The sequence below is a fragment of the Trueperella sp. genome (assembly GCF_043424875.1).
Classification (GTDB): Bacteria; Actinomycetota; Actinomycetes; order Actinomycetales; family Actinomycetaceae; genus Trueperella.
Map to the genome: position 1 here is coordinate 1 of NZ_JBHWPL010000052.1, position 50,092 is coordinate 50,092.

The following is a 50,092-nucleotide window of genomic DNA, read 5'->3' on the forward strand; positions in this document are numbered from 1 at the left end:
AGCCGATCCACGAGCACGGGATCGGCACGCCACAACCTCTCCGAATCCAGCAGGTGCGTGAGCAGGAGGTGATACTTCAGCGGGCTCATCTTCATCACTCGCCGAATCGCCTGATCGCGGGTCTTTCCGTGGTGCCACCACGCCCGTTCGAGCTCGAGGACGCTGGCCTCAAACTCGCTTAGCTCGCCCCCGCTTAGCTCGCTCTCGCTCAGCTCACCCTCGTTTCGCTCACCTTCAGACCGCTCAATGGACGCAGCATTGGGCTCGGCCGGTGGGAGATCGGGCTCCACGTCAAATTCCTCGCTGCGAATCATGGTTCCAGCCTACGGCCCGGCACCGACGAATTCACATCGCGCACTGCCCTGCCCGCGAGCGCGCGGCGAGCACCTCGGCTACCGTGGATTCATGAGCAATTTGCGCGACATCATCGATCCCGAGTGGGCTGCGGCTCTGGAGCCGGTGGCCACCGACATCGCCGCGATGGGAGATTTCCTACGCGAGGAGAACGCCGCCGGCCGCGGCTACCTCCCCGCCGGCGCGAACGTCCTGCGGGCGTTCACCTATCCACTATCCAAGGTGCGCGTGCTCATCGTGGGGCAGGATCCATATCCGACGCCGGGGCACCCCATCGGGCTTTCCTTCGCCGTGGACTCGGACGTGCGCCCACTCCCCCGATCCTTGACCAACATCTATCGCGAGCTCAACGACGATCTTGGCATCCCACCAGCCGAGCACGGCGACCTCACGGCCTGGTCCGAGCGGGGCGTCATGCTCTTGAACAGGGTGTTGACCGTGCAACGCGGCCTGCCGGCGTCGCACCGCGGGAAGGGATGGGAGGCCATCACCGACCACGCAATCCGCGTTCTCGCCCGCCGCGACCAGCCGCTCGTGGGAATCTTGTGGGGGCGAATGGCTCAGGAACTCAAGCCCTTGCTAGGCGCGACCCCCGTCATCACCTCGCCGCATCCCTCACCGCTATCGGCGAGCCGCGGCTTCTTCGGCTCCAAACCGTTCTCTCGCACAAACGCCCTGCTGGTCGAGCAGGGCGCGGAGCCGATCGACTGGTCGGTCTGAGAGCGCCGATCACGCCCGGCCACCTCGCGTTCACCTTCCCGCCGTATGTTGACGCATGTTCACATCGTGAGGAGATGCCATGGCTAAATCGGCGGCACACCCCACCGCGCCAGAGGGCGGCGTGGGCGAGGTTGCCCGCGAATTCTCGCGCTTGGGCGTGACCTCCTTTGGCGGCCCGGTCGCTCATCTCGGATACTTCCGCACCGCGTTCGTTGAACGCCTGCGCTGGATGTCCGACCGCGCCTACGCTGACCTCGTCGCGCTCTGCCAGTTCCTACCCGGCCCCGCATCGAGCCAGGTTGGCATGGCGGTCGGGCTATCGCGAGCGGGCTACCGCGGCATGGCCGTGGCGTGGGCGGGCTTCACCATCCCCTCCATCATTGCGCTCGTCCTCTTCGGCTACGCCGTCGATTCCCTGGGAGACATCTCAAACGCTGGGTGGATCGCCGGCCTGAAAGCCGTGGCCGTCGCCGTCGTCGCCCACGCCCTGCTCGGCATGGCGAAGAACCTTGCCTCGGACCGCGAGCGCGCCACCATCGCAGCCGGCGCGATGGTGTTCGTGCTGCTTGTGCCCGGCGCATTCGGTCAGGTCGGCGCGATCGCTGCGGCCGGCGTCGTCGGCATTTTGTGGCTGCGTGCGAAGATCGACGACGCCGATGCCCACCTTCCCCTACCCGTCCGGCCCGCGGTCGGCATCGCGAGTCTCGTTCTGTTCGTCGCGCTACTTGCGGCAGTGCCGCTGCTCGTGACGATCACGAATAGCGACGCGTTGCGGCTCTTTGACGTGTTCTACCGCTCCGGCGCCCTCGTGTTTGGCGGCGGCCACGTGGTGTTGCCCCTCTTGCAGGCGGAGATGGTCGAGACCGGCATGGTCGGCGTGGAAGAGTTCTTGGCCGGCTACGGGGCGGCGCAAGCCGTGCCGGGCCCGCTCTTTACGTTTGCTGCCTACCTTGGCGCGCTCAACGAGGGCGGCCCGAACGGAATCCTCGGCGCAGCCATCGCGACGGTCGGCATCTTCTTGCCAGCCACGCTCCTCGTGCTCGGCGTGGCGCCCTTTTGGAACCGCGTTCGCCAGATCCCACTCATTCGGCGCGCGCTCCTTGGCGTGAACGCGGGCGTGGTCGGCATCCTCGCCGCAGCACTCTACGATCCGGTCTTCACCAGCGGAATCACCGGGCCGGTCACCATGGCGATCGGCGTCGCCGCCTTCATCGCACTGCACTCGTGGAAGCTCGCGCCCTGGATCGTCGTCGTTCTTGGTGCACTGGCTGGATGGGTGTTCCTCTAGGCACGCGGCCGCCCGGCAGGGCGCATCGCGCGGAGTTTTCGGGCATGAAAAGAGCCCCCTGTCAGACTCGAACTGACGACCTTCGCTTTACAAGAGCGGTGCTCTACCAACTGAGCTAAGGAGGCTTACCTAGCGCCTAGGCGCGAGGACTTTTCATAGTGTGCCAGATAAGGGCATTAATGGCCAAAGTGCTGGCGTTAGTTCGCAGGAGCACCCGCTTCGATCGCGGCGTTCAGAACTCCGCCGACGTCACCGGTCTCGAGCCAGGATTCTTCCACCTCGCCGTTCACCTCGAGGGTCGGAGTTGCGCCGTGGCCCTTGTCGCGGAACGCCTCCGTCGCATCCTTCGCCACCTGCTTCCACTCATCCGACACGATCGACGCGGGAAGATCAGCGACGACGTCCTCAGCCACTCCCACCGATACGGCGATCTCCGCGATCTCGGTTTCAGTTGGGGCGTTGCCGCCTTGGAGCACGACCTCGTTGGTCTTGTCGAAGAGCGCCTCGTTGAATGCGAGCGCCTGATCGGGCGAGTAGGTGGCCACGTAGAACATGGCGGCCGTCATCTGGTCCGAGATCTGATTGTTCAGCGTTGCCACAGGGTAGATGCGCAGAGCCATCTGGCCCGAGGAGATCAGCTGACGGTAGGTATCGGCGTATGCCGATTCCAAGTGGATACATCCGGAACAGGTGTAATCGGAGTACACGGATAGCATGCCCGCATCCGCGACAGGCGTGCCGGCAGCGCCGGTTGCGTCAATATCGATGCCGAAGTCATCCGTGACATTCGCGAGCTGCGCCGAGCGAACCTCGCCGTCGAAGTTAGTTGCCGGGTCCTCGTCGTCGCCAAGAATCTGCATCACAGCAAAGACAATGAGCGCACACGCAACAACGCCTCCAAGGATCATGAGCCACTTGTTGCGCTTCTTGCGCTTTTCTTCCTGCTCGCGCAGGATGCGCGCCTTTTCGCGTGCAATTTCGCGCTTTTCCTTCTTCGTGGGATTGTGCGATTGCCGTTTATTTGCCATTGGGATTCCTCTGTTCGTGGACCTGCGGAAATCTAATCACAGGCACCTGCATTTATCTATGGCGATCTCTCGCGCTCCTCGTTGAAACCTAAATTACATTAACGCCGGACTGGCTGACAACAATGACCGCCGCCATGGCGACGACGAGGAGGATTGCCAACCAGAACAGCCGGTAGCCGGGCGTCGGGCCGATGCCCTCCATGAGGAGGCGTGCACCCTCGCGGCCATTGCGGTTCGAGCTGATGAACCAGGCGACGACCATGCCCACCACCAGCCCGATTGGCTCAAAAAGCTCCGGCTGGGTAAGGGAAAACACTTCCAGTGCCGCAATCGTGGCCCAGGCGAGGGCGCCGCCAACGGCGAGCGAGATGGCGCTGCGCGCGAGCGCTCCGATGAGGGTCAGCGGCAGGCGAATGAGCGCTCCCGCGACGTCCCCCGAATACGGGCCGCCATGGGCGACACGGCGATCCTTGAGGTCGCGGCTCGCTCCGCCGATCATCGACACGACCACCACGAGGCTCGCAAAGACGATCGCGGCGGGCACCGTCCACACCAGCGAGAAAATCGCGATGATGACGCCGGTGAGCAAGACGTGCAGGCGCGCCTTGCGGGCGGGGCGGAACCAGTCCGGGAGCCGCTGCGGGGCCGCCGGATCGAACGGGGCGATCGCCTGGTCCCACTGCGCACCCTGCTGGGCGTGCCGGCCGACGGGAAGCAACTCGCGGGTGTGTGGGTCAAAATCCGGTTCGGCGGCAGGGCGATCGAAAACAGAGGTGCGGGAGGGGCTGGTGGCAGGCAGCTCCGCCGTGGTCGGCTCGTTGGGGCCGAACGCCTCCGGCATCTGCTCAGATCCCGGCGGGCCGTAGGAGTGCGCACCCAGATCGTATGGCCGGGTCGACAGCTGATCGCGGCCGCGATCGTAGGTCGGCCCCGGCTGTGTTTGCATACGAGTTCTATCGACGCCGAACGGAGCCGTGACCTGCCCGGTCTCGAGTCCGATGGGCTGGGTAGCGTCGACGCCTGAATCGCCGGCATCCCAGTCGGTGTCGTCGCTGTCATCGCCGTAGTCATCGAGGTCTTCCTCGAGCGTGTCCTGCCCGAAGCCCGTGACGGGACAGCCCGATCCGTCAACCGAGGACCCGGTCACGAGGGGGCTGGCCGCAACTGCCGCGCCGCTCGCCGCCGAGCCTGCGCTGGGACGTGCCCGGACGGCGTCGTCGGGTGAACTGGCGATGGTCTCAACAAGCTCGCCGAAGGAAATCCGGCGAGAGCTCTCGGGATCGAGTGCGCGCCGGAACGCGCGTTCGACCTCGGAGCTAAGGCCGGGAAGTCGGGGTTCACCGCTGAGGACGCGATGCATGACGGCCGGCGTGGTCTCGGCCTTGTAGGGTGCGGTGCCGGTGGCCGCGTAGGCGAGGACGGCCGCGAGCGCCCACCAGTCCGCCTTTTCGTCGGGTGAGGCGCCACGGATGACGCGCGGATCTGCCCAGCCGGGTGTGTGCGTGAGGGAGCCCGTGCGGGTCATGCGCAGATCGTCGCCGAGCTGGGCGATGCCAAAGTCGATGAGCACCGGGCCGTCCGCGCCCATCATGACGTTCGAAGGCTTGAGGTCGCGGTGCAGGACGCCCACCTCGTGGATGGAGCGCAGCGCCGCCGCGAGTTCTTCGCCGAGCTCTACGAGATCTGCACGTTCGTATCGCCCAGAATCTCGCACGTCCGCCTCGAGGGTCGGGCCGTCAATGAGCTGCGTGACGATGAAAACCTCGTAGTCCTCAGTCTCGGCGTCGAGGATCTGGGCCACATACTCGCCGTGAACGCGCTGGAGCATGCGAACTTCGCGGCGCAATCGCTCACGCGATGCCGGGTCCGCCGCCACCTCGGGATGCAGGAGTTTCAGGGCAACCTCGCGCCCGTCGGCGTCGACAGCCTGATACACCGCGGACATGCCGCCGGAGCCGATTCGTTTCACGATCTGATATCCGCCGATCGTTGACCGTTCCCCCATTCCACCTCCTTGCAACAAAATCCCGGGTTTCCGTTCATTTCATACTGTTTTCTGGCGTTTCCTGCAAAAATGTGGCGCATACCGCTTGCAGCGCTTCATACAGGCCAATTCTAAAGTGCGTGCAATATGTAACAATACTAGGGATGCCTACATAGACGTCGGCATCGTGTCAGAGTTGACACACTCCGGCACCTTTCACAACGGATCGTCCGGCACGTACCTGCCGGTGGAGGGAACCATTAAAAATGGCGACTGTTACATTTGACAACGCATCACGCGTTTATCCCGGATCAACCACTCCTGCTGTTGATTCTCTGAGCCTCGAAGTCACAGACGGCGAGTTCCTCGTGCTTGTTGGCCCGTCGGGCTCTGGAAAGTCTACGGCGCTGCGCATGCTCGCTGGCCTTGAGGATGTCAACTCCGGCCGCATCTACATTGGCGACCGCGACGTCACCGACGTCACCCCGAAGGATCGCGACATCGCGATGGTCTTCCAGAACTACGCCCTGTACCCGCACATGAGCGTTGCGGACAACATGGGCTTCGCACTCAAGATTGCCGGCGAGGATAAGGACGTCATTCGCCAGCGCGTCGAAGAGGCAGCACGTATCCTCGACCTCGAGCCCTACCTCGAGCGCAAGCCGAAGGCCCTCTCGGGTGGTCAGCGTCAGCGCGTGGCGATGGGCCGTGCGATTGTTCGTAAGCCGCAGGTCTTCCTCATGGATGAGCCGCTGTCGAACCTCGACGCGAAGCTCCGCGTGCAGACCCGTACGCAGATCGCCTCGCTGCAGCGTTCGCTCGGCGTCACCACCGTGTACGTCACCCACGATCAGACCGAGGCTCTGACGATGGGCGACCGCATTGCGGTTCTCAAGGACGGCATCCTTCAGCAGGTTGCGTCCCCGGCCGAGATGTTCTCGCGCCCGGCCAACGCCTTCGTTGCCGGCTTCATCGGATCGCCGGCCATGAACCTTGGCGACTGGACCGTTGACGGCAACCGCGCCGTGTTCGGCGATGCGTCGTTCGATCTGCCCGAGGACGTTCTCGAGGCCGTGCGCGGCGATGGCAAGGTCACGATTGGCCTGCGCCCCGAGGCTCTCGAGCTGTCGAAGGAAGACACGGGCGTGCCCGTCAAGGTCACCTTCGTTGAGTCCCTCGGTTCGGATGCTTACGTGTACGGCACGATCGTTGGCGCCGACCGCGAAGAGGGCAACTTCGGTTCGGGCGACTCCTCGGAGACGCTCGTCATCCGCATCGAGCCCTACGACGTCCCGGCGGCAGGCGAGGTTGTGTACGTGCGTCCGCGCGGCGAGTACACCCACTTCTTCTCGACCTCCACGGGCGAGCGCATCGATTCGTCGGTGAACGAGTTCTCGATGGCTGACGTGGACAACGCGGGCGCCGAGCCCGCCATCCAGGACGAGGCCGAGACGGACGAAGCCGTCACAGAGTAAATTTTTCTCGACTATTTGATCACGACGCCGGGGCTCAGGTTCGCTAACAGAGCTCCGGCGTCGTAATCTTTAAGCGGTAAGGAGGTGTCATGATTCGACCGTTGCAGATCACGTCTGCGCAGGTAGAGCCCGCGTTGCTCGATTTGCCGTGGGCGACCCCACTCGAAGAGTGGCCCTCCGACGTCATCGCCGCGCTCCCGCGCGGTATCTCTCGGCACATCGTGCGCTTCGCCCATCTGGACGGCCAAGTGGTGGCCGTGAAGGAGATCGGTGAGACCGTCGCGCACCACGAGTACGAGACCCTGCGCGATCTCAATCGTCTGGACGCACCGTGTGTGGAGCCGCTGGCTGTGATCACCGGACGCTTCGACGATTCTGGCGAACCCCTCAACGCCGCGCTCGTGACGAGGCATCTGGACTTTTCATTGCCATATCGCTCGCTCTTCGGGCAGACGGCAATGCGCATCGATACCGTGCGCAGGCTCATTGACGCGCTCGCGGTTCTGATCGTGCGCTTGCACCTGCTTGGTTTCTTCTGGGGTGACGTCTCGCTGTCGAACACGCTGTTCAGGCGCGACGCCGGTGAATTCTCCGCCTATCTCGTTGATGCGGAAACTGGCGAGCTCGAGGACAACATGTCGGAGCGCAAGCGCCACTACGACATCGACGTTGCTCGCACCAACATCATCGGCGAGCTCATGGACCTTCAGGCCGGCGGGATTCTTGATCCCGAGTTCGACTCGATCGCCGTCGGCAACCGATTCTTCGAGCGCTACAAGGAACTGTGGGATGAGCTGACCAGCGAGGAGTCCTTCCAGTCGAGCGAGCGCTGGCGCGTGGACGCGCGTATTCGACGTCTGAACGATCTCGGATTTGAGGTTGGCGAACTGTCGATGACCACCGATATTGGTGGCACGACGCTCTCGATCCAGCCGAAGGTTGTGGATCCCGGGCATTATTCGCGCAAGATGATGCGCCTCACCGGCCTCGACGTCGAGGAGATGCAGGCACGGCGCATGGTCAACGACATCGAGTCCTACCGTGCGATCACGGGCAAGTCGAATGTGCCGCTCGAGATCGTCGCGCACGAGTGGATCATGAATGTGTATGAGCCGACCATTCAGGCCGTGCCCTACGAGTTCCGCACGAAGCTCCAGCCCGCGCAGCTGTTCCACGAGATCCTCGAGCACCGCTGGTACATGAGCGAGCAACAGGGCCGCGATGTACCCATGTCCGAAGTCGTGGATTCCTACGTGACCAACGTGCTCGCGCACCGGCGTGATGAGGCACGGCTGATCGGGCGCAATGACGACGACGCGCTTGGCGACGGCGAACTTGCCGGCGATGAGCTTGCCGGCGATGAGCTTGCCGGCGAGCATGGCGACGGAATGCCCTCAGAATAGACGCAGTGGCCTCAGAATAGACGCGGTGGCCTCAGAATAGAGGACTCCCCACGCACCCGTCAGAGCCCAAGTACCCTTGCTGCATTCCTGCCCTGGGGGAGTTCCTCAAGATAACGTCACGTGGGGAGCCGTTAGCGATACTACCATTAAAAAAGTTTCATTGACGTGTCATGAATGTGAACCACGGCATCGGTTAGCGTAGGGATATCCGCAGTGATGCGGATAGTTATCACCACCTAGCAAAGGCATATCGTGAGCACTACACGCGGATTTAAACACAGGCCCTTACCTTTTATTTTGCTTGCCGGTCTGATCGGCATTGCCCTCACCGTAGTCGGCGGATTGATCGCGCAGGAGCGCAACATTGATCAGTACGCTGCCCAGCAGGTGGATCACCAGATCGACTGGATCACGAACCACCCCGAGCCCTACGATCCCGCTGGCGAGACCACACTGGCCGATTGGGTGGCGAACAAGGTCGGCCGAACTGGCCTCGATCGAAGCGACATGGTCTTCTCCGTCAACACCGCCGGAGAGGACGTGACCAAACTCGGCTCGGGCGTGCCGGAGCTCGCACAGTCTGGGCTCCTCCTCGACGCCGACGCACGCACCCAGATCCTCACGCCCGGCGAGGGCCGCGTGAGCTCCGCCGTCGGCGACTTCTACCACCGCACGGTGAACTTCAACGTGGGTAACGAGACGGTGGCGCTCGCGTCGCTCGTCTACCTCGGAGGCCTCGAGCAGGTGCAGGACCAGACGCGTAACTCTATGGCTCTCTTGGGGCTCGGCGGCTTCCTGATACTCGCGCTGGTGGCTGCGAACTTGCTGGGTGGCAAGAGGGTCGTCGACGCCGATCAGGTGCCTCACGACGACGATCCGGACGAGACCCGCCGCGGGCAGGACACTGGAAGCGCAATCAGCGCCGGTAGCGCCCCGCGCCGCACATCCGCACTTGGCGCAATGCCGGCGAAGCACGAGCGTGACGATCTCGCTGACCGCTCGAAGATCAACACCGGCGATCTGGATTACGATGCACGCGATCTTCCCGCGGAAAGCGAAGAGCTGGCGCCAACCCAACGCCACGACGTCGCGCGCGAATCAGACGCAACCGACGTCGACGCACAAGCCACGGACGAGCATGACCCAGTTCGCGACGACGCACCCGCCGAAGTGCGCGCCTCGGGCGTGTGGTCATGGGCAGAGGATGAGGATCGCTCCGACTCTCAGCGGTAGGCGCGCCTCGATTGAGAGCAAGTCCACCGCTGTTCAAGGGCTGTTGATTTCCTAAATACCTTGTCTTTACGTAAAATGAGGTGGCGTTCGGGTTCCTCGGAACTCGACCGAGGAGGATTCGCCTAGCGGCCTATGGCGCTCGCTTGGAAAGCGGGTTGGGTTAACGCCCTCGGGGGTTCGAATCCCCCATCCTCCGCAAAATGCCCCGTTTCTCGGTTGAGAGACGGGGCTTTTCGCGTCGCATCCGGACGTGGGCGTAGCGATCGAACCTCCGTTAGCTGTTCGACCTCATTCTTGTATTGGCCCGTATTAGCCGTTATCGCTCCGGTTCGGATTCACCTGAGACTCTTGTTGGCCCCATGCCGGATCCATACCTGTGCTCTGAATGGGCATTGCTGGTGTGGGCTGACCAGGTGCGGGCAGTGGAGGCAAGACGTAGTCCCCAAGAGCGTCAATAGTTGTCCCCGCACGGAATACGCCGATCGAGAGCGCAACAATACCTACTAGCGAGCACAGGCCGGCCACGATGAAGAGCGTTTCTGCGGTGCTCATGTCCGGATAATAGTTAGTAGTCAGCTCTGAGTTGTAGACGTAGAGGGCAAGAGAACTCGTGGGCTTCTCGTGATTTCGTCACTAGCCCTAACTCTGACAGGTTCGTCTAGCGTTGACCTATCGTCGTCGTCATAGCGAGGTCGCATGCTCATGGGCTTCACCAATTCTGCGTGTCAATTTCGGCGTCTCATTGGCTTCGCCATATTTTGAGTATAGCCCGGTGAACAAGATCGCGTTTTCCCGGCGACGGCGATGTGGAAGGGCTACACCGCTGCCGAGAATCGCCACCTGTGCACAGACGAAAAAGTGTCGGAGCCAATTGCGTAGACTAAGGGGCGTGAGTATCGCCCTATATCGTCGCTATCGGCCCGAAACGTTCCAAGAAGTGATCGGCCAAGATCACGTTGTCCAGCCATTGATGGCTGCGTTGGAGGCGGGCCGAACCACGCACGCCTATCTCTTCTCCGGTCCGCGAGGCTGTGGAAAAACGACATCCGCGCGCATCCTGGCGCGCGCCTTGAACTGCGTCGAATACCCAACTGACACACCGTGCGGAACGTGCGATTCGTGCGTGGAGCTGGCGCGAGACGGCTCCGGCTCACTCGACGTAGTGGAGATGGACGCCGCCTCGCACGGAGGTGTCGACGACGCCCGCGAGCTTCGCGAGCAGGCCGGCTTCGCGCCGGTGCGTGATCGATTCAAGATCTTCATCATCGACGAGGCCCACATGGTCACGAATCAGGGCTTCAATGCCCTGCTCAAGCTGGTGGAGGAACCGCCAGAACATGTGAAGTTCATTTTTGCGACCACCGAGCCGGAGAAGGTCATCGGCACGATCCGCTCGCGCACGCACCACTACCCCTTCCGCCTCGTCCCCCCACTCGAGCTCGAGAACTACCTCGCGAAGCTCGTGAACGCCGAGGGTGTCACGGCCGGGCACGATCTTCTCTCGCTCGTCGTGCGCGCGGGCACCGGATCTGTTCGCGACACGCTCTCGGTTCTCGACCAGATCATCGGCGGCTCCGAAGGATCCGTCCTCGATTACGACCGCGCAGTGGCGCTCCTTGGTTACACATCCGCGAATTTGCTCGACGACGCCGTGGCGGCAATCGCCGAGCGTGACGGTGCCGCGTTGTTCGGCGTCGTCGATTCAGTGGTGAAAGCCGGACATGACCCGAGACGATTTGTGGAGGACTTGCTCCAGCGCTTGCGAGACTTGGTCATCATTTCGTTGGCAGGCGACGAGGCGAAGGACGCCTTCGTGTCCGTGCCGGAAGATCAATACGGGCGCATGGTCGAGCAGGCGACGAAACTCGGCGCTGAGCGCGCTTCGCAGTGTGCTGACCTGACGAATGAGGCGCTGACCGACATGGCGGGTGCCACCGCGCCACGCCTCCAGCTCGAGTTGCTGTGTGCGAGGCTGATCGTGGCCAGGCCCGAGGGCATCGCCGCTCGCTCGCACGTGCAAAATGAGCCGGAGCAGCCGTCGGCTGCGGTCGCCGAGAACTTGGCGAAGTATGCAAAGCCCACTGAGCCGCAGCAATCGGGTCAGGGAGCTGAGCGCGGCCGGCGCCAGGAATCCACAATGGATCCACGCACGAGGCCCATGCCCTCCATGCCGCAACTATCCGAACCATCCGCGCGGCCGACCGGCCCTGCGCAGGGCGGTCAAGAGCAAGACAGCCAGGCTCAAGGTGGTCAGGCTCAAGGCGATCAAGCTCAAGGCGATCAGGCTCAGCCAGTGGCGCAGTCAGCCCCGCCAGCCGCGGAGCCATCCGACGCTCCCGCCGCGCCGGGATCAGGACCTCTCGACCAGATTGTTGCCGCCTGGGATTCAATCCGATCTGACCAGAGCCTCTCTCGCATTGCCGTCGCGCAGCTCGAGGCGGCCAACGGACCAGTTGCGGTTGAGGACGACGTGCTGATCATCGGCTTCGACCAACCCGGCGTGGCCAACGCGTTCTCGGCGCGGGGCGCCCGCGAAGTCGCACAGGTGCTGAGCAACAGCCTCGGTCTGAACCTCCGCGTGGAGGGACGGTCAGGAGGCGAGAGCACGGCCCCAAAAGCTAGCGCCGCGCGGGTCGCGGCGCCCGAGAAGCCGCCAGCCCTCCGCGAAGCGCCCACGCTGCGCGCCGTGCCGTCCGCTGACTCGGCTGATGCTGACTCGGCTGATGTTGACTCGGCTCAGCCCATTGTTGACTCGGCTCAGCCCGATGCTGACTCTGAGTCTGCGCCGTCGGTCGACTCCGGAAGCAACGACTCGGATGGAAGCACCCCGGATCACACTGACTCGGATAGCACTGACTCGGATACCACTGACCCGGATAGCAGGGACTCAGAGGTGCTTGGATCTGCAGCCGAGTATTTCCCCGGCCCGCCCCCGGCCACCTTCCCGGGAGGTCAGGGGCCTAGCACGTCCAGCGACGATGTGGGCGCGCCCGCCCGCGCAGACGAACCCTACGATCATCGCGCCGCCATGATGGAGGCAGACGCCTGCGCCGTCTTCCCCGACTCTACACCGTCTGCGCCTTCCGCCCCCAGCGCCCAAGAATCTAGGCCATCGGCCGACAGCCGATCGCCATCGAGCACGTCAACGCCGAGCGCGTCAGCACCGCGCCCATCAACACCGAGCGCACCTTCAGCCGAGTTCGAAGACTTCCCCATGCCCCCACCGTTGGAGGACCCCTTCGAGCACACCGTCAAAGGAAGCTGGGCGCAGTCGAACCATAACCCGTACCCGACCGCCGTCGTCGACCCTGATGACGACACCTTCGACAACTACGACGAACCGTCCGATAACGAGGACGATTCTGACTGGGAGGGCGCCTCTGCCGACGACCCGGAAATCTCACACTCCTCGGTGGTGGGTCTGCAGGTGGTGTTGGACCGTTTCAACGCTAAGGTGATCGAGGAACGGATGGAGGACTAATGGTTGGAGTGTATGACGGCGCTGTCCAGGCGCTCATCGACGAACTCGGACGCCTGCCCGGCGTCGGGCCAAAGAGCGCGCAACGCATCGCATTTCACCTACTCGAAGCTGACGACGCCGAGGTCCAAGCACTCGTCGACTCCCTCGAAGCCGTCAAGTCAAAGGTCAAGTTCTGCGAAGTCTGCGGAAACGTCTCGGAAGAGGATCGCTGCCGCATCTGCGCCGACCCGCGCCGCCTCGACTCCATCGTCTGCGTTGTCGAAGAAGCCAAGGACATCGTGGCCATCGAACGATCGCGCGAATACCGCGGCAAGTATCACGTGCTCGGCGGCGCCATCGACCCCATCGGCGGCGTCGGCCCCGAAGACCTGCGCATCCGCGAACTATACGTGCGCCTAGGCAACGGCGAGGTCCAGGAAGTCATCCTCGCCATGGACCCGAATGTCGAAGGCGAAGCCACCGCCACATATCTCTCCCTGAACCTTTCACACATGAACGTCATCGTCTCGCGCCTTGCCTCCGGCCTGCCTGTGGGCGGCGATCTGGAATATGCGGACGAAGTGACCATTTCCCGCGCAATCGAAGGACGTCAGCGGATTCACACGCCCAGCACCTGAGAGGCTTTGTCTCACACAGCGTCGCTGAACTACGATGAAAAACACGTTAAACAAGGAGTTGAAGTGTCACTCATCGTGCAAAAGTTCGGCGGCTCATCCGTTGCCGATGCCGAGAGCATTCGGCGCGTTGCTCAACGCATAGTCGACACGCACAAGGCAGGCCACAAGGTCGTCGCCGTCGTCTCCGCCATGGGAGACACAACCGACGACCTCATCGATCTGGCCGCATCCGTCACCGAAGAACCCTCCGCCCGCGAGATGGACATCCTGCTCACGGCCGGCGAGCGGATATCCATGGCACTCCTCGCCATGGCCGTCACGGACCTCGGAGTTCCCGCGCACGCCTTCACCGGACAACAGGCGGGGCTGCACACCGACACGTCGTACGGCGCCGCGTCCATCGTCGGCGTCGTCCCCGAGCGTATCGCCCGCACAATCCAAGACGACGAAATCGCGATTATCGCCGGCTTCCAAGGCGTCAACCAGCAAAACGACGTCACGACCCTCGGGCGCGGCGGCTCCGACACGACCGCCGTCGCCTTCGCTGCCGCGTTGCGCGCAGACGTGTGCGAGATCTATTCCGACGTCGACGGCGTCTTTACCGCCGACCCGCGCGTGGCCTCCGCCGCCCGCAAGATCGCGGCGCTCACCTACGAAGAGACACTCGAGATGGCCTCCCACGGCACAAAAATCTTGCACCTGCGCGCGGTCGAATACGCCCGCCGCTACGACGTGCCCCTACACGTACGCTCATCGTTTTCACATAAAGAAGGGACGTGGATCGTGAACGAATCCGCCCGCAACCGCTGGGAGGGCAACAACGAAGCTCCCATCATTTCTGGAATCAGCCACGACACCTCGCAGGCCAAGATCACGGTCACGGGCGTGCCGGATAAGCCCGGCGCCGCCGCCCGCATCTTCCAGACCGTGGCCGACGCCGGCTCGTCGATCGACATGATCGTCCAGAACGTGCCGGTCAACATGCCAGGCACGGCAACAATTTCCTTTACTCTGCCAATCACGGACGTCAAGCGCACGGTTCGCGTACTTGAGGCTCAGAAGGAGGATCTCGGTTTCGACAAGGTTTTACAGGACGACGGCGTCGGAATCCTGTCCTTGATCGGAACCGGCATGCGCAGCCATCCAGGTGTGTCCGCGAAGTTCTTCGCGGCGCTCGCCACGGCGGGCATCAACATTGACATGATCTCGACGTCGGAGATCCGCATCTCCGCCGTTCTTGAAGCGGACGACGTCGAGAAGGCCGTCCGCACCGTCCACAAGGCGTTCGACCTTGATGGAGAAGAAGAAGCAATCGTTTACGGAGGTACTGGACGATGAGCATAACCCTCGCACTTGTTGGAGCCACCGGTCAGGTAGGCGAAGTGATGCGCGACCTGTTGGAGAAGCGCGGCACGAAGGTTGATCACGTGCGGTTCTTTTCTTCGCATCGTTCTGCCGGCACGGAGCTGACGTTCAACGGCGAGACCGTGGTGGTTGAGGACGTGGCGAAAGCTGATTTCTCCGGCATCGACATCGCGCTGTTCTCCGCCGGCGGTGGAACCTCGCTCGAGTACGCGCCGAAGTTCGTGGAAGCGGGGGCCGTCGTCGTTGATAATTCATCCGCGTGGCGCAAGGATCCTGAGGTTCCGCTGGTCGTGTCCGAGGTGAACCCGCACGCGCTGGCAGATCGCCCGAAGGGGATCATCGCCAATCCGAACTGCACGACGATGGCGATCATGCCGGTCGTCAAGGTGTTGGACAGGGAGGCAGGCCTGAAGAATATGGTCGTGTCCTCGTACCAGGCCGTTTCCGGTTCGGGTGTTGCGGGCGTCGAGGCGCTTTACAACCAGACCAAGGCGCTCATCGATCAGGGTGACGCCGTCAAGGGGCTGGCCGTCGATGGTCAAGCCGTCGAGCACGCTGCCGATACCGCTCCCTACGTCAAGCCGATCGCGTTTAACGCGGTGGCCCTCGCGGGGTCGATCGTGGATGACGGCTTGTTTGAGACCGACGAAGAGCAGAAGCTACGCAACGAGTCTCGCAAGATTCTCGAGCTCCCCGACCTGCGGGTGGCCGGAACGTGCGTGCGCGTGCCGGTGTTCTCGGGTCATTCGATGGCTGTATCCGCCGAGTTTGCCGAGGATATTTCGGTGGAGCGTGCGATCGAGCTGTTCAAGGATGCGCCGGGGGTGGAATACACCGAGGTGCCTTCGCCGCTCGAGGGCGCGGGCAAGGACGCGTGCTTCGTTGGCCGCGTCCGCCAGAACCACGCGGCCGATGACGCGAACAAGGGCCTGAGCTTCTTCGTGGTCGGCGACAACCTGCGCAAGGGCGCGGCGCTCAACACGATCCAGATTACTGAGCTGCTCATTGAGGAGCTCAGCGCGTAGGGTGCTGAATCTCCGGGTGTAAATCGAGGAGTGCAGCGCGTGGGTTGCTGACTCACGAGGGCGGTGGGAGCTGAAAAGCTCCCACCGCCCTCTTTCATCCACATAATTCGGGATTCTGATCCTGATTGACAGCCACGCCGGTCGGATTTCCGGTTGCCGACGGCCGGATTTCGGGTTGCCGCCGGTTATTCTCTAGCAATGTCGGCCAATTTCTGGTGCCTACGGTCAGATTTACGGTCACGCCGCCAGGTTTGCCGTTGCAGACGGCCAACCTATAACCATGCCGGTCAGATTTACGGTCATGTCCGCCAGATTTGGAGTCATGCCAGCCAATTCTGGTGTCACGGCCAGATTTGCAGTCATGCCCGCCGGATTTACGGTCATGCCGGTCAGATTTACGGTTGTCCCGGCCGATTTGCGATTCTCGCGGGTCAAAATCCCGGGGTATCGCCGGCGCATCTGAAAATCTTGTGAATCTGAGCGTTTTCATCGACGTTAAGGTCGAAAAACGCGATTTTCTCACTAAAAATTCAGGTGCACGAGGCTATCCTCGGCCGTCAGCCGTTCATCCCGAAGGATTCGACGATGTTCCACGCCTTCGCGTAGTCCTCCGACTGAGCCACCGCGTCCTTCTCGGCAAACGGGAAGCCCTCCGGCCCTCCGACGGTCACGTTAAACAGCACGACGCCCTGAGCCGTGTCGTTCGGATCCTCGGCCATCATCCACAACGCTTCGGGGTTGCCCAGCGCAACTTCGGGATCATCGCCCTCCGCGCCAGAGACCACGTCCATCGAGTACACGAAGTTGCAGTCCTCTTCCGGGGTCTCGGTCTCGCCCCAGCACAGGCTGCTCAGAGTCGTTCGCGCGTACACCTGGCCGTTATCAAGAGCGACAGTTGGCAAAACCTCCACGACCTCCACGTAATCAGCCGGGATGCCATCGCTCGAGGTCTCGATGTTGACTCCCATCGAACCAATCTCCACGCCATTCGAGTCATAGATGGTGTAGCTGGCCGATGGCTCGTTGTTCTGCCAGTAGTCCGAGTCCGTGTAGATCACGTCGGATTCCACCGTGTAATCCTTCGGCAGGTCGAACGCGTAACGCCCACCCTCCGAGCCCACACGCGTGGTCTGCCCACCCTCTCCAGAGCCATCGCCAGTCTCGGCCGGGTCTTCCGTTGGCTCGCCGGTGTCAGTTGGCTCGCTCGTCGGTTCGGTGGTTTCCGGTTCCGACGACGCCGGTGAGGTCGCCTCGGGTGATGGATCATCCGTTGAGGTATCCGAACACGCGGCGAGCGTGAACATGGCAGTAACAGTCGCAATTGTTGCTATTGACTTACGCATTTTCCCCCTCCTTGTATATATGCCGGGATCGGCGAAGTCGGCTGGTGCGGAGGGTGACCCCCGTCACCAGCTCTTCTATCCTTGCACCTGCTCGGACGTACTTCTAGGGGCGGGCACTCCTCCATCGGTATGACGCACATGCCACCGTGGTGTGTATTAGAATGCACAGCCACCCGCGCTGTCAGGCCCGCCCGTCAGCGCACCGACCAGCCGTACTGAGCTCCGGCAAGACCACCACAGTGGTGGCGTAGCAACTGGGCGTTCCTGTCCGAAAACCCCAGCGTTGTGGACTAGATTAGGGGCGTGACTTCCAACGCCCGCGCCGAGTATCGCAAGCGCACACAGCAACGTCAGACCGTCATCTTCGGCTCCATCATTGCCGTCATGGCGATTCTTCTGGTGCTTGGAACCCTCGTCTGGACTGGTTTGCTGCCCTTCCCCATCAATCGGGAGTTCTCGCAGCCGCCAGATGATACGGCCATTCCATGCCCGATCGAAGGCACGGTGCCTCAGGATCCCAGCACGATGACCGTGGTCGTCCTCAACGGCACGAACCAGACCGGCCTCGCCGGCAGCGTTGGAACATCCCTTGCCGCAAGTGGCGTGGTGGTCAACGAAACCGGGAATTGGGCGGGCGAGGATCTCAACGAGGCCGTACGGCTGTATTCGAGCCCGTCGGGCGTGAATAACGCGTATACGCTACGCGCTTATTTCCCCGACGCCACCGTTCACGTGGATCCGAATCTGACCTCGGAGGTCGTGGAAGTTGTGCTCGGAACGGGTTACACGAGCATGGTTGAAGCGCCCTCGGAAGAGCAGTTCACCTTGGCGATGGAGCCGTTGCCCGGGTGCGTACCGCTGACTGAGTTCACGGGCTAACCCGCAACCTCCGGCTAATGCAGAACTTGCCTGGGCGACGCCGAAACTAAACCGAGAACGGGCACTGCGGCTATGCGCCGGGGCTAGTGCGGGCTCGCGGAAGTTAAGCCCTGTCACTGAGCGCGGATGCTAGTGCCGGCTGGAGACATCAAGCCCCGAGTACTAAGCGACCAAACTGGTACCAGCCGGAGAGCCTAGTGCCGCGGCTCGCGATCGAGTGCGCCTGGCTCAAGCTCAGCTCCCGCAGGTGCGGACGCCGGCGTGGCTGCTTCCATCGAGGTTCCGCGCCAGTTCGAGATGGCACGCATCGAGTGGTAAATGATGATTGCGGCGAAGGAGCCGAGTGCGATGCCCTCGAAGACCATGTCTCCCCAGTGCCACGTGTAGTTCGCGATGGCGAGAACCATGGCCACGGCGGCGGTGTTGAGGTTGACGGGGTCGGAGAAGTCCACGCGGTTTTGGACCCAGATTCGCACGCCGAGCATGCCGATCATGCCGTAGAGAACCGTGGCCGCACCGCCCAGAACTCCCTGCGGGATCGTGGCGATGAGCTGGCCGAACTTTGGAAGCATTGACAGGCCAAGAGCGATGACCGCGGCGACGACGTAGGCCACCGTCGAGTAGACGCGGGTAGCGGCCATGACGCCGATGTTCTCCGCGTAGGTCGTGGTGCCAGAGCCACCACCGGCGCCGGCAAACACGGTCGAAATGCCGTCGGCGAAGAGCGCGCGTCCAGTGACGTCGTCTAGGTTCTCGCCGGTCATGGCGGCGACGGACTTCACGTGGCCGACGTTCTCTGCAACGAGCACGAGCACGACCGGCACGAACAAGCCGAGGAGCGACACGTCGAAGTCGGGCGCGCGGAACGTCGGGGCGCCCACCCATGCGGCACTGGAAATGGCGTCAAAGTCCACCTCGCTACGGATAATCGCGGTGACGTAGCCGACCAGCACGCCGATGAGAATGGAGAGCCGGCCAATAATTCCCTTGAACAACACGGTGACCAGCAAGATCGTAATAATCGTAACGAGCGCGGTGACCGGCGCAGCCTGCACGTTGCCCCACGCGGCGGGCGCGAGATTAAAACCGATCAGGGAGACGATGGCGCCGGTGACGATCGGGGGCATGAGCTTGTCGATCCAGTGGGCGCCGGCAAAGTGGACGACCAGACCAACGATTGCGAGGGCACCACCCGCCGCGATGATGCCGCCCTGAGCCAGAGCGGCCTTTGCCTCGTCAAGAGGCGCTCCGCCTCCGGCCACGTAACCTGTGACAGCGCCAATGGGCGCAATGAGCGCGAAGGACGAGCCGAGGTAGGACGGCAAGCGACCAGCGGTAATCAGGAGGAAGAGAATCGTGCCAATGCCTGTAAAGAACAGGGTGGTGGCCGGCTCGAATCCGGTGAGAAGAGGTACTAAAAAGGTGGCCCCAAACATGGCCACCACATGCTGCGCTCCGATGCCTGCCGTAATCGGCCACGACATCCGTTCGTTCGGAAGAACAACCTCTCCCGGACGGATGGTCTTGCCATCTCCATGAACTTTCCAACCAAAACCAGCCACGCAAGCCTCCAATTCCGAGCGAACGGGCACGCGGCACGAGCCGCGATCCCCGATCGATGGTACTCGGGCGCGCTAGCCACAGAAAGTTATCTCACGATATGTAACACATACCATCTGAACTGTGAGACAGCTTCGCAGCGTGATGCAGTCAGCTGGTGCTGGCACGTGGCGCTGCCAGCCGGCGCCGCTAGGTGGCAGAGTGACATGGCGAAGTGACGTGGTGCAGTCAGTGCGCAGTCAGCCAGCGCGGTCAGTGCGAGAACAGAACCTCGAAGTATTCGACGACGACGTCCCCGTCGTCGCTGAAGTCGTAGCCAAGCTCCTGTGCCTCGGCTGCGAAGAAGGCGCGGTGGTCGACGCGCCATTTCTCGAGATCGCCCTCCCCCTCGGCCTCGGCGACCTCGTGGCCAACCTCGGAGAAGGGGATGCGCTGGACGCGGGTGTTGCGCAGCAACGCCCGCGGGCGACCCTCGCCATCGCACATGATCCACAAATCCTCTGGGGTCGGAAGTGATTCGCCCTCGAGGTCGTAGGCGCCGGCGTAGCTCGAGGTGGCGGTCTTCATCCCGGCCAGCACGAGAGCGGCCAAATCATTGGCCTGCTTGCGCGTGGCACCAAACGCGAACGATCCGGGGCGCAGCGAGACGAGGTCGGTCTGGCCGCCCACAGCCTCGATCGGGTTCAATTTCGCGCGAGTAATGGCGCGCACCCAAAACGATTCGAGGTCTCCGTCAGTCGGCTCGACCGGAAGGTCGTCCGGCTGATCGGCCATCTGCGCGTCGAATTCACTCCCGCTAGTCATGGTTCTCCTGAAGGTTGCGCATCATCTTCCACGTCTCAATATCGGTTTGCCGCTGAGCCACGAGGGACTGCGCGTACGACGTCGTCAAAATACGCGTCAACCCGCCAACGACCAGCCAACCGCCCACAACAGTACGGAGCTTCCATTTCTTGCCCCGGCCCGCCCGGTTAAAGCCATCCGCCAGCAAACCGCCGGCAACCGCCGTTTGCGCCGCCGACGCCAGCGCCACCGCCCACGGCTTCTCCAGATAGATCTTTCGGAACGCGCCCATCACTTCCGGCTCAACGAAGCCCTCGCCCGCGATCTCGTACGCGATGCGATCTTCGAACGCCGATCCGGCACTGCCCGGGCGGAACACGTGAGAGTTCGGGATCTCGGCCAGGTGGCGCGTGCCTTCCATGACGTCCGCGATTTCCTCCGGCAGGTTCAGCGCCTGAATGAGCGCGCGCATGCCATTGGGCGCGCTGGTCTGCAGAGCGGAACGGATGTCGGCAAAGCGGGCATCGATCACGTCTGCCACGGCCTTGCGGGCCACCGCGCCAGCACCCGTCTCATCGACCACAAACTCGTGGCCCTCGCTGCCCGGCTCAATCCAGCGGAAGATCGGCAGTTCGCCTTCCCAACTCCACGTGAGCTTCTGGTTATCCCGGCGCACGTAGAGCGTGGGGTTTTCCTCCTCGCGCCCCGCCGAGAGCATGATCTGGTACGACGGACGAGGGAACAGCTTGCGCACCGACGGCAACGTGGTCTCGGCCGTCAGCACGAGCGCGTCCCCCAGCTTGGACACGGCCATCGGCTCCTCGTCCGAGGCCACCAAACTCGGCACCTCTGACAGCGGCAAATCGACGATCACCATCATCGCGCCTTCGCGCTCGAACGCCTCGTCCAGACCGTCGTCGTTCTCATCGGCCTCAGCCGAACCGTTCGCGCCGGCGTCGCTGAAATCAACCTCAACAGCCTCTTCCTCGGGCGCGTCCATCGGATCTTCAAGCAAGACTTCATCGGAGACGTCAACGGAGCCCAAGTCGATGGGGCCGTGAGCCACCTCGCCGTCGAGCTCAATCTCGACCTTGCGAAGGCGCTCACTCATGACATCCACAAGCTCATTCACCGACCGGCCGCGGAAGACCGTGCCCGTGTCGTCGAGTGTCGCAACGCGCCGGCGTCGCCCGGCGATGGCTACCTCGAAGTCGAAGCCGCCCTGGCCGTCAGCACTGCCGCGGCCGAGAATCCGCTCCTCCTCGAAGAACGCATGCACGTCCTCATCTGAGACCAGCCAGCTATCAAGCTTCTGGATGTGTCCGTGAACTGTGCGCCAAGATGCCATGTCGCCTCCTTACAGTCAGCATATATCAGCACTCCGGCAGGAACAGGCTCAACCTCGCACCCAGCGAACTACAGCGCGGAGCGCTTTTGGTCGATTTGGTAGAGCGCGATGCCCGTAGCCACGGAGGCGTTGAGCGATTCGGTTTCGCCGTCGATCGGGATTGACGCGACGACGTCGCACGTCTCGCGTACGAGGCGGGAGAGTCCCCCGCCTTCGGAGCCGGTGACGAGCACGAGCGGCACGTCCGCCAGATCGACGTGTGCGACGTCGGCGTCTCCGTCCCCAGCAAGCCCGACGACGAAGTAGCCCTGCTTTTGCAGTTCCTTCAGCGATCGTACGAGGTTCGTTTCGCGGGCGACCGGGATGCGCGCTGCCGCGCCAGCCGAGACCTTCCAGACCGTAGCATTGACCGACGCCGAACGACGCTCGGGGATCAGCACGCCGTCGGCGCGGAACGCCGCCGCCGAGCGCATGACCGCACCGAGATTGTGCGGATCCGTCACCGAATCGAGCGCGACGATCAGGCCGGGGCGCTCCGTGTCGTAAGCGCGCTCCACGAGGTCGTCGATGCCCACGTACGGGTGCGGGGGCACCTCGATCGCGATGCCCTGATGGACCTGGCCGTCGGTCATCTTGTCGAGCTCGGCGCGCGTGACCTCGACGAGCGGCGTGCCGTTTGCCATGGCCTCTTGGGCGACGTCGGACACGCGGTCGTCGTTCGTCATCGAGGAGACGAGGAAGACGCGCTCGTACGGGATGCCCGAGCGGACGGCCTCGTAGACGGGGTTACGCCCGGCGACGAGTTCAAATCCTTCAGGCTGGTGCAAGAATCCGCGCAACTTCGGCCCGGCGGCCCGCCTCTCGGCTGCCTCGCGCTCCTTCTTGCGCTTGTAGGCCGGATGGTAGGTGCGGTCCTCCGCCTTCGGCGTCGGGCCCCTGCCTTCGAGCCTCTTGCGGCTGTGGCCGCCGGTGCCCTTCGAGCTACCCTTGCGGGCGTTCTTTCGTACCGCTCCTGGGCGGCCGCGATGATTAGCCAAGATCTCCACCTACTTTCCAACGTGCACCTTCGGAGGAGTCCTCGACCGTGATGCCGGCGTCCGTCAGGGAATCGCGCAGCGAATCGGCGAGCTCCCAATCCTTATTCGCCCGGGCCTGGGCGCGTTCTTCCAAGACGCGGTTGACGAGCGAATCGAGCGCGTCGTGCAAATTGGCGTCGGAGGCCTCGGTGCGCCAGGGCTCGGCGAGAGGGTCAAGGCCAAGGACGTCGAGCATCGCGCGAACCAGAATCTGCTGGTCGCGGGCCTCCACGTGATCGTGGTCGGTCAGGGCGTTGTTGCCAAGCGTGACGTGCTCGTGGATGACTGCCAGGGCGGCCGAGACGTTGAGGTCGTCGTCCATCGCCTCCGCGAACTCCTCCGGGAGGTCATCCTTCGTCAGCGCGGCGATTTCCTCGAGCGGAACTTCGCCGGCGGTCTCCACCGAGCGGTCGACGAATCCGGCCAGGCGATCCCAGATCGCTGCGGCTTCGGTGAGCGTGGAGTCCGAGTAGGCGACGGTCGAGCGGTAGTGCACCGTGCCGAGCGCCAACCGGACGATCACCGGGGCGTGCTCGGCAAGAATGTTCGAGACGATGAGCGAATTCCCGAGCGACTTGCTCATCTTTTCGCCGTCGATCGTCACCCAGGCGTTGTGCATCCAGTAGTTCGCAAAGCCGTAGCCCGCGCCGTGCGACTGAGCCTGCTCGTTCTCGTGGTGTGGGAATCGTAGGTCGATGCCGCCGGCGTGGATATCGAAGGTTTCTCCCAGATACTTGCCTGCCATCGCCGAGCACTCAAGGTGCCAGCCCGGGCGCCCGCGGCCCCACGGGGTGTCCCATGCGGCCGTCTCCGGCTCGCCATCCTTGACGGCCTTCCACAGCGCGAAGTCGTGCGAGCCGCGCTTGTCGGTCGCCGCATCGTCGTCGTCGACAGTCAGATCATCCAGCGACTGATTCGTCAGCGAGCCGTAATCCGGCAGCGACGCCACGTCGAAATACACGTTGCCCGGCTCGCCGGTGTAGGCGTGCCCGCGATCGATGAGGAGCTGGATCATGTCGATCATCTCCGGCACGTGCCCGGTTGCGCGCGGTTCGTACGTCGGGTCGAGGACGCCCAGCGCCCGGTACGCCTCCGTGAACTCCTTCTCGTATCGGTACGCCCACGCCCACCACGGACGGCCGGCTTCGGCGGACTTCGCCAAAATCTTGTCGTCAATATCCGTCACGTTGCGCACGAAGGTCACGTCGTAGCCCGAGCGGCGCAGCCAGCGCGCGAGGACGTCGAACGCCAGCGCTGATCGCATGTGGCCGATATGGGGAGATCCCTGCACGGTCGCACCGCACAGGTAGATTCCCGCCTTGCCCGGCTCAATTGGCTCAAACTCGCGGAGGGATTTGGACTTCGAATCGAAAATCTTCACAGCACCACAATAACGGCTTACGCGCCGGGTTGCCCATTTCGGCTCCGGGCCCGGGGCGGGAGCCGGGCGGTCGTCGTCGTGCCGGGCGGTCGTCGTCGTTCGTGCCGCAAACGTCTAGTTCGCAACAAACACGCGTAGTTTACCTGTGCGTAAGTAATTCCAAGTACCTTAGGCATTATGACTGCCACGAACACGTACACGCCATTCTCCCCGCACAAGGCTGAGCCAAAGGATCCGATCTTCACGAAGAAGGTCTGGGCTTGGGGTCTGTGGGATTGGGGCTCGGCGGCTTTCAATGCGATCGTCACGACGTTCGTCTTCTCCGTGTATCTGGCCGAGCCGGAGCTGTTCGGCATCGCGGCTAACCAGCGGCTCGGATGGGCGCTCGGCACGGCCGGCGTCATTGTGGCCATCATCGCGCCGGCGCTCGGGCAGGCCGTGGACCGCTCGGGCAAATCCGCCACGGTCATGCGCGTGACCACCCTTCTCACAGCGATCATCACCGCGTGCCTGTTCTTCGTCTCGCCGGGCGAGAGCAAGCTGTGGCTGGGTCTGTTCCTGCTTGCCGCCGGCAACATCGCCTTCGAGACCGGGTCGGTTGTGTATAACGCGATCATCACCGACATCTCCACCCCCTCCACAGTCGGGCGCGTGTCCGGCTTCGGCTGGGGCCTGGGCTATCTTGGCGGTATCGTCCTCCTGCTCATCCTGTTCGTCGGGTTCATTAATCCCGACGTCGGCTGGTTCGGCGTGACCAGCGAAAACGGCTTGAACATCCGCGCGTCCATGCTCGTGGCAGCCGTGTGGACGCTGGTGTTTTCCGCTCCGCTGTTGCTCTCGCTCAAGAACAAGCCGCCGCGCACGGACACGCCGAAGCTCGGCGTCGTGGGTGCATACAAGCAGCTGTTCGAGTCGATTCATCGCCTGTGGCGCAAGGATCGCGGCGTCGTGTGGTTCCTGATCTCGTCGGCGGTTTACCGCGACGGACTCGCCGGCGTGTTCGCCTTCGGCGCCGTGCTCGCGGGCACCGCGTTCGGCTTCTCCCCCAGCGAGGTGATCATCTTCGGCATCGCCGCAAACCTCGTGGCCGGCATCGCGACGATCGCATTCGGCTGGCTCGACGATCTCATTGGAGCACGCACCGTCATCATCATCTCGCTCGTGTCGATGGTGGCCTGCGGGTTGATCATTTTCATTTTCCACGACGGCATGGCCGGGCTCTCGAACACGATGGTCTACTGGATCTTTGGCCTGTTGCTGTGCGTGTTCGTCGGCCCGACCCAGTCCGCCTCGCGCACCTACCTTGCGCGCATCGCGACCCCGGGCGAAGAGGGCGAGATCTTCGGCCTCTACGCGACGACGGGACGCGCGGTGTCCTTCCTCGCGCCGTTCATGTACTCCACGGCGATCACGATTGGCGCCGCCGCCCTCGACATCGGGCTCGACGAAGCCGCCTACTTCGGCATTCTCGGCATCGCGCTCGTTCTCCTCGTGGGGCTCATCGGCTTCCTGCCCGTGAAGGCTCAGCCCAAGGCTCCGGGCCCGGACATCAACGCCTAGCCCTCCTGGCGGCGCCTGCCCCACCGGTAGCTCCCGACCAGCACTTTCCCCTGCCATCAGACCATCCTGCACCTGCCCCACCAACACCTCCCCCGCAAGTGGGGCAAGTTCCCTCCAAACCGGGGCAGGAAGTTCCTGCCCCGGTTAGCTATTTCCTGCACCACTTGCGAAAGGTGGAACCGGCCGGGCTGGGTGGGCGCGATCCGGCTGAGCGTGGCCGGGCTGGGGTGGGCGCGGCCGGGCTGGGTGTGGCCGGGCGGGCTAGCGCAGGATGGTGACGACGACGTCGAGCGTGCGAGTATCGCCCGGGCCGATGGACACCCGATCCTTTTCCTCGTCGCGATTGAGCATGTCTGCCATCACCGTGCATGGCTCGAGCGCGATCGACAAGCCGGGATCGCGCTCGAGGTCGTGACCTGCGAACACGTGGAAATTCGACCTGCACGGCACTGACGCCTGATTCGGCTGATCGGATGAACCGGTGCCAGAACGTACCGAGCCATCGCCCACCGTGTCCGTGCGCCCCAGACCCATCGCTACCTCCACCCCGTACCCGAGCCCGGTATCAAGGTAGGCGTGCGCCTTATCGTCCTCGTCGTTGTGCAGGCCGGTGAACGCCGTGTCCAGATCGTCGTAGAGGTTGATCTCATGAAGCACATCGGATTCGGGTAGCCACGCAGGCGGCGTGAGTCCATCCGCGCCCGCCGTGTGCCCCATCGCGTTGGCCACCGTGGCCGCGCGCGAGTCGCCCTTCTTGTCAGACTTGATCGGCTTGAAGGCGCGCAGCCCCGGAAGCGGGATGCCGTCGTCGTCGGTGATGATGCGATGGGTGGACGGAACCCACACGCGCGCGTCCTCCACCGACGCAACCCTGAAGTATGGGTGCCAGCCGAGGCCGAGCGGAATGTCGCGCTCGGAGTCGTTGCGGGCGCTGATGCTCAGGCGCAGGATGCCGTCTTGGGAGATGTCGTAGCGGACCGTCACCTTGATCGGCCCGGGGAACGCCTGCGAATCCTCGAGGGTGGCAACGAGGTCGATGTGGTCGGCCTCCACGCTCACGTCCGTCGACCTATTGGCGCGCTCATCGAGCCGCCCGGCAACCGCGAAGTCGACATCAAACGCAAAGCCATGCAGGCCTTCGGGGCTGAGCTCGCTGACGTCGCGGGTCATTCCGGCGTCGTCCCACGTCCGGTCGGCCACGCGATTCGTCCACGGGATGAGGAGGTTGTTGCGGTTGCCGTCGAGCTCGTCGAATTCGGGGACGCAGCGGTAGCCATCGAGCACCGACTCCCCCACGCCCGGATCCCAGCTGAAAATCGTGGCGCCGCGCCGGTGCAGTGTCAGCCGCTGGCTACCGTTCGTCAGGTGAATCAGCATGGTGCTCCTTCGACTCGTGAGCTTGCGTCTCCAGTCTAGTGGTGCGCGGCAGTCAGGTGGCGCGGCGGAGTGGGCTCGGGCGAGAGTGCTGGCACTCGAGTGTGCGACCGGAGCCAGTATGTAAGCCGAGTGAGAGCGGACCCGAGAGGCCCGGCAGCCTCAGCGAGTGACGAGCGCGGTGGCGATCGCGGCCAGGCCTTCGTCGCGGCCCGTGAACCCCATGCGGTCCGAGGTGGTGGCAGAGACGACGACGGGCGCGCCCACAATCTGCGACATCGCGGCCTCAGCCTCGGCCTTGCGCGACGCGAACCGCGGGCGCTGGCCGATGATCTGCACCGACACGTTCGCGATCTCCCACCCGGCCTCGTGCACGAGCTTCACCGATTCGCGCAGCAACGTCTCGCCGGACGCGCCGTCCCACTCGGGGCGCCCCGTTCCGAAGATCGTGCCCAGTTCGCCGATGCCGGTGGCCATGAGGAGCGCGTCGCAGGCGGCGTGCGCAGCGACGTCGGCGTCCGAGTGACCGACCAGGCCGGGCAGGCCCTCCCACTCGAGGCATCCGAGCCAGAGCGGCCGGCGCGGGTCGTCGGAGAATTTGTGGGCGTCAAACGCCGTGGCAACGCGAATCGTCACAGGTCACCTCGCGATTTCAGAATCAATTCAGCGACGACGAGGTCCCACGGCGTGGTCACCTTCATCGCCTCGTACGAACCCTCGACGAGCACCACCGGCTTGCAGAGCGCTTCAACGAGCGCCGCGTCATCGGGGGCGGCGCTGGCCTCGCTCGCGCGCATCTCCTCGCCGGCCCGGTGGGCCTCGCGCACCAGCTCCGTGCGAAAACCCTGCGGCGTCTGCATGGCCCGAAGCGAACTGCGGGTCAGCGTGCGCTCAACCGGTTCAACCGGCGGGTAGCTCGCGGGCGCGGCCGAGCCCACTTCCTTGATGGTGTCCGTGACGGCGAGCGCTGGCACGACGGCGTCATGGCCAGCCTCGAGCGCGGCGACCACGCGATCAATCACGGCGACGGGCGTGAGTGCGCGGGCGGCGTCGTGGATAAGAACAAACTCGGACTCGACGGCGGCCAGCCCATTGGCGACCGAGCCCTGACGCGTGGCCCCGCCGACGACGAGCCGCGCGCTTACCTCGCCGGCATCTAGCGCGGCATCGAACTGTTCGCGCGCCGAATCTCCGGCGGGAATCGTGACGACGACGTCGTCGATTCCGGCATTCTTGACGCCGCGAATCGCGTGCACAATTAACGGAACGCCGCCCAGCTCAACGAGTGCTTTGGGGACGCTGGCACCGAGCCGCGTGCCCGAACCCGCACCCGCAATGACGGCGGAAACGCGCCCGCTCACAAGCCGCCTCGCCGTGCCCTAGTCGGCGGACTCTGCGGACTCGGCAGATTCGGCGGACTCAGCGGATTCGACGTCCGGATCCTCCACGCCCATGATTTCGTCGAGGAGGACGTCCGCTTCGTCGTCGGAGATGTCGCGTGCGAGCGCAACCTCGGATCCCAGAATCGAGCGCGCCTGGCTAAGCATGCGCTTTTCACCGGCGGATAGGCCGCGGTCAAGGTTGCGGCGCGTCAGGTCGCGAACGACCTCGGCCACCTTGTTGACGTCGCCGGAGGTCAGCTTCTCGCCGTTGGCCTTGTAGCGGCGCGACCAGTTCGAGGGCTCCTCGATGTCCTCTTCGCGCAGCACGTCGAAGACCTTTTCGAGCTGCTCCTCGTTCGACACGTCGCGCAGGCCAACCCGCTCGATAGACTCTTCCGGCACCTGAATGACCAAATCACCCTGCAGGATTCGTAGCGTGAGGTATGTGCGCGTTTCGCCGCGCATCGTCTTTTCGGAGATGTCCTCGATGTACGCCGCGCCGTGGTGCGGGTAAACGACAGTTTCGCCAATCTTGAATCTCGACACTGGTGGATCACACTTTCTTCGTAGCCTAGTTGCCCATTCTACCACCGCGATTCGGCCCACCAGCACCCCGGGGTTTCGCCGTTAAGAAAACGGCCGCCGCACTACTCCGGCTTGGAGACGAGCTTGTAGCCGAGGCCGCGCACGGTCAGAAGAGCGGTCGGCTTCGAGGTCGATTCTTCGATCTTGGACCGGATGCGCTTGACGTGTACGTCGAGCGTCTTGGAGTCGCCGATGTAGTCCAGCCCCCAGATACGATCGAGGATCTGCCCGCGCGTGAGCACGCGATCCGGATTTTGCATAAACAGCTCCAGGAGCTCGAACTCGCGCAACGGCATCTTGATCTCTTCGCCATCCACGCGCACGACGTGAGCATCCTGATCCATCTCGATCCGGCCCACCCGCAGCACGTCCGACTCGTCCACGATCATGGGCGAATCCGCCATGCGGCGCAGGATCGCGCGGATGCGGGCAACGAGCTCGCGGTACGAGTAGGGCTTGGTCACGTAGTCGTCGGCGCCGATTTCGAGGCCCACGACCTTGTCGATTTCCGAGTCCTTGGCGGTGAGCATGATGATCGGGACGTTCGATTCTTGGCGGATCTGGCGGCACACCTCGTTACCGCTCATCCCCGGCAGCATCAGGTCGAGCACGATGAGGTCCGGTTCCTGCGCGTCAAACGCGGCGAGGGCGCTCGGCCCGTCGGCCGCCGTCGTCACCTTGAAACCATCGCGGCTCAAGTTGAACTCGAGCATTTCGCGATAGGTGGGCTCGTCTTCTACAACAAGAATGTTCGTCATGGTCTCTCTCCGTCGGTCCCTCCGACTGTGTCGCCACTGCGTTCAACGATATCCGGTAAATCTTCTGGCGTGGAGCTCGCAGCCGCTTCGGCTGTGGATTGGAACGCCTCGGGCAGGATCATGGTGAAGGTGGAACCCTGCCCCTTTTGGCTCCACAGCTTGATTCGGCCGCCGTGGTCGGCGGTGACGTGCTTGACGATGCTCAAGCCGAGGCCCGAGCCGCCGGTTTCTCGCGAGCGCGCCCGGTCACCCCGGAAGAAGCGTTCGAAGATTCTCTCGCGGGCTTCCGTGGGAATTCCTTCTCCGGCGTCGACGACGGCGATATGGACTTCTCCCGAATCGGCCGTCACGCCCACAGAGACTTGGCCGTGGGGGCGCGAGTATCTCACCGCATTGTCGAGGAGGTTGCGCACGGCGGTGGTGAGCAAGCTGCGGTTGCCGTAGACGTTCAGGCCGCTCTGGCCCCCAGATTGGAGCTTGATGCCGCGGTCGACGGCCTCCACTCGCACGCGGTCGAGCGCTTCTTGCACGATGTCGTCCACCGATACGAAATCCGAATCGGCGAGCACGTTCGCGTCCTGAAGGCGGGAGAGCTGAATGATCTCTTGGACAAGGTCGGCTAGGCGCTCCGATTCAAGCGTGAGCTTATTCGAGAAGCGGCGCACGTTCTCCGGCTCGTCGGCAACCTCGCTGATGGCCTCTGCCAGCAGGCCGATCGCGCCCACCGGGGTCTTGAGCTCGTGAGACACGTTCGCCACGAAGTCCCGGCGGGTCTCTTCGAGTCGGCGCTTTTCAGTGTTGTCCTCAAACAGGATGAGGACGTTATCGCCGGCAAGCGGCGTGGCTCGCACCCACAGGCGCAGATCCGCCGCATTCTCGTCCCGGCGCTGAAGGCGCAGTTCAAGGTCCGAGATCGAACCTTCCTCACGCGCCACGTCCACCAGCTCACGCAACTCATCTCGTAACTGGCCATTGCGCACGAGATTGTAGGCGTACGTAATCGACGACGCACGAAGAACCGTGTTGTCGGCGTCGAGAACAATGTGGGACTGAGGCAGCGCTGTCAGCAAATCCGTGATGTCGGTGTCATCGGCTGGATCGACGTCGGGCTCATCAATCTGGCCCCAATAACGCTGCGAAATCCAGTACGCAACCAGGGCCACTGCAGAAACCACGATCCCCAGGATGATCCCGAGTCCGAAAGCTACTCCATCTGTCATATTCCTAGCGTAGACCAAACCTTTCCCATTGATTTAACTCGCAAAGAATGGGCAACCTATGCGTTTCCGGTTGTTAACCTATCGGGGGACAATCGTTCACACAGCCGTGATTTCATCGGTTCGTGGTATGCCGTGGGATAGGCTCAAGACAGACCACGGCACAGCGCCGATCACTGATCTAAGGAGAACGAGTGCGCGAACAATTCCGTCAGGAAATGAGAGAACTTACCGAGACGCTGGTATTGCAGGCGCAGGCAGCCGCCAAGGCCATCAACGGCGCCGCCGCATCCCTCAAGGATGCCAACCTCGCGCTCGCTGAGCGCGTCATCGACGCCGATCACAACATCGACCTACTCGAGCGAAACATCGACGAAATGGGCATTTCGCTGCTCGCCCGTCAGGCACCCGTTGCCGGAGACCTCCGCACGGTTGTCTCCGCGCTGAGGCTGTCCGCGACGTTGGAGCGCATGGGCGATCTGGCCCGTCACGTCGCCTATGTGGCTCGTGGCCGCTTTCCCAAGACCGTCGCATCGGGCGAGGTGCAGAGCCTGTTCGAGGAGATGGCCGACAAGGCCGCCCAGGTGGGCGAGCTCGTGGCCAAGCTCGTCGAAACGCAGGACCTGTCGATTGCCGACGAGATCATTGCCGGCGACGACGTCCTCGACGACATGCACGCCAAGACCTTCGAGTTTGCACTCGACGAATCGCTGGAGCTCACGCGCCAGGAACTCGTCGACGTGATCCTCCTTGGCCGCTACCTCGAGCGGTTCGGCGACCACGGCGTGTCCGTGGCACACCGCATGCGCTTTCTCGTCACAGGCATGGAGCCCGACGACGACGCACGCCGCGAAATCGAAGAGTTCTAAGACCTAGACAGACGCAAAGGGGCGGGCCCACGCTAGTGCGTGAGCCCGCCCCGTCGTCGTCGATGTCGTCGAGTCTTACGACTCAGACGTCACTCGCGTTACTTGCCCTGGTTGGCAACGGCCTCGATAGCGGCAGCAGCGGCCTCGGGATCGAGGTACTTGCCATGCTTCGTGACCGGCTTGAGGGTCTCCTCGTCCAGCTCGTAGTAGAGCGGGATGCCCGTGGGGATGTTGAGGCCCGAAATGTCCTCGTCCGAGATGTCATCAAGCATCTTGACGATCGCGCGCAGCGAGTTGCCGTGGGCGGCGATCATGATGGTCTTGCCGGTCTTGAGGTCCGGAACGATCTCGCCATCCCAGTACGGCATGAGGCGCTCGATCACGTTGGCAAGTGCCTCGGTGTCTGGAATCGGCTCACCGGCATAGCGCGGGTCAGCATCCTGCGAGAACTCCGAGCCACGCTCGATCGGCGGCGGCGGAACGTCGAAGGAACGGCGCCACTGCATGAACTGCTCTTCGCCGTACTCGTCGCGGATTTCCTTCTTGTTCTTGCCCTGAAGCGCACCGTAGTGACGCTCGTTCAGACGCCAGTCACGCTTGACCGGGATCCAGTGAAGATTTGCGGCATCCAGCGCGAGGTTGGCCGTGGTGATGGCGCGGCGCAGGAGCGAGGTGTGGAGAATATCCGGACGAACATCAGCATCTGAGAGCAACTGGCCAGCGCGGGCAGCTTCCTTCACGCCCTTCTCCGACAGCGGGACGTCCACCCAGCCAGTGAAGAGGTTTTCAGCATTCCAAGTGCTCTCGCCGTGGCGGAGGAGGACCAACTTGTAAACCATGTGTTTCCTTCTAGTTGACGGTACGTGCACGCGCACGCTTCCGCCCCCATTCTACCGTCACATGCCAACGCCCGCGCGAATCATTCGTCCTACGTGAACGGTAAGCTGTGAGCATGCAGCCCACTCTCGTCGACCGCTCTTGCGCCACCTACACACCCGCTGTGGAACGCTGGCGTGGCGACGACGGCAGCCCGCTTCGCATCGAGCCCGGCTCTGGGCTACGGCGCTCCGACATCGTCACCACCGACTTCTCGATGTGGCGCTACCGCGCCGCGCTCCCCTACGCGGCCGACCGTGTGAGCATGGGCGAGGGATGCACGGGATTGGTTGAGGTTGCCGATGATGTTCCGTTTCTTGCCATGCCCGAGTGGCTGAACCCCACGGCGTCGTTCAAGGATCGCGGCGTCTCTGCGATGGTGAGCGCACTTCGGGCCCAGGGGGCCACCCACATTCTGGAGGACAGCTCGGGCAACGCCGGCTCGTCCGTGGCCGCCTACGCGCGGGCCGCCGGCATCACGGCCACGATTCTCGTGCCGGCAACTGCCTCTCGCCAAAAGATCGATCAGATCGCTGCTTTCGGCGCCGAGGTCGAGCTTGTCGAGGGCACCCGAGACGCCGTCGCAGCTGAAGCTGTTCGGCGCTCGGAGACGATCGCCTATGCGAGCCACACCTGGAACCCATTCTTTGTGCAGGGAATCAAGACCATTGGTTACGAGATGTGGGAGAACCTCGGGTTTGCGCTGCCGGACAACGTCGTCGCCGTGGCCGGATCCGGATCGATCGCACTCGGCTTGGAGCTCGCCTTCGCCGAACTGCGCAACAGCGGCGAAAGCGACCGATCGCCACGCATCTTCATCGGTCAGCCCGAGGGCTGGGATCCTATCGTTGCGGCAATTGAGAACCGCACCTATTCGCCGACCACCCACGCACAGCTCGCCGAGGGCGCGTCGATCGCGTTACCGGTGCGGGGCGAGGAGGTTGCTCGCGCTGTGCGAAGCTCGGGCGGATCCGGCGTTGCCGTGAGTGACGTGGAGATTGCACGATCCACGCGATTCCTCCTCTCGCGCGGGCTCTTCGCCGAGCCCACCAGCGCCGTCGCCCATGCCGCCTACCGCCGCCTTGTTGCCAGCGGCACGATCGACGCGGATCAGAGCACCGTCGTCGTACTTACCGGAAGCGGACTCAAAGCGGCCGAGGCAACCCGCAGAGCTCTCCTGCTCGCAGCCGACGAGCCGGCCGACTGAGCTGGCACCCACCGCTACGCGGCGCCACAAGCCCTAACGCACGGCAAGCCTCGCGTACCAGCGAACTCTACTGAGCGAGCCCACCCGAGAACGGCAACGACCCGCGCCCATGCTTCGCGTTGGTCACCCGCTCCTCGCGTGCCTGCGACCACGGAATCGCGATCTCCTCCATGAGTTCGGCGACGGACGAGCCAGACGGATCGCGTTCGCGCAGATGCTGGGCCGTGTGCTGGATGTCAGCGGGAGACATGTTCTGCCCCAACTTCGCTTTTCCAACGATTTCCGTGACCTCGAGCTCGACGCCCACAAGCGCCACAAACGCCGCGTTGACGAGCTCGTAGGACGAGTGCGTGCCCACGCGCCACTCCCCCTCGAACTGGTCGACGAGTGCCGTGAGATGCGAGCGCTTCCAGGCGTCGTCGTCGTGAGCGGTGAGCGTGCCGCGCAGGTGCACGGTCACGTAATTCAGGGTCGGCACGGTGGGGAGCTTTTGCCCCTCCTCCTCGGCCGGGAAGTCGGTGCCGGAGATGTGCGCGCTGGGGCCCTGCACGATAAACATGGCCTCGCCGGCATCCTTCCACTGCGTGTTGACGCGGTTGAGGTGGGTTTGAAGGACGACGCAGTCCTCCCGCCTCACAACGTTGAAGGGCACGAACGTGGCATTGAGACCGTCCTCGCCGGAGGTGATGAGTTGGCCGACGCCGATTGTCCGCGCGAGGTCGAGCGCTGCGTCCTCGCTCATCGAGTGCTGCTTTGCAACGTACATGGCCTCACCTCTCTAGATAGACAGCCCCAGAATCTAGGGATTCTGGGGCTGACGTGGTGTCGAGCCGCCTGCGAGAATCGAACTCGCGACCTTCTCATTACGAGTGAGACGCTCTACCGACTGAGCTAAGGCGGCCTGCGCCAGATCAACTTACCTAACTGACATGCAGTTTTTCAAATAATGCGACGTGATCTTGACCGCGTCACCCAGCGCAAGCATCCACCAGAGGCGGAGCTACTCATCCGCGCCGCAGGTCAGCCCGTCCTCGGGCACGTCCCCACGCAGCAGATAATCGTCCAGCGGGTTGTTGATGCAGTCGCCTGCACGCCCGTACGCGGTGTGGCCTTCGCCCTCCCACGTCACGAACACCGAGTTCTCCAAGCTATCCGCAAACGCTTCCGACCATTCGTACGGCGTTGCCGGGTCGCCCGTCGTTCCAACGACGACGATCGGTTCCGAACCAGCCGCAACGAACGGGCCAAGCGGGCCATCTTCGCCACCGGGCATGACCGAGCACAAGTACTGCGAGTAGCCCATGACGTCACCGAAAATCGGCGCCTCGACCGCCAGTTGGTCAGCCTTTTCTTCCCATTCGGCCTCGTCGCCCGTCACGTGCGCGTCGGCGCAGTTGATGGCCCAGTTCGCCTCGACCATGTTGTTCGTGAACGAGTCACCCTCGCGGGACATGTAAAGATCGAACATCGTCAGGAACATGTCTCCCTTGCCCTGATTGACGACCTCGTCAAACGCGATGTCGAGGGCGAACCACGCCGTGTCGTCATACAGCGGCATCGCGATGCCGTAGAACAGGCCGGTTTGGGTGAGTTCGCGATCGCCAACGGCAATCGGGTTGTCCACGATGTCGTCGAACATCTCGGACACCTTGGCACGGGCGTCTTCAAGGGTGTCGCCGAGCGGGCAGCTGCCGTTGTCAATGCAGTATTCAATGTAGGCATCCAGCGCCTGCTCGAAGCCCTTCGCTTGCGCCACGGTCTGGTCGAAGCCAGGAATCGAGTCATCCACCGCGCCGTCAAGAATCACACGGCCAACGTTCTGAGGGAAGAGCTCGGAGTACATGCCACCGAGCGTGGTGCCGTAGGAATAACCGACGTAGTACAGGCGCGGATCGCCGAGCACGTGGCGAAGCACGTCCATGTCCTGAGCCGCTTCGCGCGTGCCCACATACTGGAGCAACTCGCCCGTGTTGGCCTCGCAACCGGCAACTAGCTCATCGACAGCCGCCTTCGCCTGCTCATCACCCTCGTCCGTATCAGGGAAGGTGGTGTCCAGGTATGTCGCAAGCTGGGCGTCGTCCAAGCAATCTACCGGCGCAGAATCGCCCACGCCGCGCGGATCGAAGCCGATGACGTTGAAGTGCTCAATGATATCTTCGGAGAAGTACATGTTCGCAAAATCGGCCATGTCCTGGCCCGAACCGCCCGGGCCGCCCGGGTTGACCAGCAGATTGCCGATCGGCTCGCCAAGCGCAGCTGACTTCTTCATCCGGATCGTGATCGTCTCGCCGTCCGGATTCTCGTAATCCATCGGCACAGTCACGTCTGCGCAATCCAAGCCATCACAGTCGAACCACTCAAGATCCTGATTGTAGAAATCCTCGAGGCCATCGGGCACGTCGGGCATCGGCGCATCGATCGCCACGGCGTCGCCCGTGGACACGGGCATCGTGGGATCTGAACCAACGCTCGAAGGCGCAGGTGTGGGCGCGGATCCGCCGGAATTCTTCGACTCCAAACTTACCGTGTTCGTGCACGCGGCAAGAGCGAGAGTCGTGGCAGCAATCAAAGCAATGGGTTTCAGTTTCACCCTTTTAACTTATTCCATTTCCACGGCGCAATCACGCCGATCCCTCATCCTGTGGACTGTCTTAGCGTCGCCCGATCGGTGGAAAACTATCGCTCGCGAAGCTCCACAAGTGCCGCTTCCATCAGCAATTGCACCGCCACATTGCCGCGCAACCGATCCCGCGCCTCCCCGAGCGCGTCGATACGTAGGAGAGTGGTACCCGGCGTCGTATCCGCTGCGATCCGAGAAATCGCCTGCGCGTAGTCCGCGTTGACGAGCGGCACGTCCGCCTCCAGCTGCGTCACCAACACGTCGCGATAGAACGACGTCATGTAAATCAGCTCGCGATCGATCAAATCCTGCGTGTGGCGCGTGGCCCTGCGCTTGGAGTCCACGCCCGCCGCCTTGATCTGGCTCCGCAAAGCCGCCGGCACCCGCGCCCCGGACTCGAGGCCCATGGCCGCCAACCGCTCGGCGACCTCCTTCTCCACAGCCTCCTCGTCGGCCTTCGCGCCCTGCGCCCCGCGCATCGCGTCCATATCCGTGAGCGTCATCGCCGCCAGCACCGCATCCCCGGTTGTTCGTATCCCGACGACGGCGTCCAAGGTCTTCTTCCGAACCGCGGCGGCGTCCGGGTCGGTTGCCAGCGCTTTCGCCACGCCGATATGGGATTGCGCCGCCCGAGCCGCCACGAGGGCCCGCTCGGGATCCGCTCCCTCGCGTTCGACGAGGAGTCGGGCGATATCTTCGGCCGCCGGGGTCACGAGATTGATGTTGCGTGTTCGCGAGCGGATCGTGGGGAGCACGTCAGCCACCGCCGCCGTGCACAGAATCCACACCGTCCGCGGGCCCGGCTCCTCGATCGCCTTGAGCAGCACGTTCGTGGTGCGCGGGAGCATGCGGTCGGCGTCTTCAATGATGAAGGCCTTCCACGTGCCCGAGCTCGGCGCCTGGTAGGAGGTCGCCACATACTCGCGCACCTCGTCGGCTTTAATCGTCACAAGATCCGTGGTCAGCGACGTGACGTCCGGATGGTTATTGCCCATCACGGCCTTGCACTGCGCGCACTGCCCCGCACCCGGCTCATCTTCTGTGCACTGGAGCGCCGCCGCAAACGCCTTCGCCGCGAGCGACCTGCCCGATCCCGGCGGTCCGGTGATCAACCAGGCGTGGCTCATCGCCGACGCGCCGGGCGCCAGCGTGTCGGACGGCGCCGGGGCGTCGTCGTCGAATCCTTCGGCTATCGCACGCGCGGCGCGGGCGGCGCGGATCAGCTCGGCTACCGCGTGCTCCTGCCCCACCAGATCGTCGAAAACGCTCATGCTCGCTCCTCGATCAGCCGGTTAACAACCCCGCCGATCTCCGCCGCGAGGTCATCTGGCGCCCGGGAGGCGTCAAGAATGTGGAACCGCTCCGGCTCGCGCTCGGCCAGCAGGCGATATTGCTCGCGCACTGCTTCGTGGAACTCGGCGCCCGCCCGCTCGAGACGATCGAGCTTCCCGCCCGTGCGTGCCGCGGCGCGCTCGGCCGAGACGTACGCGGAGACGTCGAGGAGGAAGGTGATGTCGGGAAGCAGGCCGCCAACGGCCCACAGCGACAGGTCACGGACCTCCTCCGTTCCCAACTCGCGGGCGGCACCCTGATAGGCGACGGAGGAATCAAGGAAGCGGTCGGTGACCACCACGGCTCCGCGCTCAAGGGCGGGCCTGATCTTCGACTGCACGTGGTGTGACCTATCCGCGGCGTACAGCAGTGCCTCGGCCCGCGGGCCCATGTCATCGCCGTGCAGGAGCAGATTGCGGATCTCGGCGCCCATCGCCGTTCCACCGGGCTCGCGGGTCACGACGACGTCGCGCCCGGCATCGGCCAGCGCCTTCGCAAGCAGATCCACCTGCGTGGACTTGCCGGACCCGTCGCCACCCTCAAAGGAGATGAACAGCCCTGCCATTGCCGACTCCGCCTTCCGATCCTCGCGCTACTTCTTCTTGGCCGCTGAGTTGCGGCCCTTGCGCACGGTGTTCTTCGTCTTGTTACGCGCCTTGGGGCCACCCTGTTCGGCGATCTTCAGACGACGCTGGACGAGCAGATCCTGCGCGCGCTCGGGCGTGATCTGGTTGATGTCATCCGAACGTGGAACCGAGGCGTTGACCTCGCCGTCGGTGACGTACGGACCGAAGCGGCCGTCCTTGAGCAGGATCGTTCCGCCCGAGACCGGGTCCTTGCCCAGCTCCGCCAGCGGCGGGCGCGCTGCCGCACGACCGCGCTTCTTCGGCTCCGCGAAAATCTTCTCGGCTTCCTCGAGCGTGATCTCGAAAATCTGATCCTCGGTCTCCAGCGAGCGCGAATCCTTGCCGCGCTTCATGTACGGGCCGTAGCGCCCGTTCGTCGCGATGATCATCTCACCCTGCGATTCGCCCACCTCGCGCGGAAGCGACAGCAGCCTCACCGCGTCCTCGATCGTCACCGTTTCCGGGCTCATCGAGGCGAACAGCGACGCAGTCTTCGGCTTGGGCTTCGTCTTCGAGACGCGACCCGTGGGCGTGTATGAAACCGCGTCGTCGGGGAGAACCTCCGAGACGTACGGGCCAAAGCGCCCATCCTTGACGACGATCGAATAGCCCGTCTCCGGATCCTTGCCCAGCTCGCGATCTTCCTGCATCGCGGCGTCAAGGAGCTCGATGGCCTTCTCGACCGTCAGCTCATCGGGTGCGATGTCCTCGGGGATATTGGCCCGGCGGCTCATCTCGCCCTTGTCATTGACCTCTTCGAGGTACGGGCCGTAGCGCCCCACGCGCACCGCGACCCGGTCCGAGAGCTCGATCGTGTTGACCGCGCGGGCGTCAATATCTCCCAGCCCATCGACCTGACCGTGCAGACCGTTGGTGCCCTGGCCGCCGTGATAGAAGGTGTCGAGGTACTCGGTGCGGCCCTTCTGGCCGGCCGCGATGTCATCGAGGTCCGTCTCCATGTCAGCCGTGAAGTCGTAATCGACGAGGTCCGGCAGGTTATCCACAAGCAGGCGAACCACCGAGAACGCGAGCCACGTGGGCACGAGCGCCTGGCCCTTCTTGTAGACGTAGCCACGATCAATAATCGTGGAAATCGTGGAGGCATAGGTGGACGGGCGGCCAATGCCCTTCTCTTCCAGCGTGCGCACGAGCGAAGCCTCCGTGTAGCGCGGCGGCGGGGTGGTCTCGTGACCATCCGCCGTGGCCTCCTCGTTCGATACAATCTCGCCCTCGTGCAGATCCGGCAAGCGCGACTCCGAGTGGTCCTCGTAGCGCTTCTTATCCCTCGACTCCTCGTATGCCGCGAGGAACCCGCGGAACGTGATGATCGTGCCAGAGGCCGCCAGCGTCGCTTCCTGCGCGCCGCCTGCACCGCCGATGTCGGCAACGAGCCGCACCGACGCCGTCGAGCCCGTTGCATCCGCCATCTGCGAGGCGACCGTGCGCTTCCAAATCAACTCGTACAGCGCGTATTCGCGGCCACGAAGCTCGCTGGCCACCTGCTGCGGGGTGCGGAAGGAATCTCCGGCCGGGCGAATGGCCTCGTGGGCCTCCTGCGCACCCTTCGACTTCGACGCATACATGCGCGGCTTATCCGGCAGACTCGCGGCGCCGTACAGCTCCTTGATCTGCTTGCGAGCAGCCGAGATCGCCTCGCCCGACAGGTTCGTCGAATCCGTTCGCATGTATGTGATGTAGCCGTTTTCATACAGCGCCTGCGCGATCGACATCGTGTCGCGAGAGCTCATGCGCAGCTTGCGCGAGGCCTCCTGCTGGAGCGTCGAAGTGGTGAACGGCGCCGCCGGACGGCGACGATAGGGCTTCGTTTCCACCGACGCCACCGACGAGTCCGCTCCCTCGAGGGCCTGCGCAATCGCCGTCGCGTCCGCTTCGTTGAGCGTGCGAACGCCGTCGCGCTGCTGCTTGGGCTTGAGATCGCCGTCGTCGGTGAAATCCTTACCCGTTGCGATACGGGCGTCATCGAGCGAATGGAGCTTCGACTCAAACTCCTCGCCGTCCTTGGCGTGGCGGACCGCGACGTCCCAGTACGAGGCGGGTACGAACGCCATACGCTCGCGCTCGCGCTCAACCACGATGCGTGTGGTGACAGATTGGACGCGGCCTGCCGACAGGCTCGGCGCCACCTTGCGCCACAGCAGCGGCGAGACTTCGTAGCCGACAAGGCGGTCAAGGATGCGGCGCGTCTCTTGCGCGTCGACCAGCTCGGTGTCGATGTCGCGGGTGTTTTCCAGCGCGCGGTTGATCGCTTCCTTCGTGATCTCGTGGAAAACCATGCGCTTGACCGGCACCTTCGGCTTGAGCGCCTCGAGAAGATGCCAGGCAATCGCCTCACCCTCGCGATCCTCATCGGTTGCGAGGTAGAGTTCGTCGGCGTCCTTGAGGAGCTTGCGCAGCTCCGTGACCTTCTTTTTCTTGTCCGGATTGACGACGTAGTACGGATCGAAATCGTCTTCAATGTTGACGGCGAACTTGCCGTACGGGCCCTTCTTCATGTCGGCGGGCAGCTCCGATGGGCGCGGCAAATCGCGGATATGGCCAATGCTTGCCTCCACGACGTACTCGGGCCCCAAATACCTCCCGATCGTCCGCGCTTTCGCTGGAGACTCGACGATGACAAGCTTCGTCATGCATTCCTCTTTCTATCCGCGAGCTCGGCCCACATTCCGTGACCGTCATCCACAGCGGTCTGTTGCATAATCTTGTGAATTTCAGTTCTGAATTTCATTCGCGTACCCACATTACGTTCAAAGTAAAGCCAGCCGTCAAGGTTACTCACAGTGTGGGGCGACGAATGTCAGCATACCTAACCGCTTCATTTCGACAACTTTCGGAAGAAGTTGCGATGTGAGCGTAGCAGGGTCTTCCGACAGAAGTTCTGCGAGTGCGGCGATGATCTGGCCCGTGGTGAGCTCGCCGTCCGCCACCGAGACGAAGCCCGCGAGCGCCGTTGTGGCCAGGATTTCTTCGCCGAATCCTCCCGTTTGTGTGAATTTAATGATCCACGGGTCGGGTTCGCCGGGGTGGTAGAAGCGGTGCTCGACCACGTCGGTGGCGATCGGGGCGAGCGCCGTGAGGTCAGCCGGCGTCAGGTTGCGCTGGCGCCAGAGCGATTCGACGTAGGCGTGCAGGTTTGGCGGCGCGGTGCCGCGCAGATGCTGGCCGAGGAAGAGCGGGGCGCCGGCGTCTTCCGGACTCTGACAGGTAGGCCCGGCCGAGACGTAGCCAAGACCCACGTGGGTCACGCCGCGGTCATCAAAGTCGGTCAGCCAGGCGCGATAGGACGGCTCGTAATCCGGGTGGCCCGGGCGCAGGCCGCCGTCAGCGAGCCACATCTCTATATAAGAGGTAACGGGAAGTTGCTCGCGCATAATCACGTGCAGATCGAGCCCGGGTTGAGCCCAATCGCGCAGGGCCGAGTACGGATCGTCCGCGCCCTGCGCAATCTCCCAGTTCAGGAGCATCCACGCCCGACCAGCCGCTACAAGGTGATCTGACAGTCCGCGCACGACCTCGGACGAAAGCTGATCACCTTCGAATCCGGCGTCGCGATAGTCGAGGGCGCCCACGGTTCCGCGCGCCGAGGGCGGGGTGATGACGAAGGGTGGATTGGAAACAATGACGTCGAATCGCTCGCCCGCCACGGGCTCGAAAAGTGAGCCTTCGCGGAGGTCGATCTTGGCTCCGTTGAGGTCGGCGTTGAACTCGGCAAGCTCAAGGGCTGGTTGTGAGATATCAGTGGCGGTGACGCGCGCACCCGCGAGCGCCGCGAGGATTGCGTGGATTCCTGATCCGGTGCCAAGGTCGAGGACTCGTTGGCCGGGCTGATAAGCCGCGAGTGAGGCAAGGGTGCGGGACGCGCCGCCGACCCCCATCACGAAATCACTGGCGTGGCGATTGCCCTGCAGTGCGCCGCGGGTGGATGCGATCCACACCGTATCCGTCTGAGCGGCAGTGCTCTCCGGATTGGACTCCTTGATCATTGGCCGCAGATGGTCGGGCACATCGACGGGCACGATCTGCCAGCGCGAACGCCAACCATCGGTCGCAACTTCAAGGAAGGGGAGATCAGCTGGTTGACCATCCGCGATCGTCGTTGGCAAGGCCTCCCGTAGGTCGTCATCGTCAAGAGTCTCGCCAAGCCAGAACAAGCGTGTGAGCAGGGCGATTCGGGAACCACGTTCGGCTGCGAGGGATGCCGGAACGGCAACGTCGCGGTTAAGCGCCTCGAGGGCGCGCTCACCGAGGTCAACCGCGATGCTCTCACGAGTCCACGCGGCTAGATCGCTGCGCAAATGAGTAACCTGCCGCATCGCGCCCTCCCACAAATCGACGGTCAAGGAGACTCACGCAGGATAACGCGCAAGTTCAGTGACATGGTGACATCTCGTTTCCATTTTTGCCAAAATCGGACGATTTTTCACTAAACTTGCGGCCCATCGGCGGTACAACCCACCTGAATCCATCAAAACGGCGCTGCGAGCCCCGGGAAATCCGGTTCAAGACTCTGCGCGCTACCGAACTCGGGTAAAACGCGTGCCAAGACGCCGCGTTTCCGGCCACGCGCTGCGACAGGAATTAAGTCCGTGCCTGCTCGGCATACGTAAACAAGCCCGAACCCGCACAGCTATACCTGCCACAAGAGGAATTAAGTCCGACCCAACTCCCATACGCAACAAGGCCGCTAATCGAGTACCGTCCAGGAGTGCGGAGCCTTTCCACAGATGAGGATTCTTCTGCCACGCTATCTGGCCGCCTCGGAACCATTGAGACATGAACAGGGGGCTACACAGGCTCAAAGAGATTCTTGAACGAGGCGCCAGCCGCAACCAGCTAGATAAGTGGATCGCGGAGGGTTCGATGACGCACGTTGGCTTCGGATGGTACGCCGAGGCTAGTGCGGATCCTAGGTTCATAACTGCCGCACGGGCAGGCACTCGGCTGGGATGCACCACGGCCTGTGACGCCCACGGACTCTGGATGCCCCCGAACGACTCTGAATTACACGTGATCGCGGGCTTGGGTGAGCGTCTCATGGACGTCGAGGGCAGCGTTCTCGCTGCGTCAAAAGGCCTTCGCACCCCTATCGTTCATCGAGCGCCAGGCAAGAAGTCGGAACTCATCTGTCCGGTTGATGAAGCAATCGAACAGGTCGCTACGTACCACGACCCCGAAATCGCTCTGATCGCCATCGAATCGGCGCTCAATCAGGGCGTCGTTGATGTCGCATGGGTCGAGGCAATGCTCGAGCGCCTGCCACAGCGCCAGCGCCGGGCGCTCAGTCATTTTTCCGCCGGCTCTGAATCGGGAAGCGAGACTCGCGTTGCTCAATCAATGCGAAAGAAGAGGCTCCCGGTCTATCAACAGGTGCCGCTGTTTCCCAATGAGCACCAAAGGGTCGACATGGTGGTTGGAAAATCGTGGGTGCTCGAATGCGACTCCGCAGGTCATCATTCTGACATCCGTAAATACGAGCGCGACCGCGAGCGCGATCTGTACCTAGAAAGCTTGGGGTTTCAAGTGACTCGGCTCAGCTATAAGCAGGTGTGGTCCGAATGGGACACCACCCACGACTCCGTTCGATCATCGCCCAGCGCCGATACCTACGGCCCGCCCAGATCGACCCCGAGCAGGTCTGCGCCAACCTCGCACGCTTGAGGTAACTGAGTAGGCTTCGGCGTAGCCTTGGGTGCCGGCTGCGCCAACCCCCCCCGGCCACTCCCCTATCCGCAGTCAGTGAAGCAAGCGATACTCACGTGCCGGAGGCAGGTGGCACAATGACGCCATGCCCTCACTCCTCGAGACCGTCACGAACTACGCCGGCGACCAGCTGACCGGCCACGTCGTGATCCCTCCGCGCGCCGCGCAGTTCGGCGAGTGGGGCCAGTGGGTGCCTGATTCCGTGCGCGCCGCACTCGCGGGCATCGGCGCGGGCACTCCGTGGACGCATCAAGCTCGAGCCGCAGACCTCGTCCATGACGGGAACAACGTCGTGGTGGCAACCGGCACGGGTTCGGGCAAGTCTCTCGCCGCATGGGTCCCGGCGCTCTCCGCAATCGCGGACGCCCGCGCGGGCACAACATCGCTCGCCACCGCACGATCGCGGCCAACGGTCCTCTACCTCGGCCCCACGAAGGCCCTCGGCGCCGACCAAGAGGACTCGCTCACGAAACTCGCGGCGGCCGTCGACCCGCGAATTGCCGTCGCAACCGTCGACGGCGACGCCGATGGCCCCACCCGCTCCTGGGCCCGCCAATCCGCCGACATCGTACTGACCAATCCCGACTTCGCCCACTTCGGACTCCTCGGCCGCCACGAATTGTGGCAGCGGCTCTGGCGCGGCCTCCAGTTCATCGTCATCGATGAATTCCACTCCTACCGCGGATCATTCGCCTCGAACGTCGCGCTCGTCGTGCGCCGGCTGCTGCGTGTCGCGAGGCACTACGGCGCCGACCCGCACGTAGTTTTCCTCTCCGCCACCGCATACCAGCCCGCGACCTCCGCCCAGCGCTTTTTGGGCGACGCCTTCGGCCCAGTAATCGCAGTTGAGGAGGACGGCTCGCCCGCCGGACAGCGCGACATTTTGACCATGGTCTGCCGCGAGGTTCCGGACGAGCGCGTCCCGATGATCAACGACGACGGTGACGTGGCGGACGTCCGGCGCCGCGCGGCGAACACCGAGGCCGGTGAACTCACCGCCAAACTCGTCTCATCGGATGCGCGGGCACTGACGTTCGTGCGCTCGAGGCCGGGAACTGAGCGGGTGGCCGAAGTCTCGAGAGGCTACCTGGCCGAATCGGCGCCACATCTCGAAGGCACTATCGCCGCCTACCGAGGTGGCTACCTGCCCGAAGAGCGTCGCGAGTTAGAGGCGCAGCTTCGCACGGGCGATCTGCGCGGGCTGGCCACGACCTCCGCCTTGGAACTCGGCATCGACATTTCGGGGCTGGACGCCGTGGTCGTGACCGGGTGGCCGGGAACGCGCGCCTCGTTCCAACAGCAGATCGGACGCGCGGGACGCGCGGGCACCGGCGGGCTCGCGGTGCTCATCGGGCGCGATAATCCGCTCGATCAGTACATCTTGGCCCACCCCGAATCGCTCGTGGAGCCCACCCCCGAGATGAGCGTTTTCGATCCGACGAACCCGTGGATCCTGCCCGGGCACCTGTGCGCTGCGGCCACGGAGGTTCCACTGACGGCCGCGGATATCGACGTGTTTTCACTCGAGTCGACAAAACCCTTTGAGGAGCTTGCCGACACCGGGCTCCTCAAGCAGCGTCCAACCGGCTGGTACTGGAATCCGTCGATCAAGGTCAATCCCCACGACATGGTGGACATTCGCGGGGGCGGCACCACGGTGTCGATCATTGACTCTGAGTCGGGTGCACTCCTTGGCACCGTAGACGAGGGCCGAGCCGACTACTCAGTCCATCCCGGCGCAATCTACCTTCATCAGGGTGTTCCTTTTCTTGTGGAGTCGCTTGCGGATGAGGTTGCGCTCGTCCATCGGTATCGCGAAGAAGAAATCCGCACATTTGCTCGTGACGAAACGATGGTCGAAATTCTCAGCACCGAGGAGACGCTGGAGTTGCCGTGGGGGACGTGGCAGCGCGGCGAGGTGGTGGTGCAATCTCGCGTGGTTGGCTACGACATTCGCCGGGTCAAAGACGGCATGTTCATCGGAACGGTACCCCTCGAGATGCCAATTCGCCGCCTGCAAACGTCGGGCGTGTGGATGGCGATCAGGGAATCCATCATTAAAGATGCGGACATTGCCGCAGCCGACGTGCCCGGCACCTTACACGCCGCCGAGCATACGATGATCTCCCTCCTTCCCCTGTTCGCCACGTGCGACCGCTGGGATATCGGTGGCCTGTCGACCGCCGTTCACGCTCAGACCGGCATGCCCACCATCATCGTTCACGACGCCATGGCCGGAGGTTCGGGCTGCGCTGATCGCGGCTTCACCGCCGGCATCGACTGGCTCAAAGCCACGCTCGATACCCTCGTGGCCTGCGACTGCTCACACGGCTGCCCGCGCTGCATCCAATCCCCTAAGTGCGGTAACAACAACGAGCCTCTCGACAAACACGGAGCAACGAAACTTCTCCGCCGCCTCGTGGGCGACTGGCGTTTCTAGGCAAGCATTAACGACGACGGAGCGCGCAACGACGACGCGCAGTCGCGCACCCGCCGCCAACCACACGAACACGTCGGCACGGGGCGCCTCCCTCACTGACCAAGATCACGACCCGGCACAGGGCGCCGCCCGCTACAAGATCCACGGCCCGACCAAGGGAGCACGCTCGTGGCCAAGATTCGCGGCCGGGCTCAGGGAGCCCGCTCGTGGCCCAAAGTCGCCGGCCCCGCAACGGCCTTTGCTTCGTGGGTTCCCGCGAGCCACCCGAAGCGCGGTTCTTTGGTGACGACGATCGTCATCACATCCCCGTCGGCAGTGCAGGTCACGGTCATGTCAGGTGCGATATCGCGCGCTCGTGAACATGCCTCGCTCTCGGAGCCAGAATCGCGCAACACAATCGCACCGGACACCGCGGCCAGATCCGCCGCGTTACGAACCTCCATTCGCTCCCACGAGGTGTAGAACAGCTGGAGCATGCCAACCATGACGAGCGCTGTCGCAAGGATGGCAAGTGCCACGCCCACGGTGCCAAAGCCCGGCTCTGGCGATGCTCGTCGACCAGCGCGTTGCTCACCTGCCGCATCTGCCCGATCAGCGTTAACCCTTACCATCGGAGGCTCCCGGTTCAATCACGCTGCGGTGCTGACCAACGAAATCCACGCCAGCTAGTTCGTACATTCCCGTGCCTTCACGCCGGACGGTCACGTGCACGACGTCGTCGACAACGTCGATCGACACCTGCCCGCCAGCATTCTGGACCGCGCCGGCTACGTCCGTCGTTCCTTCGATCGAGTACTCTCTGGCGATCTCCTTGGCCTCATTCGAGACCTGGATCGTGCGCCAGGCGCCGACGAGCCCGCCGAGCATGAGGAGAACCATCAAAAGGTAAATCGGCGTCACGAGTGCGAACTCGCCCGTGACCATTCCGGGTTCGGCTTTAACGTGCCGTGTCGTTCTCATGTCATCTCCTTGGTGACTGGCGGGCTCAGGCCGTGACAGGCGTGAACCCGCGGATACATGTCGGTTGAAAATGGGCCCGGCATCTCGTGCCGGGCCCACCTCAGTTCAGAGTGGAAATCCGAACCACGGCGTTCTTCAACCCAGATTGAAGATGAGCTTGAAAATGCCTGCGATCCCGTCACGGAACCAGTCCTGCTGGGCTAGCCACACGAGGATGCCGGCGATGCCCGTTGTGGCAACCGTTCCGACCGCATATTCGGCCGAAACCATTCCTGACTCTTCCTGTGGCGTGAGTGCCGTGGTAAGTACGCGCTTGATCATGTTGTCCTTCTTTCTCTCTCCGCACATTGGCGGGGTTTTCCGGCGGTTGCCGGGTGTCACCCTGTGTGACAACACCAGTGTGCGCGACTGGAAAAATCCATGATTTGGGGAGTTGGTAAAAAGTGACTAGCTCTCCCGCCGCCCTCGCTGTGGACAAAAATTCGCCCGTGATCGCCAGCCAAATACCGCGATTCCTCGCTTCATCGAAAGCGCAGGTTATACCCACAATCGCCTGCTAAAAACCGCGGGCAATCTCAAACATCGCGGGCACGCCACACCTCCGAGTAGCACCCAAAACCGCGATCAGAACAGCGTTCCGGCGGCACCGGCCACGACCGGGACCACCCCAATAAGGATGAAAGCGGGCAGGAAGCACAGGCCAAGGGGCATGACGAGCCGTGCACCGAGTCGTTCGGCGGCCTCCTTCGCGTTGCGCTGGCGTTGGAGTCGCAGAGTTTGCGCCGAGCGCTCGATGAGCGGAACGGGCGCCGCGCCGTCCGTCCAGGCCGCTTGCAGAGAGTTGCGGAGCCGAGTGCCGGCCACACCCTCCCACGCCTCGTCCCATGAGGCACCCATCAATAGGAGCCGGGCAACGGTCGTGCGCTCCGTCCCGCCGGTGGCGATGTCGAGAGCCGCAAGCGTGCCGGGAATGGAGAGCCCCGATCTGAGCGCGGCTGCGGCTAGGTCCAGCACGACCGCGTTGTCTATCGGCGCAGCCGCGGGTTCTGGGCGCGTGCGGATTCGCCGCCACGGGGTCGACCACACCCACACCAGCACGGCGGCCATCACCACGAGTGCGCCCATGGTTACTGTTCCTCCTCGGCGGCACGCGCCTCGGCGACCAACCGCGCCGTCCACGCCACTCCAGCCAGCTCGAACGCCAGCCCTACCACGAGCGCAACCCTCCCAATCAAGGTCGTAAAAAGAAAACCGATGGGATCAGCACCCAGCGCCCACCCAAGCCCGAGGCCGAAGATCGGCAACGCGGCGAGCATCCGCGCCGAGGCGAGCGGACCGGCCAGCGCCACATCACGAGCGCTGCGCGCCTCGCCCGATTCCGTGATTCCCGCAGCGCAGGCATCGAGCACCTCGGCCATGGGCGCGCCCGTCCGGTAGCTCATCGTGCAGACCGCGAAGGTCGCGGGCAGGGTGTGCCGCACAACGTCGGTCACGCCCGCCTTCCGCCGCTCGCGCCACCCCATCTGCCCCAGCTTACGAAGTGCAACAGGCACGCCAGCCTCATCGAGCACCGGCGCCCCCACCTGAAGCCCCGCTTGAGACAGCGTCTGCGCCCACGCGCGCTCCGGACTCGACCCCGAGCGCAACCGGCTCGCAACTTCAGTGACAATTGCGCCCAAATCGATCGTTTTCCGCGACGACCGTTTCGTTTTTTCACGAATCTTGCGGCTGCGCGCCACCCGCACGCGCGGAACGGTCACATAACCGACCAATAGGAGCATCGCGAGCCAGATCATGAGTGGTCCTTGGCATCGAGACGCTCGAGCAGCCGCTCCCACGCCTCGTCGTAGGTCACGGCGCCATCCGCGCCCACGCGCACGGCCACGGGCGCCACGAGCTCCCCGCCCCGGCGCTCAAACACCGAGATCTCGCTGAGGTACCTGCGCGCTCCGGATCTGCGCACGTGGATTGCGGCATCTAGGCCTGCCGCCGCCTGCGCCGCCACTGTCGATTCGGCCATGTCCGCGAGCGCGCCCAGCGCCACAAGTCTGGCGGGGATGTCCTGCGTGGAGTTCGCGTGGATTGTGGACCATCCACCCTCGTGCCCGGTGTTGAGGGCTCCGAGCACGTCGCGTACTTCGGCACCACGGCACTCTCCGAGCACAATCCGATCGGGTCGCATGCGCATGGCAGCCCGCACGAGGTCGCTCAACGTGATCTCGCCC

45 protein-coding genes, 3 tRNA genes and 1 other RNA gene are annotated in these 50,092 nt (G+C 63.6%); 16 read left to right on the forward strand and 33 right to left on the reverse strand.

Translation table 11 applies throughout. From position 1 onward, the window contains the following. Window positions 1-314: DUF3263 domain-containing protein (locus ACHFFR_RS05230; RefSeq protein ID WP_394263224.1), on the reverse strand; the 314-nt coding region annotated here is incomplete at its 3' end. Between the two features lie 91 nt (window positions 315-405). On the opposite strand from ACHFFR_RS05230, the gene ACHFFR_RS05235 reads away from it, so the two are divergent. After that, window positions 406-1,074: a uracil-DNA glycosylase gene (locus ACHFFR_RS05235; RefSeq protein ID WP_394263225.1), complete on the forward strand. Its 669-nt coding sequence runs from the start codon at window positions 406-408 to the stop codon at window positions 1,072-1,074. A 79-nt stretch (window positions 1,075-1,153) separates the two neighbouring features. Continuing rightward, window positions 1,154-2,362 (forward strand): chromate efflux transporter, encoded by a 1,209-nt coding sequence (chrA, locus tag ACHFFR_RS05240; RefSeq protein WP_394263226.1) that lies wholly within the window; start codon window positions 1,154-1,156, stop codon window positions 2,360-2,362. A gap of 52 nt (window positions 2,363-2,414) precedes the next feature. On the opposite strand, the gene ACHFFR_RS05245 is transcribed toward chrA, so the two are convergent. From ACHFFR_RS05245 to ACHFFR_RS05255, 3 genes are all read right to left on the reverse strand, one after another. Continuing rightward, window positions 2,415-2,487: transfer RNA gene (locus ACHFFR_RS05245), tRNA-Thr, on the reverse strand. 72 nt (window positions 2,488-2,559) lie between these two features. Beyond that, complete coding sequence (locus ACHFFR_RS05250; RefSeq protein ID WP_394263227.1) at window positions 2,560-3,390, reverse strand: DsbA family protein; 831 nt, start codon at window positions 3,388-3,390, stop codon at window positions 2,560-2,562. Window positions 3,391-3,478: 88 nt separating this feature from the next. Next, window positions 3,479-5,395 (reverse strand): serine/threonine protein kinase, encoded by a 1,917-nt coding sequence (locus tag ACHFFR_RS05255; protein ID WP_394263228.1) that lies wholly within the window; start codon window positions 5,393-5,395, stop codon window positions 3,479-3,481. A gap of 245 nt (window positions 5,396-5,640) precedes the next feature. Here ACHFFR_RS05255 and ACHFFR_RS05260 point away from each other — a divergent pair, with 245 nt between their 5' ends. Next, a complete protein-coding gene (locus ACHFFR_RS05260) occupies window positions 5,641-6,849 on the forward strand; it encodes an ABC transporter ATP-binding protein (protein WP_394263229.1) in 1,209 nt (402 codons plus the stop codon). Window positions 6,850-6,938: 89 nt separating this feature from the next. Continuing rightward, complete coding sequence (locus ACHFFR_RS05265; RefSeq protein WP_394263230.1) at window positions 6,939-8,252, forward strand: DUF4032 domain-containing protein; 1,314 nt, start codon at window positions 6,939-6,941, stop codon at window positions 8,250-8,252. Between the two features lie 36 nt (window positions 8,253-8,288). Here ACHFFR_RS05265 and ffs read toward each other — a convergent pair. Further along, window positions 8,289-8,385, reverse strand: an RNA gene (gene ffs, locus ACHFFR_RS05270) — signal recognition particle sRNA small type. A 119-nt stretch (window positions 8,386-8,504) separates the two neighbouring features. Here ffs and ACHFFR_RS05275 point away from each other — a divergent pair. After that, entirely contained in the window at window positions 8,505-9,485 is a 981-nt protein-coding gene (locus ACHFFR_RS05275; RefSeq protein WP_394263231.1) for a hypothetical protein, read from the forward strand. A 111-nt stretch (window positions 9,486-9,596) separates the two neighbouring features. After that, window positions 9,597-9,681 (forward strand) — tRNA-Ser (locus tag ACHFFR_RS05280). 113 nt (window positions 9,682-9,794) lie between these two features. Here ACHFFR_RS05280 and ACHFFR_RS05285 read toward each other — a convergent pair. Further along, a complete protein-coding gene (locus ACHFFR_RS05285) occupies window positions 9,795-10,037 on the reverse strand; it encodes a hypothetical protein (protein ID WP_394263232.1) in 243 nt (80 codons plus the stop codon). A 337-nt stretch (window positions 10,038-10,374) separates the two neighbouring features. Between ACHFFR_RS05285 and ACHFFR_RS05290 the strand changes: the two genes are divergently transcribed. The 4 genes from ACHFFR_RS05290 to ACHFFR_RS05305 all read left to right on the forward strand — a co-directional run bounded on the left by ACHFFR_RS05290 (window position 10,375) and on the right by ACHFFR_RS05305 (window position 15,973). Then, window positions 10,375-12,966: a DNA polymerase III subunit gamma and tau gene (locus tag ACHFFR_RS05290; protein WP_394263233.1), complete on the forward strand. Its 2,592-nt coding sequence runs from the start codon at window positions 10,375-10,377 to the stop codon at window positions 12,964-12,966. Further along, window positions 12,966-13,583 carry a recombination mediator RecR gene (gene recR / locus ACHFFR_RS05295; protein ID WP_394263234.1) on the forward strand — a complete coding sequence of 206 codons (618 nt, stop codon included), beginning with the start codon at window positions 12,966-12,968 and terminating at the stop codon, window positions 13,581-13,583. The genes ACHFFR_RS05290 and recR overlap by 1 nt, the downstream gene beginning before the upstream one ends. A gap of 63 nt (window positions 13,584-13,646) precedes the next feature. Further along, window positions 13,647-14,921: an aspartate kinase gene (locus ACHFFR_RS05300; protein WP_394263235.1), complete on the forward strand. Its 1,275-nt coding sequence runs from the start codon at window positions 13,647-13,649 to the stop codon at window positions 14,919-14,921. Continuing rightward, complete coding sequence (locus ACHFFR_RS05305; RefSeq protein WP_394263236.1) at window positions 14,918-15,973, forward strand: aspartate-semialdehyde dehydrogenase; 1,056 nt, start codon at window positions 14,918-14,920, stop codon at window positions 15,971-15,973. The genes ACHFFR_RS05300 and ACHFFR_RS05305 overlap by 4 nt, the downstream gene beginning before the upstream one ends. A gap of 237 nt (window positions 15,974-16,210) precedes the next feature. On the opposite strand, the gene ACHFFR_RS05310 is transcribed toward ACHFFR_RS05305, so the two are convergent. Together ACHFFR_RS05310 and ACHFFR_RS05315 are read right to left on the reverse strand one after the other, a co-directional pair. Further along, on the reverse strand, window positions 16,211-16,408 hold the full coding sequence (locus ACHFFR_RS05310) for a hypothetical protein (protein ID WP_394263237.1): 198 nt from the start codon (window positions 16,406-16,408) through the stop codon (window positions 16,211-16,213). A 122-nt stretch (window positions 16,409-16,530) separates the two neighbouring features. After that, window positions 16,531-17,316, reverse strand: coding sequence for a hypothetical protein (locus ACHFFR_RS05315; protein ID WP_394263238.1), 786 nt, complete (start codon window positions 17,314-17,316; stop codon window positions 16,531-16,533). A gap of 303 nt (window positions 17,317-17,619) precedes the next feature. Here ACHFFR_RS05315 and ACHFFR_RS05320 point away from each other — a divergent pair, with 303 nt between their 5' ends. Then, window positions 17,620-18,195, forward strand: a complete 576-nt coding sequence (locus tag ACHFFR_RS05320) for a LytR C-terminal domain-containing protein (protein ID WP_394263239.1) — start codon at window positions 17,620-17,622, stop codon at window positions 18,193-18,195. A 194-nt stretch (window positions 18,196-18,389) separates the two neighbouring features. Here ACHFFR_RS05320 and ACHFFR_RS05325 read toward each other — a convergent pair whose 3' ends face one another. The 5 genes from ACHFFR_RS05325 to cysS form a co-directional block, all read right to left on the reverse strand. Continuing rightward, window positions 18,390-19,757 (reverse strand): uracil-xanthine permease family protein, encoded by a 1,368-nt coding sequence (locus ACHFFR_RS05325; RefSeq protein ID WP_394263240.1) that lies wholly within the window; start codon window positions 19,755-19,757, stop codon window positions 18,390-18,392. A 250-nt stretch (window positions 19,758-20,007) separates the two neighbouring features. Then, window positions 20,008-20,559 carry an ASCH domain-containing protein gene (locus ACHFFR_RS05330; RefSeq protein WP_394263241.1) on the reverse strand — a complete coding sequence of 184 codons (552 nt, stop codon included), beginning with the start codon at window positions 20,557-20,559 and terminating at the stop codon, window positions 20,008-20,010. Continuing rightward, window positions 20,552-21,886: a hypothetical protein gene (locus ACHFFR_RS05335; protein ID WP_394263242.1), complete on the reverse strand. Its 1,335-nt coding sequence runs from the start codon at window positions 21,884-21,886 to the stop codon at window positions 20,552-20,554. Before ACHFFR_RS05335 ends, ACHFFR_RS05330 begins: the two co-directional genes overlap by 8 nt. 68 nt (window positions 21,887-21,954) lie before the next feature. Further along, window positions 21,955-22,923: a 23S rRNA (guanosine(2251)-2'-O)-methyltransferase RlmB gene (gene rlmB / locus ACHFFR_RS05340; RefSeq protein WP_394263243.1), complete on the reverse strand. Its 969-nt coding sequence runs from the start codon at window positions 22,921-22,923 to the stop codon at window positions 21,955-21,957. Next, window positions 22,916-24,343 carry a cysteine--tRNA ligase gene (cysS, locus tag ACHFFR_RS05345; protein ID WP_394263244.1) on the reverse strand — a complete coding sequence of 476 codons (1,428 nt, stop codon included), beginning with the start codon at window positions 24,341-24,343 and terminating at the stop codon, window positions 22,916-22,918. Before cysS ends, rlmB begins: the two co-directional genes overlap by 8 nt. 177 nt (window positions 24,344-24,520) lie before the next feature. On the opposite strand from cysS, the gene ACHFFR_RS05350 reads away from it, so the two are divergent. Then, window positions 24,521-25,903, forward strand: coding sequence for an MFS transporter (locus ACHFFR_RS05350; protein ID WP_394263245.1), 1,383 nt, complete (start codon window positions 24,521-24,523; stop codon window positions 25,901-25,903). A 261-nt stretch (window positions 25,904-26,164) separates the two neighbouring features. On the opposite strand, the gene ACHFFR_RS05355 is transcribed toward ACHFFR_RS05350, so the two are convergent. The 6 genes from ACHFFR_RS05355 to ACHFFR_RS05380 form a co-directional block, all read right to left on the reverse strand. Next, window positions 26,165-27,280 carry an aldose 1-epimerase gene (locus ACHFFR_RS05355; RefSeq protein ID WP_394263246.1) on the reverse strand — a complete coding sequence of 372 codons (1,116 nt, stop codon included), beginning with the start codon at window positions 27,278-27,280 and terminating at the stop codon, window positions 26,165-26,167. A gap of 159 nt (window positions 27,281-27,439) precedes the next feature. After that, window positions 27,440-27,913 (reverse strand): 2-C-methyl-D-erythritol 2,4-cyclodiphosphate synthase, encoded by a 474-nt coding sequence (gene ispF, locus ACHFFR_RS05360; RefSeq protein ID WP_394263247.1) that lies wholly within the window; start codon window positions 27,911-27,913, stop codon window positions 27,440-27,442. Next, window positions 27,910-28,638, reverse strand: coding sequence for a 2-C-methyl-D-erythritol 4-phosphate cytidylyltransferase (gene ispD / locus ACHFFR_RS05365; protein ID WP_394263248.1), 729 nt, complete (start codon window positions 28,636-28,638; stop codon window positions 27,910-27,912). Before ispD ends, ispF begins: the two co-directional genes overlap by 4 nt. Window positions 28,639-28,656: 18 nt before the next feature. Further along, on the reverse strand, window positions 28,657-29,205 hold the full coding sequence (locus tag ACHFFR_RS05370) for a CarD family transcriptional regulator (RefSeq protein WP_394263249.1): 549 nt from the start codon (window positions 29,203-29,205) through the stop codon (window positions 28,657-28,659). A 101-nt stretch (window positions 29,206-29,306) separates the two neighbouring features. Next, window positions 29,307-30,002, reverse strand: coding sequence for a response regulator (locus tag ACHFFR_RS05375; protein WP_394263250.1), 696 nt, complete (start codon window positions 30,000-30,002; stop codon window positions 29,307-29,309). Further along, window positions 29,999-31,222, reverse strand: a complete 1,224-nt coding sequence (locus ACHFFR_RS05380; RefSeq protein WP_394263251.1) for a sensor histidine kinase — start codon at window positions 31,220-31,222, stop codon at window positions 29,999-30,001. The genes ACHFFR_RS05375 and ACHFFR_RS05380 overlap by 4 nt, the downstream gene beginning before the upstream one ends. A gap of 191 nt (window positions 31,223-31,413) precedes the next feature. Here ACHFFR_RS05380 and phoU point away from each other — a divergent pair, with 191 nt between their 5' ends. Then, complete coding sequence (gene phoU, locus ACHFFR_RS05385; protein WP_394263252.1) at window positions 31,414-32,088, forward strand: phosphate signaling complex protein PhoU; 675 nt, start codon at window positions 31,414-31,416, stop codon at window positions 32,086-32,088. A gap of 98 nt (window positions 32,089-32,186) precedes the next feature. Here phoU and ACHFFR_RS05390 read toward each other — a convergent pair whose 3' ends face one another. After that, a complete protein-coding gene (locus ACHFFR_RS05390; RefSeq protein ID WP_394263253.1) occupies window positions 32,187-32,927 on the reverse strand; it encodes a phosphoglyceromutase in 741 nt (246 codons plus the stop codon). A 161-nt stretch (window positions 32,928-33,088) separates the two neighbouring features. Between ACHFFR_RS05390 and ACHFFR_RS05395 the strand changes: the two genes are divergently transcribed. Further along, window positions 33,089-34,171, forward strand: a complete 1,083-nt coding sequence (locus ACHFFR_RS05395) for a pyridoxal-phosphate dependent enzyme (RefSeq protein WP_394263254.1) — start codon at window positions 33,089-33,091, stop codon at window positions 34,169-34,171. A gap of 67 nt (window positions 34,172-34,238) precedes the next feature. Here the strand turns inward: ACHFFR_RS05395 and ACHFFR_RS05400 are convergent, their stop codons facing one another. From ACHFFR_RS05400 to ACHFFR_RS05430, 7 genes are all read right to left on the reverse strand, one after another. Further along, window positions 34,239-34,937 (reverse strand): FMN-binding negative transcriptional regulator, encoded by a 699-nt coding sequence (locus ACHFFR_RS05400; RefSeq protein ID WP_394263255.1) that lies wholly within the window; start codon window positions 34,935-34,937, stop codon window positions 34,239-34,241. Window positions 34,938-34,999: 62 nt separating this feature from the next. Continuing rightward, window positions 35,000-35,072, reverse strand: a tRNA-Thr gene (locus ACHFFR_RS05405). A 99-nt stretch (window positions 35,073-35,171) separates the two neighbouring features. Then, window positions 35,172-36,761, reverse strand: a complete 1,590-nt coding sequence (locus ACHFFR_RS05410; protein ID WP_394263256.1) for an alpha/beta hydrolase — start codon at window positions 36,759-36,761, stop codon at window positions 35,172-35,174. A gap of 86 nt (window positions 36,762-36,847) precedes the next feature. Beyond that, a complete protein-coding gene (locus tag ACHFFR_RS05415) occupies window positions 36,848-38,062 on the reverse strand; it encodes a DNA polymerase III subunit delta' (RefSeq protein WP_394263257.1) in 1,215 nt (404 codons plus the stop codon). Further along, window positions 38,059-38,688 carry a dTMP kinase gene (tmk, locus tag ACHFFR_RS05420; protein WP_394263258.1) on the reverse strand — a complete coding sequence of 210 codons (630 nt, stop codon included), beginning with the start codon at window positions 38,686-38,688 and terminating at the stop codon, window positions 38,059-38,061. Before tmk ends, ACHFFR_RS05415 begins: the two co-directional genes overlap by 4 nt. Before the next feature lie 27 nt (window positions 38,689-38,715). Beyond that, complete coding sequence (topA, locus tag ACHFFR_RS05425; protein ID WP_394263259.1) at window positions 38,716-41,397, reverse strand: type I DNA topoisomerase; 2,682 nt, start codon at window positions 41,395-41,397, stop codon at window positions 38,716-38,718. A 141-nt stretch (window positions 41,398-41,538) separates the two neighbouring features. After that, entirely contained in the window at window positions 41,539-43,107 is a 1,569-nt protein-coding gene (locus ACHFFR_RS05430; RefSeq protein WP_394263260.1) for a methyltransferase, read from the reverse strand. A gap of 694 nt (window positions 43,108-43,801) precedes the next feature. Between ACHFFR_RS05430 and ACHFFR_RS05435 the strand changes: the two genes are divergently transcribed. Both ACHFFR_RS05435 and ACHFFR_RS05440 read left to right on the forward strand, forming a co-directional pair. Then, window positions 43,802-44,425, forward strand: a complete 624-nt coding sequence (locus tag ACHFFR_RS05435) for an endonuclease domain-containing protein (protein ID WP_394263261.1) — start codon at window positions 43,802-43,804, stop codon at window positions 44,423-44,425. 127 nt (window positions 44,426-44,552) lie between these two features. After that, entirely contained in the window at window positions 44,553-46,907 is a 2,355-nt protein-coding gene (locus ACHFFR_RS05440; RefSeq protein ID WP_394263262.1) for a DEAD/DEAH box helicase, read from the forward strand. 191 nt (window positions 46,908-47,098) lie between these two features. Here ACHFFR_RS05440 and ACHFFR_RS05445 read toward each other — a convergent pair whose 3' ends face one another. From ACHFFR_RS05445 to ACHFFR_RS05470, 6 genes are all read right to left on the reverse strand, one after another. Next, complete coding sequence (locus tag ACHFFR_RS05445) at window positions 47,099-47,518, reverse strand: hypothetical protein (protein ID WP_394263263.1); 420 nt, start codon at window positions 47,516-47,518, stop codon at window positions 47,099-47,101. Continuing rightward, the gene (locus ACHFFR_RS05450; protein ID WP_394263264.1) at window positions 47,505-47,867 is read right to left on the reverse strand and encodes a hypothetical protein; all 363 of its coding nucleotides are present in this window, start codon (window positions 47,865-47,867) and stop codon (window positions 47,505-47,507) included. Before ACHFFR_RS05450 ends, ACHFFR_RS05445 begins: the two co-directional genes overlap by 14 nt. A 135-nt stretch (window positions 47,868-48,002) precedes the next feature. Beyond that, window positions 48,003-48,188 carry a DUF4244 domain-containing protein gene (locus ACHFFR_RS05455; RefSeq protein ID WP_394263265.1) on the reverse strand — a complete coding sequence of 62 codons (186 nt, stop codon included), beginning with the start codon at window positions 48,186-48,188 and terminating at the stop codon, window positions 48,003-48,005. A gap of 303 nt (window positions 48,189-48,491) precedes the next feature. Next, window positions 48,492-48,992 carry a type II secretion system F family protein gene (locus ACHFFR_RS05460; protein WP_394263266.1) on the reverse strand — a complete coding sequence of 167 codons (501 nt, stop codon included), beginning with the start codon at window positions 48,990-48,992 and terminating at the stop codon, window positions 48,492-48,494. 2 nt (window positions 48,993-48,994) lie between these two features. Further along, on the reverse strand, window positions 48,995-49,663 hold the full coding sequence (locus ACHFFR_RS05465) for a type II secretion system F family protein (protein ID WP_394263267.1): 669 nt from the start codon (window positions 49,661-49,663) through the stop codon (window positions 48,995-48,997). Continuing rightward, on the reverse strand, window positions 49,660-50,092 hold a 433-nt coding region (locus tag ACHFFR_RS05470; protein ID WP_394263268.1), incomplete at its 5' end, for an ATPase, T2SS/T4P/T4SS family. The genes ACHFFR_RS05465 and ACHFFR_RS05470, both read right to left, overlap by 4 nt.

What these genes read in the sequence shown, in the direction of transcription:
- ACHFFR_RS05235 (WP_394263225.1), top strand. Translation starts at nt 406, where the DNA reads ATGAGCAATTTGCGCGACATCATCGATCCCGAGTGGGCTGCGGCTCTG.
- chrA (WP_394263226.1), top strand. Translation starts at nt 1,154, where the DNA reads ATGGCTAAATCGGCGGCACACCCCACCGCGCCAGAGGGCGGCGTGGGC.
- ACHFFR_RS05250 (WP_394263227.1), bottom strand. Translation starts at nt 3,390, where the DNA reads ATGGCAAATAAACGGCAATCGCACAATCCCACGAAGAAGGAAAAGCGC.
- ACHFFR_RS05255 (WP_394263228.1), bottom strand. Translation starts at nt 5,395, where the DNA reads ATGGGGGAACGGTCAACGATCGGCGGATATCAGATCGTGAAACGAATC.
- ACHFFR_RS05260 (WP_394263229.1), top strand. Translation starts at nt 5,641, where the DNA reads ATGGCGACTGTTACATTTGACAACGCATCACGCGTTTATCCCGGATCA.
- ACHFFR_RS05265 (WP_394263230.1), top strand. Translation starts at nt 6,939, where the DNA reads ATGATTCGACCGTTGCAGATCACGTCTGCGCAGGTAGAGCCCGCGTTG.
- ACHFFR_RS05285 (WP_394263232.1), bottom strand. Translation starts at nt 10,037, where the DNA reads ATGAGCACCGCAGAAACGCTCTTCATCGTGGCCGGCCTGTGCTCGCTA.
- recR (WP_394263234.1), top strand. Translation starts at nt 12,966, where the DNA reads ATGGTTGGAGTGTATGACGGCGCTGTCCAGGCGCTCATCGACGAACTC.
- ACHFFR_RS05305 (WP_394263236.1), top strand. Translation starts at nt 14,918, where the DNA reads ATGAGCATAACCCTCGCACTTGTTGGAGCCACCGGTCAGGTAGGCGAA.
- ACHFFR_RS05315 (WP_394263238.1), bottom strand. Translation starts at nt 17,316, where the DNA reads ATGCGTAAGTCAATAGCAACAATTGCGACTGTTACTGCCATGTTCACG.
- ACHFFR_RS05330 (WP_394263241.1), bottom strand. Translation starts at nt 20,559, where the DNA reads ATGACTAGCGGGAGTGAATTCGACGCGCAGATGGCCGATCAGCCGGAC.
- ACHFFR_RS05335 (WP_394263242.1), bottom strand. Translation starts at nt 21,886, where the DNA reads ATGGCATCTTGGCGCACAGTTCACGGACACATCCAGAAGCTTGATAGC.
- ACHFFR_RS05350 (WP_394263245.1), top strand. Translation starts at nt 24,521, where the DNA reads ATGACTGCCACGAACACGTACACGCCATTCTCCCCGCACAAGGCTGAG.
- ACHFFR_RS05355 (WP_394263246.1), bottom strand. Translation starts at nt 27,280, where the DNA reads ATGCTGATTCACCTGACGAACGGTAGCCAGCGGCTGACACTGCACCGG.
- ACHFFR_RS05375 (WP_394263250.1), bottom strand. Translation starts at nt 30,002, where the DNA reads ATGACGAACATTCTTGTTGTAGAAGACGAGCCCACCTATCGCGAAATG.
- ACHFFR_RS05380 (WP_394263251.1), bottom strand. Translation starts at nt 31,222, where the DNA reads ATGACAGATGGAGTAGCTTTCGGACTCGGGATCATCCTGGGGATCGTG.
- ACHFFR_RS05390 (WP_394263253.1), bottom strand. Translation starts at nt 32,927, where the DNA reads ATGGTTTACAAGTTGGTCCTCCTCCGCCACGGCGAGAGCACTTGGAAT.
- ACHFFR_RS05400 (WP_394263255.1), bottom strand. Translation starts at nt 34,937, where the DNA reads ATGTACGTTGCAAAGCAGCACTCGATGAGCGAGGACGCAGCGCTCGAC.
- ACHFFR_RS05415 (WP_394263257.1), bottom strand. Translation starts at nt 38,062, where the DNA reads ATGAGCGTTTTCGACGATCTGGTGGGGCAGGAGCACGCGGTAGCCGAG.
- tmk (WP_394263258.1), bottom strand. Translation starts at nt 38,688, where the DNA reads ATGGCAGGGCTGTTCATCTCCTTTGAGGGTGGCGACGGGTCCGGCAAG.
- topA (WP_394263259.1), bottom strand. Translation starts at nt 41,397, where the DNA reads ATGACGAAGCTTGTCATCGTCGAGTCTCCAGCGAAAGCGCGGACGATC.
- ACHFFR_RS05435 (WP_394263261.1), top strand. Translation starts at nt 43,802, where the DNA reads ATGGACGTCGAGGGCAGCGTTCTCGCTGCGTCAAAAGGCCTTCGCACC.
- ACHFFR_RS05440 (WP_394263262.1), top strand. Translation starts at nt 44,553, where the DNA reads ATGCCCTCACTCCTCGAGACCGTCACGAACTACGCCGGCGACCAGCTG.
- ACHFFR_RS05445 (WP_394263263.1), bottom strand. Translation starts at nt 47,518, where the DNA reads ATGGTAAGGGTTAACGCTGATCGGGCAGATGCGGCAGGTGAGCAACGC.
- ACHFFR_RS05450 (WP_394263264.1), bottom strand. Translation starts at nt 47,867, where the DNA reads ATGAGAACGACACGGCACGTTAAAGCCGAACCCGGAATGGTCACGGGC.
- ACHFFR_RS05455 (WP_394263265.1), bottom strand. Translation starts at nt 48,188, where the DNA reads ATGATCAAGCGCGTACTTACCACGGCACTCACGCCACAGGAAGAGTCA.
- ACHFFR_RS05460 (WP_394263266.1), bottom strand. Translation starts at nt 48,992, where the DNA reads ATGGGCGCACTCGTGGTGATGGCCGCCGTGCTGGTGTGGGTGTGGTCG.
- ACHFFR_RS05465 (WP_394263267.1), bottom strand. Translation starts at nt 49,663, where the DNA reads ATGATCTGGCTCGCGATGCTCCTATTGGTCGGTTATGTGACCGTTCCG.